56 protein-coding genes and 3 tRNA genes (1 of these 59 only partly in view) are annotated in these 54,664 nt (G+C 65.4%); 19 read left to right on the top strand and 40 right to left on the bottom strand.

The annotated features are described in order from the left end of the window. The 7 genes from ACT6QU_RS00710 to ACT6QU_RS00680 all read right to left on the bottom strand — a co-directional run. Window positions 1-241, bottom strand: the 5' portion of a protein-coding gene (locus tag ACT6QU_RS00710) for an AtpZ/AtpI family protein (protein WP_444564794.1). 155 nt of this gene lie to the left of the window's left edge; only the first 241 of its 396 coding nucleotides appear in the window; its start codon is at window positions 239-241; its stop codon lies beyond the left edge, outside the window. A gap of 212 nt (window positions 242-453) precedes the next feature. After that, a complete protein-coding gene (locus ACT6QU_RS00705) occupies window positions 454-1,611 on the bottom strand; it encodes a cell wall hydrolase (RefSeq protein WP_024586324.1) in 1,158 nt (385 codons plus the stop codon). Between the two features lie 261 nt (window positions 1,612-1,872). Next, the gene (gene der, locus ACT6QU_RS00700; RefSeq protein WP_444564793.1) at window positions 1,873-3,306 is read right to left on the bottom strand and encodes a ribosome biogenesis GTPase Der; all 1,434 of its coding nucleotides are present in this window, start codon (window positions 3,304-3,306) and stop codon (window positions 1,873-1,875) included. Then, a complete protein-coding gene (locus ACT6QU_RS00695) occupies window positions 3,303-3,968 on the bottom strand; it encodes a tetratricopeptide repeat protein (protein WP_444564792.1) in 666 nt (221 codons plus the stop codon). The genes der and ACT6QU_RS00695 overlap by 4 nt, the downstream gene beginning before the upstream one ends. A 119-nt stretch (window positions 3,969-4,087) precedes the next feature. Then, entirely contained in the window at window positions 4,088-4,657 is a 570-nt protein-coding gene (locus ACT6QU_RS00690; RefSeq protein WP_444564791.1) for an NnrU family protein, read from the bottom strand. A 53-nt stretch (window positions 4,658-4,710) separates the two neighbouring features. Further along, window positions 4,711-5,829, bottom strand: coding sequence for a YbfB/YjiJ family MFS transporter (locus ACT6QU_RS00685; RefSeq protein WP_444564790.1), 1,119 nt, complete (start codon window positions 5,827-5,829; stop codon window positions 4,711-4,713). Between the two features lie 131 nt (window positions 5,830-5,960). Further along, window positions 5,961-6,311, bottom strand: a complete 351-nt coding sequence (locus ACT6QU_RS00680) for an arsenate reductase (RefSeq protein WP_444564860.1) — start codon at window positions 6,309-6,311, stop codon at window positions 5,961-5,963. Between the two features lie 182 nt (window positions 6,312-6,493). Between ACT6QU_RS00680 and ACT6QU_RS00675 the strand changes: the two genes are divergently transcribed. From ACT6QU_RS00675 to ACT6QU_RS00665, 3 genes are read left to right on the top strand one after another with little or no spacing between them, the layout of a single operon-like run. Then, window positions 6,494-7,930, top strand: a complete 1,437-nt coding sequence (locus tag ACT6QU_RS00675) for an ATPase domain-containing protein (RefSeq protein WP_444564789.1) — start codon at window positions 6,494-6,496, stop codon at window positions 7,928-7,930. A gap of 5 nt (window positions 7,931-7,935) precedes the next feature. Further along, window positions 7,936-8,976 (top strand): sensor histidine kinase, encoded by a 1,041-nt coding sequence (locus ACT6QU_RS00670; RefSeq protein ID WP_444564859.1) that lies wholly within the window; start codon window positions 7,936-7,938, stop codon window positions 8,974-8,976. Between the two features lie 49 nt (window positions 8,977-9,025). Beyond that, entirely contained in the window at window positions 9,026-9,367 is a 342-nt protein-coding gene (locus ACT6QU_RS00665; protein WP_444564788.1) for a response regulator, read from the top strand. Here the strand turns inward: ACT6QU_RS00665 and guaA are convergent, their stop codons facing one another. The 3 genes from guaA to ACT6QU_RS00650 are packed head-to-tail and all read right to left on the bottom strand — an operon-like array spanning window position 9,368 to window position 12,080. Continuing rightward, window positions 9,368-10,930 carry a glutamine-hydrolyzing GMP synthase gene (gene guaA / locus ACT6QU_RS00660; protein ID WP_024586330.1) on the bottom strand — a complete coding sequence of 521 codons (1,563 nt, stop codon included), beginning with the start codon at window positions 10,928-10,930 and terminating at the stop codon, window positions 9,368-9,370. Between the two features lie 41 nt (window positions 10,931-10,971). Beyond that, window positions 10,972-11,625, bottom strand: coding sequence for a 5'-methylthioadenosine/S-adenosylhomocysteine nucleosidase (locus ACT6QU_RS00655; RefSeq protein ID WP_444564787.1), 654 nt, complete (start codon window positions 11,623-11,625; stop codon window positions 10,972-10,974). After that, complete coding sequence (locus ACT6QU_RS00650) at window positions 11,622-12,080, bottom strand: PaaI family thioesterase (protein ID WP_024586332.1); 459 nt, start codon at window positions 12,078-12,080, stop codon at window positions 11,622-11,624. The genes ACT6QU_RS00655 and ACT6QU_RS00650 overlap by 4 nt, the downstream gene beginning before the upstream one ends. A 116-nt stretch (window positions 12,081-12,196) precedes the next feature. On the opposite strand from ACT6QU_RS00650, the gene ACT6QU_RS00645 reads away from it, so the two are divergent. Next, window positions 12,197-12,589 (top strand): GFA family protein, encoded by a 393-nt coding sequence (locus ACT6QU_RS00645; protein ID WP_444564786.1) that lies wholly within the window; start codon window positions 12,197-12,199, stop codon window positions 12,587-12,589. Here ACT6QU_RS00645 and ACT6QU_RS00640 read toward each other — a convergent pair. Next, complete coding sequence (locus ACT6QU_RS00640) at window positions 12,586-12,936, bottom strand: cupin domain-containing protein (RefSeq protein ID WP_444564785.1); 351 nt, start codon at window positions 12,934-12,936, stop codon at window positions 12,586-12,588. The two genes, ACT6QU_RS00645 and ACT6QU_RS00640, sit on opposite strands and share 4 nt — an antisense overlap. Before the next feature lie 55 nt (window positions 12,937-12,991). Beyond that, entirely contained in the window at window positions 12,992-13,444 is a 453-nt protein-coding gene (locus tag ACT6QU_RS00635; RefSeq protein WP_444564784.1) for a TspO/MBR family protein, read from the bottom strand. A gap of 258 nt (window positions 13,445-13,702) precedes the next feature. Between ACT6QU_RS00635 and ACT6QU_RS00630 the strand changes: the two genes are divergently transcribed. Then, window positions 13,703-14,635, top strand: a complete 933-nt coding sequence (locus tag ACT6QU_RS00630; protein WP_444836858.1) for an IS110 family transposase — start codon at window positions 13,703-13,705, stop codon at window positions 14,633-14,635. Between the two features lie 78 nt (window positions 14,636-14,713). Here ACT6QU_RS00630 and ACT6QU_RS00625 read toward each other — a convergent pair whose 3' ends face one another. Together ACT6QU_RS00625 and ACT6QU_RS00620 are read right to left on the bottom strand one after the other, a co-directional pair. Further along, window positions 14,714-15,613, bottom strand: coding sequence for an MBL fold metallo-hydrolase (locus ACT6QU_RS00625; protein ID WP_444563811.1), 900 nt, complete (start codon window positions 15,611-15,613; stop codon window positions 14,714-14,716). A gap of 47 nt (window positions 15,614-15,660) precedes the next feature. After that, the gene (locus tag ACT6QU_RS00620; RefSeq protein WP_024589116.1) at window positions 15,661-16,398 is read right to left on the bottom strand and encodes a cytochrome c biogenesis CcdA family protein; all 738 of its coding nucleotides are present in this window, start codon (window positions 16,396-16,398) and stop codon (window positions 15,661-15,663) included. Window positions 16,399-16,553: 155 nt separating this feature from the next. On the opposite strand from ACT6QU_RS00620, the gene ACT6QU_RS00615 reads away from it, so the two are divergent. Next, entirely contained in the window at window positions 16,554-16,811 is a 258-nt protein-coding gene (locus tag ACT6QU_RS00615) for a DUF2171 domain-containing protein (protein ID WP_024589117.1), read from the top strand. Between the two features lie 23 nt (window positions 16,812-16,834). Here ACT6QU_RS00615 and ACT6QU_RS00610 read toward each other — a convergent pair whose 3' ends face one another. The 6 genes from ACT6QU_RS00610 to ACT6QU_RS00585 form a co-directional block, all read right to left on the bottom strand. Further along, window positions 16,835-18,163, bottom strand: a complete 1,329-nt coding sequence (locus ACT6QU_RS00610) for a TRAP transporter large permease (RefSeq protein WP_444563812.1) — start codon at window positions 18,161-18,163, stop codon at window positions 16,835-16,837. Next, window positions 18,160-18,720, bottom strand: a complete 561-nt coding sequence (locus ACT6QU_RS00605) for a TRAP transporter small permease subunit (RefSeq protein WP_444563813.1) — start codon at window positions 18,718-18,720, stop codon at window positions 18,160-18,162. The genes ACT6QU_RS00610 and ACT6QU_RS00605 overlap by 4 nt, the downstream gene beginning before the upstream one ends. A 65-nt stretch (window positions 18,721-18,785) precedes the next feature. Next, window positions 18,786-19,847, bottom strand: a complete 1,062-nt coding sequence (locus ACT6QU_RS00600; RefSeq protein WP_444563814.1) for a C4-dicarboxylate TRAP transporter substrate-binding protein — start codon at window positions 19,845-19,847, stop codon at window positions 18,786-18,788. Between the two features lie 43 nt (window positions 19,848-19,890). Beyond that, window positions 19,891-22,272, bottom strand: coding sequence for a xanthine dehydrogenase family protein molybdopterin-binding subunit (locus ACT6QU_RS00595; RefSeq protein ID WP_444563815.1), 2,382 nt, complete (start codon window positions 22,270-22,272; stop codon window positions 19,891-19,893). Next, on the bottom strand, window positions 22,269-22,790 hold the full coding sequence (locus ACT6QU_RS00590) for a (2Fe-2S)-binding protein (RefSeq protein WP_444563816.1): 522 nt from the start codon (window positions 22,788-22,790) through the stop codon (window positions 22,269-22,271). The genes ACT6QU_RS00595 and ACT6QU_RS00590 overlap by 4 nt, the downstream gene beginning before the upstream one ends. Window positions 22,791-22,801: 11 nt before the next feature. Continuing rightward, entirely contained in the window at window positions 22,802-23,644 is an 843-nt protein-coding gene (locus tag ACT6QU_RS00585; RefSeq protein WP_444563817.1) for an FAD binding domain-containing protein, read from the bottom strand. Window positions 23,645-23,833: 189 nt separating this feature from the next. On the opposite strand from ACT6QU_RS00585, the gene ACT6QU_RS00580 reads away from it, so the two are divergent. Next, the gene (locus tag ACT6QU_RS00580) at window positions 23,834-24,442 is read left to right on the top strand and encodes a TetR/AcrR family transcriptional regulator (protein ID WP_444563818.1); all 609 of its coding nucleotides are present in this window, start codon (window positions 23,834-23,836) and stop codon (window positions 24,440-24,442) included. A 29-nt stretch (window positions 24,443-24,471) separates the two neighbouring features. Here ACT6QU_RS00580 and ACT6QU_RS00575 read toward each other — a convergent pair whose 3' ends face one another. The 4 genes from ACT6QU_RS00575 to glmU all read right to left on the bottom strand — a co-directional run bounded on the left by ACT6QU_RS00575 (window position 24,472) and on the right by glmU (window position 26,722). Beyond that, window positions 24,472-24,873 (bottom strand): type II toxin-antitoxin system HicB family antitoxin, encoded by a 402-nt coding sequence (locus ACT6QU_RS00575; protein WP_444563819.1) that lies wholly within the window; start codon window positions 24,871-24,873, stop codon window positions 24,472-24,474. 5 nt (window positions 24,874-24,878) lie between these two features. Then, on the bottom strand, window positions 24,879-25,067 hold the full coding sequence (locus ACT6QU_RS00570; protein WP_444563820.1) for a type II toxin-antitoxin system HicA family toxin: 189 nt from the start codon (window positions 25,065-25,067) through the stop codon (window positions 24,879-24,881). Window positions 25,068-25,116: 49 nt separating this feature from the next. Continuing rightward, window positions 25,117-25,192, bottom strand: a tRNA-Lys gene (locus ACT6QU_RS00565). Window positions 25,193-25,354: 162 nt separating this feature from the next. After that, a complete protein-coding gene (gene glmU / locus ACT6QU_RS00560) occupies window positions 25,355-26,722 on the bottom strand; it encodes a bifunctional UDP-N-acetylglucosamine diphosphorylase/glucosamine-1-phosphate N-acetyltransferase GlmU (RefSeq protein ID WP_444563821.1) in 1,368 nt (455 codons plus the stop codon). Between the two features lie 140 nt (window positions 26,723-26,862). Here glmU and galE point away from each other — a divergent pair, with 140 nt between their 5' ends. Further along, window positions 26,863-27,852, top strand: coding sequence for a UDP-glucose 4-epimerase GalE (gene galE, locus ACT6QU_RS00555; RefSeq protein WP_444563822.1), 990 nt, complete (start codon window positions 26,863-26,865; stop codon window positions 27,850-27,852). Between the two features lie 223 nt (window positions 27,853-28,075). Continuing rightward, window positions 28,076-28,891, top strand: coding sequence for a 3'(2'),5'-bisphosphate nucleotidase CysQ (gene cysQ, locus ACT6QU_RS00550; protein WP_444563823.1), 816 nt, complete (start codon window positions 28,076-28,078; stop codon window positions 28,889-28,891). A gap of 3 nt (window positions 28,892-28,894) precedes the next feature. On the opposite strand, the gene ACT6QU_RS00545 is transcribed toward cysQ, so the two are convergent. Both ACT6QU_RS00545 and ACT6QU_RS00540 read right to left on the bottom strand, forming a co-directional pair. Beyond that, window positions 28,895-30,022: a DegT/DnrJ/EryC1/StrS family aminotransferase gene (locus tag ACT6QU_RS00545; RefSeq protein ID WP_444563824.1), complete on the bottom strand. Its 1,128-nt coding sequence runs from the start codon at window positions 30,020-30,022 to the stop codon at window positions 28,895-28,897. Window positions 30,023-30,089: 67 nt separating this feature from the next. After that, a tRNA-Gln gene (locus tag ACT6QU_RS00540) sits at window positions 30,090-30,164 on the bottom strand. Between the two features lie 247 nt (window positions 30,165-30,411). Between ACT6QU_RS00540 and ACT6QU_RS00535 the strand changes: the two genes are divergently transcribed. Further along, window positions 30,412-32,040 carry an alpha-D-glucose phosphate-specific phosphoglucomutase gene (locus ACT6QU_RS00535; RefSeq protein ID WP_444563825.1) on the top strand — a complete coding sequence of 543 codons (1,629 nt, stop codon included), beginning with the start codon at window positions 30,412-30,414 and terminating at the stop codon, window positions 32,038-32,040. Between the two features lies 1 nt (window position 32,041). On the opposite strand, the gene ACT6QU_RS00530 is transcribed toward ACT6QU_RS00535, so the two are convergent. Beyond that, on the bottom strand, window positions 32,042-33,757 hold the full coding sequence (locus ACT6QU_RS00530; protein ID WP_444563826.1) for a pilus assembly protein TadG-related protein: 1,716 nt from the start codon (window positions 33,755-33,757) through the stop codon (window positions 32,042-32,044). Further along, the gene (locus ACT6QU_RS00525) at window positions 33,757-34,173 is read right to left on the bottom strand and encodes a TadE family protein (protein ID WP_444563827.1); all 417 of its coding nucleotides are present in this window, start codon (window positions 34,171-34,173) and stop codon (window positions 33,757-33,759) included. Before ACT6QU_RS00525 ends, ACT6QU_RS00530 begins: the two co-directional genes overlap by 1 nt. A gap of 245 nt (window positions 34,174-34,418) precedes the next feature. Here ACT6QU_RS00525 and ACT6QU_RS00520 point away from each other — a divergent pair, with 245 nt between their 5' ends. Then, window positions 34,419-35,318 (top strand): alpha/beta hydrolase, encoded by a 900-nt coding sequence (locus ACT6QU_RS00520; RefSeq protein ID WP_444563828.1) that lies wholly within the window; start codon window positions 34,419-34,421, stop codon window positions 35,316-35,318. 453 nt (window positions 35,319-35,771) lie between these two features. Here ACT6QU_RS00520 and ACT6QU_RS00515 read toward each other — a convergent pair whose 3' ends face one another. From ACT6QU_RS00515 to betI, 8 genes are all read right to left on the bottom strand, one after another. Further along, the gene (locus ACT6QU_RS00515; protein WP_024589137.1) at window positions 35,772-35,981 is read right to left on the bottom strand and encodes a cold-shock protein; all 210 of its coding nucleotides are present in this window, start codon (window positions 35,979-35,981) and stop codon (window positions 35,772-35,774) included. A gap of 157 nt (window positions 35,982-36,138) precedes the next feature. Next, window positions 36,139-36,363 carry a hypothetical protein gene (locus ACT6QU_RS00510; RefSeq protein WP_444563829.1) on the bottom strand — a complete coding sequence of 75 codons (225 nt, stop codon included), beginning with the start codon at window positions 36,361-36,363 and terminating at the stop codon, window positions 36,139-36,141. Window positions 36,364-36,501: 138 nt separating this feature from the next. Further along, window positions 36,502-36,578, bottom strand: a tRNA-Pro gene (locus tag ACT6QU_RS00505). Window positions 36,579-36,656: 78 nt separating this feature from the next. Next, window positions 36,657-38,123 carry a betaine-aldehyde dehydrogenase gene (gene betB / locus ACT6QU_RS00500; RefSeq protein WP_444563830.1) on the bottom strand — a complete coding sequence of 489 codons (1,467 nt, stop codon included), beginning with the start codon at window positions 38,121-38,123 and terminating at the stop codon, window positions 36,657-36,659. 19 nt (window positions 38,124-38,142) lie between these two features. Next, a complete protein-coding gene (locus ACT6QU_RS00495) occupies window positions 38,143-38,289 on the bottom strand; it encodes a hypothetical protein (protein WP_024589140.1) in 147 nt (48 codons plus the stop codon). Between the two features lie 63 nt (window positions 38,290-38,352). Further along, window positions 38,353-40,005: a choline dehydrogenase gene (betA, locus tag ACT6QU_RS00490; protein WP_444563916.1), complete on the bottom strand. Its 1,653-nt coding sequence runs from the start codon at window positions 40,003-40,005 to the stop codon at window positions 38,353-38,355. 2 nt (window positions 40,006-40,007) lie between these two features. Then, window positions 40,008-41,528 carry a choline-sulfatase gene (gene betC / locus ACT6QU_RS00485; protein WP_444563831.1) on the bottom strand — a complete coding sequence of 507 codons (1,521 nt, stop codon included), beginning with the start codon at window positions 41,526-41,528 and terminating at the stop codon, window positions 40,008-40,010. Beyond that, a complete protein-coding gene (gene betI / locus ACT6QU_RS00480) occupies window positions 41,528-42,115 on the bottom strand; it encodes a choline-binding transcriptional repressor BetI (RefSeq protein WP_444563832.1) in 588 nt (195 codons plus the stop codon). The genes betC and betI overlap by 1 nt, the downstream gene beginning before the upstream one ends. Before the next feature lie 140 nt (window positions 42,116-42,255). Between betI and ACT6QU_RS00475 the strand changes: the two genes are divergently transcribed. Both ACT6QU_RS00475 and ACT6QU_RS00470 read left to right on the top strand, forming a co-directional pair. Beyond that, entirely contained in the window at window positions 42,256-43,422 is a 1,167-nt protein-coding gene (locus ACT6QU_RS00475) for an acetyl-CoA acetyltransferase (protein WP_444563833.1), read from the top strand. After that, complete coding sequence (locus ACT6QU_RS00470; RefSeq protein WP_444563834.1) at window positions 43,419-44,090, top strand: SDR family NAD(P)-dependent oxidoreductase; 672 nt, start codon at window positions 43,419-43,421, stop codon at window positions 44,088-44,090. The genes ACT6QU_RS00475 and ACT6QU_RS00470 overlap by 4 nt, the downstream gene beginning before the upstream one ends. A gap of 226 nt (window positions 44,091-44,316) precedes the next feature. On the opposite strand, the gene ACT6QU_RS00465 is transcribed toward ACT6QU_RS00470, so the two are convergent. Then, complete coding sequence (locus ACT6QU_RS00465; RefSeq protein ID WP_444563835.1) at window positions 44,317-45,054, bottom strand: DUF3750 domain-containing protein; 738 nt, start codon at window positions 45,052-45,054, stop codon at window positions 44,317-44,319. Between the two features lie 70 nt (window positions 45,055-45,124). On the opposite strand from ACT6QU_RS00465, the gene ACT6QU_RS00460 reads away from it, so the two are divergent. Beyond that, window positions 45,125-46,126: an asparaginase gene (locus ACT6QU_RS00460; RefSeq protein ID WP_444563836.1), complete on the top strand. Its 1,002-nt coding sequence runs from the start codon at window positions 45,125-45,127 to the stop codon at window positions 46,124-46,126. Window positions 46,127-46,314: 188 nt separating this feature from the next. Here ACT6QU_RS00460 and ACT6QU_RS00455 read toward each other — a convergent pair whose 3' ends face one another. Continuing rightward, complete coding sequence (locus ACT6QU_RS00455) at window positions 46,315-47,703, bottom strand: methylmalonyl-CoA mutase family protein (protein WP_444563837.1); 1,389 nt, start codon at window positions 47,701-47,703, stop codon at window positions 46,315-46,317. A 206-nt stretch (window positions 47,704-47,909) separates the two neighbouring features. Here ACT6QU_RS00455 and ACT6QU_RS00450 point away from each other — a divergent pair, with 206 nt between their 5' ends. Further along, window positions 47,910-49,463: a helicase HerA-like C-terminal domain-containing protein gene (locus ACT6QU_RS00450; RefSeq protein WP_444563838.1), complete on the top strand. Its 1,554-nt coding sequence runs from the start codon at window positions 47,910-47,912 to the stop codon at window positions 49,461-49,463. A gap of 178 nt (window positions 49,464-49,641) precedes the next feature. Here ACT6QU_RS00450 and ACT6QU_RS00445 read toward each other — a convergent pair whose 3' ends face one another. Together ACT6QU_RS00445 and ACT6QU_RS00440 are read right to left on the bottom strand one after the other, a co-directional pair. Further along, window positions 49,642-50,364 (bottom strand): L,D-transpeptidase, encoded by a 723-nt coding sequence (locus ACT6QU_RS00445; RefSeq protein ID WP_444563839.1) that lies wholly within the window; start codon window positions 50,362-50,364, stop codon window positions 49,642-49,644. Between the two features lie 224 nt (window positions 50,365-50,588). Beyond that, a complete protein-coding gene (locus ACT6QU_RS00440; protein WP_444563840.1) occupies window positions 50,589-51,251 on the bottom strand; it encodes a haloacid dehalogenase type II in 663 nt (220 codons plus the stop codon). 153 nt (window positions 51,252-51,404) lie between these two features. Between ACT6QU_RS00440 and ACT6QU_RS00435 the strand changes: the two genes are divergently transcribed. The 4 genes from ACT6QU_RS00435 to ACT6QU_RS00420 all read left to right on the top strand — a co-directional run bounded on the left by ACT6QU_RS00435 (window position 51,405) and on the right by ACT6QU_RS00420 (window position 54,578). Beyond that, complete coding sequence (locus ACT6QU_RS00435; protein WP_444563841.1) at window positions 51,405-52,274, top strand: branched-chain amino acid aminotransferase; 870 nt, start codon at window positions 51,405-51,407, stop codon at window positions 52,272-52,274. Window positions 52,275-52,378: 104 nt separating this feature from the next. Further along, window positions 52,379-52,975: a superoxide dismutase gene (locus ACT6QU_RS00430; protein ID WP_444563842.1), complete on the top strand. Its 597-nt coding sequence runs from the start codon at window positions 52,379-52,381 to the stop codon at window positions 52,973-52,975. Window positions 52,976-53,249: 274 nt separating this feature from the next. Continuing rightward, on the top strand, window positions 53,250-53,678 hold the full coding sequence (locus tag ACT6QU_RS00425; RefSeq protein ID WP_444563843.1) for a c-type cytochrome: 429 nt from the start codon (window positions 53,250-53,252) through the stop codon (window positions 53,676-53,678). A gap of 3 nt (window positions 53,679-53,681) precedes the next feature. Further along, entirely contained in the window at window positions 53,682-54,578 is an 897-nt protein-coding gene (locus ACT6QU_RS00420; RefSeq protein WP_444563844.1) for a c-type cytochrome, read from the top strand. Window positions 54,579-54,664 lie beyond the last annotated feature (86 nt).

Here is a 54,664-nt window from a genome sequence, read left to right as displayed (position 1 = left end):
TGAACCATCCGATGGCCGCCCCGACCACGATGCCGGCGATGAACTCGCTCGACAGTCGCAGGGCCTTGCCCATCCCGGCCATTCCGCCGGTCCTCGGACCGCTCGCCTCGACGCCCTTCGCCGGTCGCTTCACCGCCAGCTTGGCGTCGAGCTCGCGGCGGCGACGTTCGAGATCGTCTCCGCTGCCATCCGGCTCCGGGCCGGTCCGGCCGGTTCCGCCTGGCCCGTTCATGTCGGCCATCGCAACCTCCTGACCCGCCTGGCATCCATATTGGCTTACCGCTTCAAAGTCGCGCGCAACATATTCAGGGCACCCGCGCCAGTCAAGCCACGGACGGGGATTGAATCGGGCGCGATTTTGGTAGGAAAATCATGAGATTAGCAGGCTGCGACAATGCGCGCAGGCGACGGTGGAGAGAATCGCCCCGCCGGACCGCACGAGCCTGCCCGCAATCAGCTCCAGCCGCCGCCCTTGGTGCGGTAGAAGATGTGGAGGCCGATCTTCTTCACCTTGTCCATGGTACGCGCCCAGCGGGGGCTGACATAGGTAGCATGATAGTGCGTAGAGGAGCCGACCTCGGGCAGGAAGATCTTGCCGGCCGTGACCGCCATCGCGACGTCCGAGGCAAGCTTGTAGTGGCGCTGGCTCGTCACGCGCGGCTTGGTGCCGTCGCAGGCGAAGGAGAACTGGCAGCGGTTGCGCCACGAACGGTTCTGATAAACCACGCCGCAAATCGTGTTCGGATAGGCCGGCGCGCGAACGCGATTCAGAATCACTTGCGCAACGGCCGCCTGTCCTTTCACTTCCTCGCCGCGCGCCTCGAAATAGATGCCCTCGGCGAGGCATTTCTGTTCCTTGTCGGAAAAGACATGGGCGGGAAGCGGCATCTTCATCCAGGCGTGATCGCCCGGCGCCATCGGCGGAATAAAGCGGCCATCGGACGGGTCCTCGCCCTTGAGGAGGCTCGCGAAGGGCGACGCCGTCGCGTAGTTGGGCTCGGCCGGCGCATAGGCCGTCGCCAGAATGTCGGCTTTCTCATTGGTGACCAGCGAGGCTAGCATCACCGGCATGTCATTGTCGATGGGCCGGTGCGTCGGGTGGAAGGCGAACGCGATGTCGAGTTCCTTGCCCTCGATCTCGGGCTTCACGAACGCCATCGCGAATTCGGGCTCGACGTCGTGCAGCGACGAGGTTCGCTCGAGGATGGAGCCGGCATTGAAAAATTTCGGGGGCGATACGGGGGCGATTTTCAACAGACGACCCTGCTTGCCGGTGCGATTGACGCGGTCCTCGTCGGGCCGGCTGTTCTTTTCGCCATCCTGCGAGCGCAGCGCGACCGTGCCGAGGCCGGGAACCTTGAAACCAGCGCCGGCAATCGCGCCGGTCACGGTCGCATCGACGAAAGGAAGTTCCGCCTGTTGGACCGAGCCGGCCTGTGCCTGCTCGACCACCGCACCCCACCGACCGGAGCCGGTCTCAAGTCCGGAAACGAAGCTCGTCATGTCCTGGAAGGCGGATGCGGTGGGAAAGGCCAGCCAGATGCCGATGCCGAACAGCGCAGGCGTCAGAACCGACCTGCCCTCCAACATACGCTTCAAGCGACGCGACAAACGCCCTACCTGCAATGGACCCGCTCCATACGCATTCAAAAAAACCGAAACCGGCAAATACCAAGACCGGCCAAAAATGATCGATTAACCTTTATGGGCGGTTAATGCCGCAGGGTCAGCGCCCGGCGTCCAGATCATGTCCCCGGTGATCATCGACGGTCGCCCGTCCCCTCAAATCACCCGATGGATGGCGTGTCGCCAAGGAGTAAGGCGTGAATGTGACTTAGAGGCAGTAGAGGCCATGAAAGGTCGAGCGGCCCGTCATGTTCTCTTTTTGGCCCGGCCCGCGAAGGGATTTTCCGAAGCGCGCAGCACCATGCGAATCGGAACGCCGGGCATGTCGAATGCCTGGCGCAGCTCGTTCGTCAGGTAACGGATATAGCTTTGCGGCACCGCTTCGGGGCGCGTGCAGGACAAAACGAACCCGGGCGGGCGCGTCTTGATCTGGGTGATGTACTTGATCTTCAGCCGGCGGCCGGCGACGGCCGGTGGCGGATGATGCGCAATGACGCCTTCCAGCCAGCGATTGAGGCGGCCGGTCGAGATGCGCGTGTTCCAGACACGATGCGTCTTCTCGATCGCGTCCATGAGCTTGTCTAGACCGCGTTCGGTCTCGGCAGAAATCGTCACGGCCTGCAGTCCGCGAACCTGTGGCAGGAGCCGCGTCGTCTTCTCGCGCAGCTCGGCCAGCAATTCCTGCCGGTTCTCGATCAGGTCCCACTTGTTGAACGCCAGCACGGGCGCCCTGCCCTCGCGGATGATCAAATCGGCAATGGTCAGATCCTGCTTTTCGAACGGGATCGTCGCATCGAACACGATGACGACGACTTCGGCGAAGCGGATCGCGCGCAGGCCATCGGCGACGGACAGCTTTTCCAGCTTTTCCTGAACGCGCGACTTGCGCCGCAGACCGGCCGTGTCGAACAGCTTGATCTTGCGGCCGTTCCAATCCCAGTCGACGGAAATGGAATCGCGGGTAATGCCGGCTTCGGGGCCGGTCAGGAGACGGTCTTCGCCGACGAGCGAATTGATCAGGGTCGACTTGCCAGCATTCGGCCGTCCCACGACGGCGATGCGCAGCGGCTTCGTCGAATCATAGGCAGGGATCGCTTCCTCGTCCTCGTCGGACACATCCTCGCCGATCAGAGGCTCGGCCGCGAAAGCCTCGCCTTCATCCTCGTCCTCGCCGAACGCCCGCTCCTCGCCGATCGCCGCGACGATCGCATCGCGCAGATCGACCATGCCGACTCCGTGCTCGGCCGAGACGCCGATGGGCTCGCCCAGACCCAGTTCCCAGGCTTCGAGAAAGCCGGATTGCGCGCCCTTTGCTTCAGCCTTGTTGGCGACCAGCACGACCGGCTTGCCGAAACGGCGAACGATATCGGCGAAGGCGCGATCGTCGGGCATCAAGCCGGTTTTGGCATCGACCACGAAGCAGATGAGGTCCGCCTCTTCGATGGCCGTTTCCGTCTGCTGGCGCATGCGGCCGGCAAGGCTCGCCGCCTCGGCCGTCTCGAGGCCGGCCGTGTCGATCACCTCGAATTCGAGATCGTACAGCTTGGCGGTGTGCGAGCGGCGGTCGCGCGTCACGCCAGGCGTGTCGTCGACGAGCGCGAGCTTGCGCCCGGCCAGCCGGTTGAAAAGCGTCGACTTGCCGACATTCGGCCGGCCGATGATGGCGAGTTTGAAGCTCACGAAGGTTCCTGCGTGCCGCGGATGAGTTCGGCCATCATCTGGGCGCGCTGGCGCATATTGCCCGAAACGCGCTCGTCGCCGACGATGAGATCGAAAAGACGCAGCGCCTCTTCCGACTGGCCGTCCTTCCACGCCGCGAGCGCAAGCGCCTCGCGCGCGGAATGGCGCATTGCGTTGTCATTGGCGGTCATCGCCTCGACGCGGGCGGCGACGTCGTCATAGGAGCCGTGATCGATAAGAAGATAGCCGGCACGCAACCGCGCCGTATCGCGGATCGCCTGCGGGATCGCATTGTCGCTGGCCACGGCGTCGAACGAGGCGATGGCGGCGGCATGGTCACCGGCGTCGGCCTGGACGGTGGCCGTGCGGAAGCGGGCGAGCACCGGATAGGCGCCGAAGCCATCTTCCTGAAGGGCGGAAAGTTCGGCAAGGGCCTGCTCGTTCTGGCCGCTATTGGCGAGGTTCAGCGCCTGAGAGAAGCGGTCACCGGACGCATTGGCCTGACGTGTCGTCCACCAGTCCCACGCGACATAGAGCACCGTGGCGGTAATGACGACTGCGGCGACACCAAGCGCGGCGAGGCCGTAGCGATCCCAGATCTGGCGCGCGCGATCCTGTCGAAGCTCCTCGTTAACCTCGCGGATGAAACTGTCGTCGGACATCAAGCACAACCATTCCCAGAGACAGGGCGCGACGGCGGCGCCCACATTGGCGAGCGTTTTAGCCGAAAATCGGCATCATGGAAGGGAAAATCCCCGCACGGCGCAGCGGGGCGGCAAAATCACGCGATGACGGGAACGCCGATCAGCCATTCGTGCAGCACGAATGCGAAGAGTGCATAGGCGACGAGGCCGACGACGATCGCGGCGACGTCCCATTTGACCGGTCCGGGCAAGGGACCGGCGTCGCCGCGCTGCTTGACCGAAATACGGTCGAGGACCGCCCATGCGAGGAACGTGCCGAACAGCAGCAGCGCCGCCAGATCGCCGTTGGCGAGAAGATGGCCGAGCGCCCAGATCTTGACGGCGACCAGCATTGGATGCCTGAGCGCGGCCTTGATGCGGCCGGCCGGCAATTGCGAGGCGGCGAGCGCGATGAAGACGAAGACCATCAGGAGAAGGTTGAGATGGCGCGTCCAGACCGGCGGCTCGTAGAGGATCGGTGCCGTCTGCCGGGCGATGCCGTAACCCCAGATTATGAGGACGAGGCCGGCAAGGGCGACCAGCGAATAGAGCCCCTTCCAAGGGCCGAGGCCGCGGGCGGCGATCTGCGTATCACGAAGGCGAGGCACGAATATTCGCACCGAGTGGATGCCAAGAAAGAGGATCAATCCGAGAATGAGAATCAGCATCGCGCGCCCCTTTGCCTGACCATTCTAGAGTGTCGTTCGCGCCGGCGACAGGGTCAGGAGCGCGCCGCCGTCTTCGATGACAGGGCCAGCCACGCGGAAACGGCGAGCGCCAGCGCGGCGAGGACGGACGGCCAGAAGAAGCCGCCGGTCCAGTCGGCGACCATGCCGGCAACGACCGGGCCGACGATCTGGCCGAGGCCGAAGGCCGCGGTCATGACCGAGAGCACCTTGCGCGGCGACGGGCCGGCGAGGTTGCGGCCGATCTGGATGCCGAGCGCGGTGATCGCGACGAAGGTGTTGCCGAGGAGGATGCCGCCGAGAAGCGGGCCGGTCATGCCGCCGAGCGCGACGCTCGCCATGACGCCTGCCGCTTCCACGCCGCAGCCTACCGCGAAGACCGGCCGCAAGCCCCACCGGCGCGCGGCCAGCGCCCACAGATAGACAGACGGGATGACGGCCAGGCCGGTGACCAGCCAGACGACGGCCTCGAGCACCGCGCCGCTTTCGTTGTCACGGACGATGGCAATCAGGAAGGTGGCCGTCACGACGTAGCCGAAGCCGAAGATGCCATAGGCCCAGACGATACGCTTCAAGGCGGGCGAGAAGACGAGCGCTGGCTCCTTGGGTGCAGAGCCGCCCTGCCCGCCTGCGCGCGGCAGGAGCAGCCAGACGGCGGCCAGGGCCGCGAGCGACAGGCCGGCCGCGCCGATCCAGTTCGCCCGCCAGCCGAATTGGCCGAATGCGAGCAGCGCCACCATCGACGCAGACAGCGCGATGCCGACACCGACGCCACCGAAATGCATCCATTGAAGATCGCTGCGATCGAGCCGTGCGAGGCCGGCGAAGATGATGCTCGACAGGAACACCATGACGAAGGCGCTGGCGACGCCGGCCGCAAAGCGGATCACCAGGAAGGCGACGAAGTCGTCCGTGAGCGCCATGGCGAGGCACAGCGCGGTGCTGAGCGCCAGGCTCGCCAGCGACAGAGCCCGCTCCCATCCATGCGCCCAGCCGCCGCCGGCGATCAGCGCGCCGACGAGGTAGCCGGTGTAGTTGGATGCGGCGATGAAGCCGGCCTCTGACGTCGTCTGGCCGAGCGCGGCCATCATGCCCGGCAGGATTGGCGTATAGACGAACCGGCCGATGCCCATCGCAACGGCCATGGACAGCATACCGGCGACGGCCAAACGGACGGGGGATACGGGGATAGCGGGTGCGTGCATTCTGGAAGGAGATTAGCGGCGGGCGGCAAGGGCGCAATGACAAATCATCGCACAAACCGGCTTTGGGTCGCTGGAGCCGGTCAGCGACCGAAAAGCGCGGCGTAGCGATCGGGCTTGAAGCCGATCTCGACCGCATCGCCGGTGTCGAGGACCGGCCGCTTGATCATGGTCGGCTCGCCGGCCATCAGCGCAATCGCACTGGCTTCGTCGAGATTCTCGCGCGCTTCGGCCGGCAGGGCGCGGAAGGTGCGGCTGCCCTTGTTCAGCACTCTCTCCCAGCCGGCCGCCTCGCACCAGCGGGAGATGTCGTCCTTGGCGATGCCGTCGGCGCGATAGTCGTGGAAGGCGTAGGCGACGCCGTTGGCATCGAGCCAGGCGAAAGCCTTCTTCATCGTGTCGCAGTTGCGGATGCCGTAGATCGTGACGGGCAAGAGCGTCTTTTCCATGTAACGGGCTGGTCGAGGCGTTCTGGCCCGACGGGCGCGAATTGTCGAGGGCGTTCGCGAGAGGCGTTTCCCAAAGACGCATCAGATCCCGATGATTGTCTTTTTTGGTCGATCCACCTTGCCAAATGAGATAGCGACGAAGCAGGGACATCAGGGCAGGAGCCGAAATGGCCAAGCGCAAGACTTCGAAGCCGATTTCGACCGGCATCACCGGACTGGACGAAATCCTGCGCGGCGGTCTCCCGCCGTCCAATCTCTACATGCTTCAGGGCGCTCCGGGCGCCGGAAAGACCACCGCAGCGCTGCAGTTCCTGCGCGCCGGAGTCGAGGCCGGCGAGCGGTGCATCTATGTGAGCCTTTCGCAGACCGCTGCCGAACTGCAGTCGATCGCGGTTTCGCATGGGTGGACGATGGACGGCATCCGCGTCGAAGAACTGTCGGCTTCCGACGCCGTCAATGGCGGCGCCGACCAGACGATCTTCCAGACGGCGGAACTGCGTCTCGACGAGACGCGCCAGGCGATCGAGCGCGCGATAGAGGAACACAAACCGAGCCGGCTCGTCTACGATTCGCTTCTGGAAATCCGCCTCATCACCGGCGACACGCCCCGTTTCCGCCGCGAGTTGATCGGTTTCAAGGCGTTCCTAGCCAAGCGCAACGTCGTCGCCCTGCTGCTCGACACCCAGGACCGGGAAGGCAACAATGGCGAGGAGGTCGAAGGCATCGCCCATGGCGTGATCCGGTTCGACAAGTCGCTGCAGGATTATGGCGCCGTGCGGCGGCGCATCGAGGTGTCGAAAATGCGCGGCGTGCCGATCGCCGACGGCTATCACGACATGGCCATCCGCGAAGGTGAAGGCGTCGTGGTGTTCCCGCGCATCGTCGCCGGATCGGCGGCGGAGGAAACCAAACCCGAACTGATCAAGTCGGGCGTCGCCACGCTCGACGAGATGTTCGGCGGCGGGCAGGAATCGGGAACTATCACGCTCGTGATAGGCCAATCCGGCACCGGAAAATCGACGATGGCCTCGCTCTATTCCACTGCCGCTCTGGAGCGCGGCGAGAACGTGGCGCTGTTTCTGTTCGAAGAGCGGCTGGAGACTTTCTTCCGGCGCTCCGAAGGGCTGGGCATGAATTTGCGGCCGTTCTACGAATCCGGCCAGTTGATCATCCGGGATTTCAATCCCAACGAAATCTCGCCCGGCGAGTTCGCTCAGATCGTCCAGACCATCGTCACCGAGGATGCGACGCGCGTCGTCGTGATCGACAGCTTCACCGGCTATCTCAACTCGCTGCCGCATCGCGACAAGGCGGTTCGCGACATCCAATCGTTGCTGAAATATCTGGCACGCGCCGGCGTGCTGACGATGCTGATCGTCGCGCAGCACGGACTTCTGGGACAGAATGTCGGCATCGACGTCGATGTCAGCTTCCTTGGCGACACGGTGCTGCTCCTGAGGCTGACCGAGCATGACGGGCGCCTTCGGCGCAACATCACGGTCGTCAAGAAGCGACATGGGCCGCACGATCTCGACGTGCACGAGCTCTTCATCGAAAGCTCGGGCATCACGGTCGTTCCCTACAATCCACTCCCGGAAGCGTGAGTACGATCGACGAAAGCAGCCTTCCCGCGCTGGATCAGGTGCTGATCCTGGCGCCATACCGCAAGGACGCCGACTATCTGGGCCGGCTGCTTGCCGAGCACGAGATCAATGTCAGATCCGGTTCCCGGACTGACAATCTCCCGGGTTTGCTCCACCCCTCACCGGGCGTCCTGGTTGCGACGCATGAAGCACTGACGCCGGATGCGCTGGCGACCGTTGCAACCCATCTCGAAACCCAGCCGTCCTGGGCCGAGATGCCTATCGTGGTTTTGCTCGACCGGGCATCACGGCCGGATCAGGTGCGGAACGAACTCGGCCGCGTCTGGCCGCGGGCACGGCTGTTGTTCTACCAGCGTCCGGTCACGGCGGTAGAGCTCGTGAGCGGCGTTCAGTCGGCCTTGCTGGTTCGACTGCGCCAGCGCGACGTGCGCGATCACATCGCGCAGGAAGTCGAACTTCGCCGCGAACTCAACCACCGCGTCAAGAACATCCTTGCCAGCGTCACCTCGATCTTCGAAATGACGCGGCGAGGCGCAACCTCCATCGATGCGTTCGCCGAAGATTTCCGTGGTCGTCTCAGCGCGCTGGACAAGGTGCATTCCGCGGTTTTCCACGCCGAGGGGGACACGGTGTCCATCGCCGAGATCGCCGCACTGACCTTCGATCCCTACCGCCTGTCCGGCAAGGACCGGATCGTCGCGCACGGGCCGCCCGTCACGCTGAGCCGCGAGGCCGGCACCACGCTGGCGCTTTGCCTGCACGAACTGACGACCAACGCGATCAAGTACGGGGCACTGTCGCATCCGGAAGGTCGGGTGCAGTTCGGGTGGGACTTGTCGCAGGCCGAGACGCCCGAGCTTGCCATCAGTTGGAAGGAAAGCGGCGGTCCGGACGTCGAGGAACCGAGCCACGCCGGTTACGGCACGCGCTATGTGCGCTCGGCGCTGGCCGGCATGTTCGGCCAGAAGCCTGTCATCGCCTTCGAGGCGGATGGTCTGCGATGCGAAGTGAACGGCGTCTTTTCTCGCGTGGCAGGCAACCTGTGAACGCCGGCTGAGTTACTGCCAAATGAGCGAGACGAATTCCCCTTCCCCGATGCGCATTCTCTATATCGAGGACAATCCGCTCATCGCCTTCCATGTCGAGCAGATGATCGAGGATTTGGGCCATGTCTTCGCCGGCTCGCTGGACAGCTTCGACGAGTTGCAAAAGGAGTTCGCGTCACTTGAAATGGACGGCGCGCTGGTCGACATCGATCTCGCCGATGGCGCAACCGGGCCACAGGCGGCCGCATGGCTCCAGGAACGCGGCATTCCGGCGATCTTCGTGACTGGTCAAAGGCAGGTCGCCGCCGAGCATGGCGACGTCTCGCTTGGAACCATCACGAAGCCCGTCTCCTCGACCGAGCTTGCGGCGAAACTCGAGCTGTTTCGCTGATCATTCCCACTCGATCGTGCCGGGGGGCTTGGAGGTGACGTCGTAGACGACGCGGTTGACGCCCTTGACCTCGTTGATGATGCGTGTGGCGGCGCGGCCGAGGAATTCCATGTCGTAGTGGTAGAAATCCGCCGTCATGCCGTCGACCGAGGTGACGGCGCGCAGCGCGCAGACGAATTCGTAGGTGCGACCGTCACCCATGACGCCGACTGTCTGGACTGGAAGCAGCACAGCGAACGCCTGCCAGATGGCGTCGTAGAGGCCGGCCTTGCGGATTTCGTCGAGATAGATCGCGTCGGCCTCGCGCAGGATCTCGAGCTTGTCGCGCGTGATGCCGCCGGGGCAGCGGATGGCGAGGCCCGGTCCGGGGAACGGATGGCGGCCGATGAAGTGTTCGGGCAGGCCGAGTTCCTTGCCGAGGACGCGGACTTCGTCCTTGAACAGTTCGCGCAGTGGCTCGACGAGCTTCATGTTCATGCGCTCGGGCAGGCCGCCGACATTGTGGTGCGACTTGATCGTGACCGAGGGGCCGCCGGTGAAGGAGACGCTTTCGATCACGTCGGGATAGAGCGTTCCCTGCGCCAGGAAATCAGCGCCGCCGAGCTTCTTCGCCTCTTCCTCGAAGACCTCGATGAAGAGCCGGCCGATGGTCTTGCGCTTCTTTTCCGGATCGCTTTCGCCCTCGAGCGCGCCGATGAAGCGGTCCTGGGCGTTCACGAGGATCAGCGGCAGATTGTAGTGCTCGCGGAACATGGCGACGACGTCTGCCGCCTCGTTCTTGCGCATCAGGCCGTGGTCGACGAGGATGCAGGTCAGTTGCTCGCCGACCGCCTCGTGGATCAGAAGCGCGGCGACGGAGGAATCGACGCCGCCCGACAGCGCGCAGATGACCTTGCCGTCTCCGACCTGATCGCGGATCGCCTGCACGGCCTGCTCGCGATAGGCCGCCATCGTCCAGTCGCCGGCAAGGCCCGCGATCTTGTGAACGAAGTTCGACAGGAGCTTGGCGCCGTCCGGCGTGTGGACGACTTCCGGGTGGAACTGGACGGCGTAGAATTTGCGCTTCTCGTCCGCGATGGCCGCAAAGGGCGCGCCGGTCGAGGTGCCGACGACGCGAAAGCCCTCGGGAATGGCGGTGACGCGGTCGCCATGGCTCATCCAGACCTGATGGCGCGTTCCCTTGGCCCAGACGCCGGCGAAGAGCGCGCATTCGTCCTCGATGTCGAGGAAGGCGCGGCCGAATTCGCGGTGGTGACCACCCTCGACCTTGCCGCCGAGCTGGGCGCACATGGTCTGCTCGCCATAGCAGATGCCGAGCACCGGGATGCCGGCGTCGAACACGATCTGCGGCGCGCGGGGGCTGCCCATCTCCGTCGTCGAGGCAGGGCCGCCCGACAGGATGACGGCCTTGGGGCCAATCCGGTGGAAGGCGTCTTCAGCGAGCTGGAAGGGGACGATCTCGGAATAGACGCCGGCTTCGCGCACGCGACGCGCGATGAGCTGCGTGACCTGGGAGCCGAAATCGATGATGAGGACGGTGTCGGGATGGGCTTCGTTCGTCATGACGGGCCTTTAGAGAAAAGCGCCCTTTGGCGCAATGGTGTTCACCGGCTTTCCAGCGTTCCTGCAACGATGGCAGCTTCGAGCCGGTCGACGGCATCGGCGAGCCGTTCGTCGACGAGATGGAGATAGTCGGTCCAGTCGGAGAGCTTCGACAAATCGTCGCGGCCGTCGGAGATGCCGCGCAGTGCGACCAGCGGCAGGTCGAAGGCCTGGCAGGCGCGCAGGATCGCGAAGGTCTCCATGTCGACCACGTCGGCGTCGATTAGGTCGTAGGCAGCGCCGGAGACGACATTGGCGCCTGTCGACAGTCGTGCCTCGGCGATGCCGGGGATGCGCAGCGGCAGCGTGATCTCGGCCGGCTGATCAAGGAAGGGCGTGCGGCCCTTCTCGAAGCCGAGAGCGGACGCGTCCATGTCGCGATAGGAGACGGAACGCGCCTGGTAGATCCCGGCTTGATCCAGCGTGCGGCTGCCAGCGGAACCCAGCGAGACAACGAGCGCAGGCAGACGGTCGCGCACCTTCAGCGTCGCGAGCGCGGCGGCGGTGGCGACGGCAGCCTCGACCGGACCGACACCTGTCATCAGCGGTGTGAAGCGGCGCTTCAGATGCGGGCCGTATTCGGCCGATGCCGCCATGAGGAAAAGGACGCGCGTGTCGCCGATCAGCGTCTCGGGGATCGGCCGCGCCGCGCTCATCCGCGAATGCCGGCGCGACCCGACACGACCATGATCGTCGCGGTCATCGTGGCGATGAGCTTGGGGTTGCGGTCACCATCGATCGCATAAGCCTGTCCGTCGGCGACGATGATGGTGCGGCCCGGCTTGGTGACGGAACCGCGAAAGAGGAAGCGGTCGCCCTTGCCGGGCGACAGGAGGTTGACCTTGAACTCGATCGTCAACACGGCGGCGTCGGCCGGCATCAGCGAATAGGCGGCATAGCCGCAGGCCGAATCGAGCGCCGTGGAAATCATGCCGGCGTGAAGATAGCCGTGCTGCTGGGTCAGCGCGTTGTCGTAGCCCATTTCGATCTCGACGATGCCGGGCGTGACACTCGTCAGTTCGGCGCCGATGGTGCGCATCACCTCTTGCCGTGCGAAGCTCTCGCGCACGCGTTCCTCGAAATCACCGTCCGGCTTCAGGAGATCGGTCATGTTCCACCTTCATGCTGTGATGCGCTTATTGCAGAGCAGCATGGGACTGGCAATCGGGCTTCCTCGAACGCCAAGCGTCGGTATCATCCGTCAGTTCGAACAGGTGAGGCAGAGACATGGACCGAGTTACCGGAGGGTGCGTATGCGGCGGGCTGAGGATCGCCGCGACCGGGCGGCCATACCGAGTCGGGCTTTGCCATTGCCTGACCTGCCGCAAGCATCACGGAACGCTGTTCCACGCATCGGCGATCTTTCCAGCCGATGCAGTGACGATCGAGGGCGAGGCGCGCGACTACAATGGCCGCTGCTTCTGTCCCGAATGCGGATCACCCGTCTTCGGTCGCAGCGGGGACGAGGTGGAAGTCAACCTCGGGGCGCTCGATGCACCCGACCAGTTCGCGCCGACATACGAGCTATGGACCGTGCGGCGCGAATCGTGGCTGCCGCCCTTTCCGCTCAAGCATCGGTACGAGCACAATCGGGAAGGCGAAGGCCGGATGGAAGACTAATCCTGCAAATCTGCCTTGAACTCCTGCACGACGCAGCCATTCGCGTGGATGCAGGTGGCCTTGAGGCGAACATCACCGACGCTCTTGAAACCGTGCCAGACGCCCGCTTCAACCAAAACGAGGTCGCCGGGTTCCGCGATGTGCTCGTCGTCACCGATCATGAAGCGTGCAGCGCCTTCGTGGATGACCCACATCTCCGGATAAGGGTGGCGGTGGAGGCCGGGGCCCTCGCCTTTCGCGGTATCGATGAGGAATAGCGAGACAGGCGCGCCGTGCGCGCCGCCTTCGAAGAGCACCGTGCCGCCGGGCGATGGCTTCTGGTCGGAACGGCGCAGGATCATGGGCATTTCGAACCTCTTGCGTGATGGCGACGCCAAGGAACCGCGCGCGGGCCTTGCCGCGTCAATTCAGGAGCCAGATCGAGCCGTTGAGGAGCGTCGCGAAGGCGACCCATGCGGCGTAGGGCAGGAACAGGACCGCGGAGGTCCGGTCGCGGTGCCAGTTGATGCGGATGAAGGCGAGGATGGAAGCCAGCAGCACGACGATGATCAGGAAGGCGAGGCCGATCTGGTTGAGGGTGAAGAAGACGGGCGACCAGAGGAAGTTGAGGCCGAGTTGCAGCCACCATACGGACATCGCGCCGCCGGTGCTCTGGCTGTTCCAGACCCGCCAGCCGGCAACGGCGATCAGGACGTAGAGAATCGTCCAGACCGGGCCGAAAATCCAGTTCGGCGGGTTGAAGGGGGGCTTTGCCAGCGCCTGATACCATTCGCCGGGGACGTTGTTGATGCCGATCAGCGAGCCGCCGCCGACAACGAGAATGGCGAAGAGGGCAAGGGTGAGGAATCGGGTCATGATGGGCTCCGGCGGTGATTGCCGAGCATCTGGCGCTTTTTAGGGAAAGGTCAATTGGTGGGGTGGGGATCGGAAGAGGTGAGAGGTCACGGAATGGGTCCCTGTGTATCGTGTCCATGTCATAGTGGCTGCGGGCGGGAGACCGTTGGGTCCCTGGTCTTGAGACCGATATCCGGCTCTGGTCCCCGCCCGCTTTGATACACCTGAACAGTTGCACGAGGCCGTTGGCGCGGACCTCGCATCACAGGGGCAGGCACCATGAGCATAACACCGTCCTGGATTGGAATCGACATCTCCAAGGCATGGCTCGACATCGCCGACCCGGCGCTGGAACGGGCTGCGCGGGTGGCCAATGGCAAGCCGGCGATCGCCGCGTTCGCAGCGACGCTGGCAGGACGCGACGTCATCGTCGTGTTCGAGGCGACCGGCGTCTATGATACATGCCTGCGCCATGCATTGGCGGCGGCGGGCGTCGCCTGTGTGCGGGTCAACCCGCAGCGTGCTCGCGACTTTGCCCGGGCGACGGGCCGGCTCGCCAAGACCGACGCCATCGATGCCGCAATGCTGGCCGAAATGGGCCGGGCCCTGTGCCTTGCGCCGGATCCGGTGCCAGACGGCACGCGCGAAAAGCTCAATCTTCTCAACAAGCGACGCGATCAGCTGGTGGCGATGCGCCAGCAAGAGAGACTACGCCGGATGGAGGCGGCCGACCCGGTCGTCTGCGCCGGCCTCGACGCACATCTCGACTGGCTCGATCGGGCGGTCGGCGAGATCGAGGCCGCCATTCGCGATCTCGTCAGAGCCTCGAGCGAACTCACCGAGGCCGAGACGTTGCTGCGCTCGACGCCCGGCATCGGCGAGGTCGGGGCGGCCGTCCTGATCGGGCTTCTGCCGGAACTGGGATGCCGCCCGGCCAGACAGATCGCCATGCTGGCCGGCCTCGCCCCGGTCAACCAGGACAGCGGCACGAGGCGCGGACAGCGTTCGATCCGCGGCGGCAGGCGGCGCGTCCGGCAGGCACTTTACATGGCAGCCGTCGTCACTCTGCGCACCCGCTCCCCATTGAAAGCCTTCTACGACAGGCTGCGCAATGCCGGCAAACCCGCCAAGGTCGCCCTCATCGCGCTCGCCCGCAAAATCCTCGTCACGCTCAATGCAATGCTGCGGTCGAAAACACCATACGCGGCATGAAACAATACAGTTGCCGGATAGCCGATCTTCGCTGCGCTCAGCTTCGGCTTCCGGGATGACGCCGAGGCTGATTCCACCCTACGCCAACCTGTAGACCGCATCGATGGACGGTTCCGGCTCTGCCGCCACGAGGTCGCGAGCCACGAGGTCTTCGAGGTGCGCGAGGACGGAGAGGGCGGCGGCGCCGTGGAGGCGGGGGTCGGTGTCGCGGTAGATCGCGGTGACGATGTCGGGGATGGTGCGGTCGCCGGCCTTGAGCCGTTCCAGGATCGCGCGCTCGCGCATCTTGCGGTGGGTGCGCAGGCCGCGCACGAAGGCGCGCGGATTGGTGACCGGGCCGCCATGGCCGGTATGGTAGATCGCGTCGTCGCGGGTCGCGAGGCGATCGAGCGAGGCCATGAAGTCCGACATCGCGCCATCCGGCGGGGCGACGATGGAGGTGGCCCAGGCCATGACGTGGTCGGCCGAGAGCAGGATGCCGGTATCCTCGATGGCGAAGGCGACATGGTTGGCGCAGTGGCCGGGCGTGTGGATGGCGCGAACGGCCCAGCCATCACCCTGAACCAGTTCGTCGTCGGCAAGCGCGTGGTCGGGGGCGAACTCCGTGTCGGCGCTGGCGTCGAGCGGGTTGATCTCGCCGATGCGCAACGGGCGGACCGAACGGTGCGGGCCTTCGGCCAGGACGAGCGCGCCGGTGTCGGCCTTGAGGCGGGCGGCGAGGGGCGAGTGGTCGCGGTGCGTGTGGCTGACGAAGATATGGCTGACCGGCCGGCCGGCGATGGCCTTCAGGAGCGCGGCATAGTGGGCTTCGTCTTCGGGGCCGGGATCGACGATCGCGAGCGTGTCCGTGCCGAGGATGTAGCTGTTGGTGCCGTGGAAGGTGAACGGGCCGGGATTGTTGACGGTGAGGCGCAGGAGCCCGTCGGCGACGGGGACCGCCTCGCCGTAATGCGGCTCGAACTTGGTGTCGAATTCCATTCACGCGCTCCTTCGCATTTGCGAAGGCGGTCTAGCATGCTTGTTCGTCAGCCGAGAAGGCCAAGCGCCGGGAAAGTTTCCAGAAGCCAGAAGGAGGCGGTCTGGATGCCGCCGGTCAGGAACAGGATGCCGGCGACGACGAGGAGGCCGCCCATCACCTTTTCGACGCGGCCGAGATGCACGCGGAACCGGCCGAGGAAGCGCATGAAGGCGCCCGAAAACAGAGCCGCGATCAGGAACGGGATGCCGAGCCCGAGCGAATAGGCGGCCAGCAGCATGGCGCCTTCGCCGACCGTCTCGCGCCCGCCGGCGAGTGTCAGGATCGGGCCGAGGACCGGGCCGATGCACGGCGTCCAGCCGAAGGCGAAGGCGAGGCCCATGATGTAGGCGGCAAAGGCGTTGGCGGGCGTGACGTTGGCCTGGAAGCGCGCCTCGCGCGACAGGAAGGGCAGGCGGATGATGCCGAGGAAATTCAGGCCCATGAAGATGATGAGCACGCCGGCGAGGATCGCCAGTTCCTGCTGCCAGGCGCGCAGGAGCCCGCCGACGGACGATGCGCCGGCGCCGAGCGCGACGAAGACGGTGGTGAAGCCGAGGACGAAGGCGAGCGCCGAGCCGATGAGCGCGGTGCGTGCGCGGACGGGTTTCGTGCCCTCGCGGAACTCGTCGACCGAGACGCCGGCCATGTAGCACAGATAGGGCGGGACGAGCGGCAGGACGCAGGGCGACAGGAACGAGATCGCGCCCGCTGCAACCGCACTCACATATCCGACGTCGAGCGCCATTCGTCTGTCCCGTTCCGTTTCGTGCGCGTGATAGCGCGAAGCGGGGTCGATCTGCCAATCATAAACGCGTGGCCAAACGTCGCGAGGATCGGGGCGCGGCGAGCATCCAATCGACCCGGACCGCGTTAAAGCAGATTGGACGAAGGGAGATCGACATGATCGAGAAAAGCCGGATCAAGGAACATGCCGAAGTGATCGGCGCCGATGGCGTGCATGTGGGGACCGTCGACCACGTCGAGGGCGACCGCATCAAGCTGACAAAAAAGGACAGCGGTGAGGGCTCGCATCGCGGCCATCACCATTTCATCCCGCTGTCGCTCGTCGCCGACATCGAAGGCGACAAGGTGCGCCTCTCGGCCAATGGCGACGTTGCGGTGACCTTCGAGGAAGAGGCCGACCACCGGCCGATGTAAGGCATCGGTCCCTGGCGCTCGCGTCAGATGAGCGCGAGCGTCAGGGCCGGGAAGAGTGCGATGAGGACGAGGCAGGCCAGCATCACGCCGATGAAGGGCAGGGTGCCGAGGAAGATCTGCTCGACGCCGACGCGTTTGTCGGCGAGCGTCGAGTGGACGGTGAAGACCGAGATGCCGAAAGGCGGCGTCAGGAGGCCGATCTCGACGGTGAGGACCGTGACGATGCCGAAATGGATGAGGTTGAAGCCGAGCGCTTCGGCGATGGGGGCGGCGATCGGCACCATGATGAGGAGGATCGACGAGGAATCGAGGATCATGCCCATCAACAGGATGATGACGCAGTAGAGAAGCAGGAAGCCATAGGGGCCAAGGCCACTTTCCTGCACAAGGTCGCCGATGGCGACGGGGATGCCGGCGACCGAAAGCATGCGGCTGTAGAAGCCTGCGGCGATGAGCAGGATGAGGATGCCGACCGAAACGGAGCCGGTCTGCTTCAGCACTTCCCAGATGCGGTGTCGGTCGAGCGAGCGGCGCGCGAGCGCGATCAGGAGAGCGCCGAAGGCACCGATGCCGCCGGCCTCGGTGGGCGTGAAGAAGCCGCTGTAAAGCCCGCCGAGCACGAGTGCGACGAGTGCGAGGATCGGCACCAGCTTGACCAGGATGTCGCGGCCCGAAAGCGTCGGACCGGATCGTTCGGCATGGCGCGACTTCGCCTTTTCGACGTCGGTGAAGACGAAGGAGGGCTTGAAGAAGGCGAGGCCCATGATGACGGCGACCATGCCGAGCGCAAGCAGGATGCCCGGCACCACGCCCGCGACGAACATGCGGCCGATCGACTGCTCGGCGAGCACACCGTAGATGATGAGGAGCAGGCTCGGCGGGATCATCATGCCGAGGACGGAACTGCCTGCAACCGTGCCTGCGGCGAAGGACGTTTTGTAGCCGTGGCGGACCATTTCGGGCACCGCGACCTTGGTGAAGACGGCGGCCGACGCGATCGACACGCCGGTGACGGCGGCGAAGACCGTGTTGGCGGCAACGGTGGCGACGCCGAGCCCGCCGAGCAGACGGCGAAGCAGCGCCTCGGCGACCTCGAACGTGTCGCGCCCGACATTGGAGATCGAGACGAGCAGCCCCATCAGGACGAAGAGCGGAATCGTCGCGAAGAGATAGTCGGCGATGCCGTTATAGGCGGTGACCGACAGGAGCCGCATGGCGAGCTCGAAATTGTCGCGGATGATCCAGATGCCGACGAAGCCGGCTGCGAAGAGCGCGATGGCGATCTGCAGGCCGAGGAGAACGAGCAGGATCAGGACCGCGATCAGGATCAGGCCGATGGCAAGCGCACTCATGAACCGGCTTTCGCTGCGTCTTCATCCTGCGTGGCGGCCCGCACCATGAGGATGAGGTAGGAGATGATGGCGGCGACCGAGCCGATGACGATGATCGCGCGGAAGGGGAGGGTCGGAATGGTGAAGATGCCTTGGACGCCGAAATATTCGCCGCTGCGCCAGGCCTTCGTCATTTCCGGAAACGACGCATAGGTGATGGCGGCGAAGACGGCGGCGCCAATGAGCAGGAACAGGATATCGATGGCGCGCATCAGGCGAGGCGCGGCCTTGGCGATGTAGTTGACCAGGAAATCGGCGCGCGTCATCCGGCCGGCGAGGACCGCGGCGGAGATTTGCAGGAAGACGATGGCGACGACCGACCGCGCGGCCATCTCGGCGACGCCGGTGATCGGGCTCGAAAGGAAGTTGCGACCGACGACGTCGGCGACGATCAGGAACATCAGGAGGAAGATCCAGATGGTGCCGATGGCCGCGAGCGCATTGGCGGCGACGCCGAAAAGGCCCGCCTCGACGGGCCGGCCGGTGCCTTCTTCGATGTCTGGAATCGGATCGCTCATGAAGAACCTTCACGCAACGCAGGAACGGGAAGCCGGCAGTTTTCCACCGGCTTCCGAAGGGATGATCACAGGCCTTCGTCCCAGTTGCGCAGCGGCGTCACGCCGCGTTCGCGCAGCTCGGCGAAATAGGCCTTGAGCACGGTCTGCGCCGCCTCGCCATTGGCCTCGAGCCAGGGGCCGACGACATTGGGCAGGCTCTCGACCCACTTCTTCTTTTCCTCTTCCGGCAGTTCGGAAATCTTCAGCCCCTCGGCCTCCATCTTCTCGATCGCCGTGTTGGCCTGCTCGGTGACATAGGCGCCATGGGCGAGCGACGTGGCCTTGCCGGCCTCTATGATCGCATTCTGCACCTCTTCCGGCTGGCTGTCGAAGAAGTCCTTATTGGCCGCGATGCCGCCGAAATACATTGCGCCGATGCCGACGCGGGTGAGGTTCGGCGCGACTTCGTAGACGCGGGTCGGCAGGATGCCCGAGGCGAAGGAGAGCGCGCCTTCGGAGACGCCGGTCTGGATGTCGGTGTAATAGGTGGTCAAGGCGCCGTCGACGGGGGTGGCGCCGGTTTGCTGCAGCCAGTTGGCCGAAGTGCCGGGGGCGTTGATGCGCCGGTTCGCCATGTCGGTCAGTGCGCCGATCTCGAAATTGGCATAGACGTCGTAGCTGTCGGTGATCAGCGAGGAGAGGTGGACCATGTTCTCACCCTCCCAGCTATCGCGCAGTTCGGGCAGTTCGGCGGTCAGCTTGTCGAAAATCTCGATCAGCATCTCGTGGTCGGAGGTGGCGAAGGGCGTGAAATAGGTCACGTTCTGGAGCGGCATGGCCGAGCCTTCCCAGACCGTGCCGACCATGCCGATGTCGACGATGCCGTCGCTGACGGCCGCGCGGGTGTCGGTGAACTTGTAGAGCGTGCCGCCATAGGACTCGACCCACTCCACCTTGTAGTTGCCGCCGGCTTCTTCGAGCAGGCGGTCGACTTCCGGCTGGAACGAGTTCTTCATCGCATAGGCCCAGATGTTCTGGACCGGATGGCTGGAGCCGATGTTGATGGTGACGGTTTCCTGCGCGAACGCAGTGCCGGCGAGCATGGTGCCCGCGAGGGCCGCAGCGATCATGTGGGCGTTGTGCTTCATGCCAGTTTCCTCCCTGAAACGTGGTTTGAGTGCGCGTGTTCTGTCAGTGCTGGATGGTCCCGAGAGCGGTCAGGATGCGCTCGGGGGTAAAGGGCATCTGGGTGACGCGCGCGCCCAGCGGTCGCAGCGCATCGTTGATGGCGTTCATGATGGCGGCAGGCGCGCCTGCCGTGCCGGCCTCGCCCGCGCCCTTGGCGCCGAGCAGCGATTCCTTCGTCGGCGTCTCGACATGGCCGATGATCATGTCGGGCATTTCGGCGGCCATCGGCACGAGATAATCGGCCATGTTGGCGTTGAGCAATTGCCCTTCGCCGTCATAGACGCATTCCTCGTAAAGCGCGCCGCCGATGCCCTGCACGATGCCGCCGCGGATCTGCTCGTCGACCAGCATCGGATTGATGACGCGGCCACAATCCTCGACGCACCAGTGCTTCAGGAGCTTGACGAAGCCGGTGTCGACATCGACTTCGAGATAGCTCGCCTGGACGCCGTTGGTGAAGGCGAAGGGATATTCGCTGGTGATGTAGTGGCGGGTGACGACGAGTTCGCGCGGCAGGCCCTTGGCCAGCGTGTCGCCGCGGAAATAGACGATGCGGCCAAGTTCCTCCAGCGGCATGCGCGCTTCGCCGGTCGCCTTGTCGACGATCTGGCCTTCGGCGACGTCGAGTTGTTCCGGCGTCGATTGGAGCATCGAGGCGGCGATGACGAGGATGTTCTCGCGCAGCGCGAGCCCTGCCTGAAGCGCGGCCTCGCCGCCGATGCCGGCCCCGCGCGAGGCCCAGGTGCCGCCGCCATAGGGCGTCGTCTGGGTGTCGCCGGTGATGATCTTGACCTTGGAGACGGGCACGCCGACGCCTTCGGCGACGATCTGCGCCAGCATGCCTTCGGTGCCCTGGCCCTGCTCGGTGACGCCCGACATGGCGACGACCGAGCCGTCCGGGTCCATGCGGACGGTGCAGCCGTCCTGCGCGGAAATGCGCGCGCCGCCGATGCCGTACATGAAGGGGCTCGGATTGGTGAGCTCGATGAAGGAGGCGATGCCGATCCCGCGATGAATTCCCTGTTTGCGGGCTTCGGCCTGGTCGGCGCGAAGGGCATCGTAGTCGATCATCGAAATAAGCTTGTCGAGACTGGCGTGATGCGACAGGCCCTCGAAGCGCATGTTGGCGGCGGAGGTGTAGGGATAGGCGTCGTCGGCAACGAGATTGCGCCGGCGGATTTCGACCGGATCGAGCCCCAGCGCTTCGGCCGCCATGTCGACGAGCCCTTCGGTGACGGCGGTCGCGATCGGGTGGCCGACGGCGCGGTACTGGCAGGTCGGCGTCTTGTTCTGAAGGACGACCGTGGTGCGGGCGCGGTAGGTCTGGAAGTCGTAGGGGCCGCCGCACAGATTGACGACCTGGTTGCCCTCGATGGCGCTGGTGCGCGGATAGACCGAGTAGGGGCCGATGCCGGTCAGATCGTCGATGTCGAGCGCGAGAATCTTGCCGTTCTCGTCGACCGCGATGCGGCCGTCGATCTCGTGGTCGCGGGCGTGGATGTCGGTGGCGAAGGATTCGAGACGGTCGGCGACGAACTTGACCGGACGGCCCATGATCTTGGCGATCGCCGCGGTCGCGACCTCGTCGGGATAGACATGGACCTTGATGCCGTAGGAGCCGCCGACATCGCCGCAAATGACGCGGACCTTCGCTTCGGGCAGATCGAGATGCTGGGCGAAAACCGTCTGCATCATGTGCGGGGCCTGCGTCGAATGATGGACGGTGAGCTGGCCTTCCGAACGGCTGTAGTCGGCGAGGATCGAGCGCGGCTCGAGGCAGACGCCGGTGTGGCGCCCGGTCTTGAAGCGGGCTTCGACGACCTTGTGCGCGGACGCGAAGACGGCGTCGATCTCGCCCTTTTCGTGCAGGCGCTGGAAGGTGAGGTTGTCGCCGAGCGCGGGATGGATGACGGGCGTGTCGGCGTCGAGCGCGGTGCGCATGTCGACGACGACGGGAAGCGGATCGAACGACGCCTCGATGGCGGCGAGCCCATCCTCGGCGGCGGCGCGGCTGTCGGCGACGACGGCCGCGACCGGCTCGCCCACCCATGTCGCGTGCTCGACGGCGACGGCGTGCTGCGGCGCGGATTTGAGGCCCTTGAGGTGCGCCAGAACCGCGACCCAGGGCGTGCAGGCTTCGGCGATGTCGGCGCCGGTGAAGACGCGGATCACGCCGGGGATTTCGAGCGCGGCGCCGACGTCGATCGCCTCGATCTTCGCGCGGGCATGCGGGCTGCGCAGGAAGGCGACATGGACCATGCGTGGCAGCACGACGTCATCGACATATCGCCCAGCGCCGGCGACGAGCTTGCCGGCATTGGGACGCGGGACGGAGCGGCCGATATAGGAATTGGGGCGGTCGGGATTGCCGAAGGAGATGGTCATTCGGCGGCCTCCTTCAGAGCCGGGACGGGCATGCCGCACCGCTTCGCGGCGGTCGCCTCGATGGCGTCGACGATCGCCTCGTAGCCGGTGCAGCGGCAGTAATTGCCGGAAATGTGCTCGCGGATGTCCGCGCGGTCGGGCGTGCTGCCGCCATCCAGAAGCTCGGCGGCGGTGAGCAGCATGCCGGGGGTGCAAAAGCCGCATTGCAGCGCGTTGCGGGCGATGAATTCGTCCTGCAGATCGGCGATCTCGCCGGTTTCGGTGACGCCCTCGACGGTCCAGACGTCGGCGCCGTCGAGCTGGACGGCAAGCGTCAGGCAGCCGCGAACGATCGCGCCGTCGACGCGTACCGTGCAGGCGCCGCAGACGCCCTGCTCGCAACCGGCATGCGAACCGGTGAGGCCCAGATCGAGCCGCAGGAAATCAATCAGGTGCCGGCGCGCATCGACCGTGCGGCGCACGCGCTCGCCATTGACCATGAGGCTGATCTCGACGCTTCGCGAAAATGGTGCGGTCATCGCGCTCTCCCTCATGCCGCGTCGGACTGCCGGTCGCCCGACAGAGCGCGCTTCAGGAGCACGCGCGAGATGTGTTTCTTGTAGCCGGCCGAGCCGTTGATGTCGTCGGCGGGGTCGAGATCGTCTTCGAGCGCCAGCGCCGCTTCGTCGACCGAGCCGCCGCCTGCGAGGATCGCCATGGCGTTCGCGGCGACGACCGGCGCGTCGCCGACGCCGAAGAAGACGAGGCGCGGGGCATCGGTGGGGCCGGCAATCGCGAGGCCGGCCAGCGCGTAGTCGCCGGAGCGGCGGACGAGTTCGCGGATCGACTGGCGCTCGCCGGATTTGATCTTCGGAAATTCGATGGCGACGAGGAGTTCGTCGTCGCGGCGGGCCGTCTCGAAAAGGCCGAGGAAGAAATCGGACGCCATGACGCGGCGCTCGCCATCGGCTTTCGAGGCGAGGACGATGGTGGCGTCGAGCGCGACGACGCAGGCCGGAAGTTCGGCCGCCGGGTCGGCATTGGCGACAGAGCCGCCGATCGTGCCGCGCGTGCGGATGGCGGCGTGAGCGATGAGCGGCGCAGCTTCCGCGAGGATCGGGACGTGGCGGGCGATGATGTCTGATGCCATCAGCTCGCAATGGCGCGTCAGCGCGCCGACGCGCACAATGTCGCCGTCTTCTGCGATGCCGCGAAGGTTTTCGATACCGTTGATGTCGATGAGGTTGGGGCTTTCGATCAGCCTGAGGTTCAGCGACGCGACGAGGCTCTGGCCGCCGGCCAGCACTTTTTCCTCGCCGTCTCCCTCGGCCAGAAGGTCGAGCGCATGGGCAAGACTGGTCGCGCGGACATAGCCGATCGGCGCTGGCTTCATCGTCGATTTCCTCCCGGACGACCCGGCTTGTCGGCCGGACCGTTGCGAGCGCCCGGCGGCTGCCGGTTCCTCATTGCGCTCTTATTGATCAAATGATCTATTATGATTTCACGCTTGGCAAGCGGAAAATTTTCGCTTCGCGGGGCGGGGCGAACGGCGCTATGAGGGCGAGAGCGAAAAGGGGGCGCAATGGCGGGACAGGCAGCGAACGAACGCAAGAGATACGCGCCCGACGAGCGCCGCCAGATGATCGTCGACGAGGCCGCGGCGTTCTTTTCCGAGGTTGGGCTGGAGGGCACGACGCGCGAGCTTTCGCAGCGATTGGGCGTCACGCAGTCGCTTCTCTACGCCTATTTCGCCTCCAAGGCGGACCTTCTGGAGGCGGTGTTCGAGCGCGTCTATCTCGACCGCCTGTCACCCGACTGGCCGGTGCTGATCGCCGACCGGTCGCTGCCCGTGCGGACGCGGGCGCAGCGCTTCTACCGTGAATATACCGGCGCGATCTTCACCTATGAATGGATGCGCATCTTCATGTTCTCCGGCCTCGCCGGCACCGAACTCAACCGGCGCTATCTCGCCCATCTGGCCAAGCTGATGCTCGAACCGCTCTGCACGGAAATGCGCCATGCGGCCGGCGGCCGGGAAGGCCCGCAGATGGAAGACATCTGGAACCTGCACGGCGGCATCGTCTATATCGGCATCCGCAAATTCGTCTACTGCGTGCCGACGCCTGATGATTTCGGCCCGCCGGTGGAAGCGGCGGTGGATCGGTTCTGCGATAGTTTCGGGCTGGGGTGAGATTAGGGATGGCGCGGGCCTGATCCTGGCTACGCCGATTCGAGTTCCATCGCCCTTCTGGCAGCCTGCGCCAGAAAGCCGGAACGCGTATATCCGTGCGACTCGGCAAAGACGTCGATCTGCTCGAGAACGTCTTCAGGCAAGGTGACGTTCACGCGCACGGCTTTTCTGGCCGCGCTGCGGGCTGAGACCAGTATCGCCACGCCATCACGGTTTTCACGATCGGCCATGATTTCCTCGAGCGAGGAAGGCTCGCGAATGGCCTCGCCATCGGCCACAAGCCCCTCAATGTGAAACGCCAATGCCTCCTCCGCCATGGCGCGGGCATCGTCGAGGTCCGTCCCGGCGGTAACGACGCCCGGAAAGTCGGGAAATGACACGCCGAAGTCGCTGTCCGCATCCTTGTGGATGAGTCCGATATACTGCTTCATATCCTCTACCTCAGTTTCACGCCGGACTGTTTCTCGATGCTCTTCAAGGTGCCGATCGGGACGTCGCGCTTTGGATGAGGCACGGTGACGCGACCTGGCTTGCCGGGGTGCTTGAACTGAACGTGGCTGCCTTTTCGCGCCACCTCTTTCCAGCCGTCAGATAGCAAGGCTGCAATGATGTCGGCGCTCTTCATATGTCGAGTATATACACACTCGTGTGTATAATTCAATGATGCAGAGTGATGGTGAGCGCGCAGGGATTCGAACCCTGGACCTACAGATTAAAAGTCCGTTGCTCTACCAACTGAGCTACGCGCTCTCCACGGGCGGGTGGGCCCGAAAATTTCCGGCCGCAGGGCCCGGAATTTGCGGCGGAACATAGGGAGCGGGGGCAGGGCGGTCAACTGCAAAAACGCCCTGCCGGTGGGGCAATCGCGCGCATGTCGAACGCGCTGGGGCAGGCTAGAGGTGCGGTTGGCGTTCAGCCCTTCGCTGCTGCGCGCGCTTGCTTTTCGGCCTTCAGTTTCTCGCGCAATTGTGCACCTAGACCGGGCTTGTTTTCCTGGCGGGCGCGGCCGAAGGCGAGGGCGTCGGCGGGGACGTCAGCGGTGACGACGCTGCCGGAGGCGACATAGGCGTTATCGCCGATGGAAACCGGCGCGACGAGGGCGGAATTCGAGCCGATGAAGGCGCCCGCGCCGATCTGCGTCAGGTGCTTGAGGAAGCCGTCATAATTGCAGGTGATCGTGCCGGCGCCGATATTCGCGCCCGCGCCGATCTTCGCGTCGCCGATATAGGAGAGGTGGTTGATCTTGGCGCCTGTGGCGATTTCGGCGTTCTTGACCTCGCAGAAATTGCCGACCTTGACCTTCTCGGCAAGCTGGGCGCCGGGGCGCAGGCGGGCGAAGGGGCCGATCTCGCCATTGTCGGCGATCGTCGCGCCTTCCAGGTGGGAGAAGGCATGGATGGTGACGTGTGCGCCGACGGTCACGCCCGGCCCGAAGACGACGTTCGGCTCGACGATCGTGTCCGTGCCGATCTGCGTATCGTGCGCGAAATGCACCGTTTCGGGCGCAACGAGCGTGACGCCGGCCAGCATCATTTCGCGGCGCTTGCGCGCTTGCCAGACGCCTTCGGCCTCGGCGAGCTGGACGCGATTGTTGACGCCGAGGACGCTTTCTTCGGCTGCCGTGGTGGCGATCACGGCAAGGCCGCGCGCGGCGGCGATCTCGACGATGTCGGTGAGGTAGTATTCGCCCTTGGCGTTCTGGTTGCCCACGGCCTCGATCAGCGACAGGGCGTGCGCGCCCGAAATGGCCATCAGCCCGCCATTGCAGAAGGTGACGGCGCGCTCGGCCGGCGTGCAGTCCTTGTCCTCGCGGATCGCGACGAGGCGGTCGCCTTCGGTGAGGAGGCGGCCGTAGCCTGTGGGATCGGCGGCCTCGAAGCCCATGACGACCACCGCAGCGCCTTGCGCAAGGCCCTTGCGAAGGGCTGCGATGTCTTCGGGTTCGACGAGCGGCGTGTCGGCGAAGAGGACGAGGATGTCGTCATGGCCTTCAGTGATCGCCTCGCGGGCGGCGAGCACGGCGTGGGCGGTGCCGAGCCGCTCGTGCTGGAGATAGAGCCGGGCTGACGGCGCGACCTTCGCCGCAGCTTTCAAGACCTCGTCCGACTGGCGCCCGGCGACGATGGCGAGATCGGCCCGTCCGGCTGCCTGCGCGGCGCGCGCGGCATGGCACACGAGCGGCATGCCCGCGACTTCGTGCAGCACTTTCGGCTTTGCGCTCTTCATTCGGGTGCCTTCGCCGGCGGCGAGCACGATCGCAAGGCAGCTACGTTCGGTCATCGGAAATCTCTCAGGGCTGGTCGAGTCGACAGGACCTAGCATTTCGGCCTTGTTTTCGCCAAGCCGAACGAATTCCTTCACGCCGCGGCAAACATGATCGTCTATGATCGCGCCCGAAATCGAAGGCTTGAGAGTTCACCATGACAGTACTCGTGACCGGCGGCGCCGGCTATATCGGATCGCACATGGTCTGGCGTCTCCTGGACCAGGGCGAGGACGTGGTCGTGCTCGACCGGCTCTCGACCGGCTTCCACTGGGCGGTGCCGGCGGAGGCCGAACTCGTCGTCGGCGACATCGCCGATCAGGATTTGGTCGAGGCGACGATCGCGCGGCGCAAGGTCGATGCGATCATCCATTTCGCCGGGTCGGTCGTGGTGCCGGATTCGGTCGCCGATCCGCTCGGCTACTACCAGAACAACACCGTCAAATCGCGCGCGCTGATCGAAAGCGCGGTGCGTTCGGGCGTGCCGCACTTCATCTTCTCCTCGACCGCCGCCGTCTACGGGACGCCGAGCGTATCGCCGGTGGCCGAGAATGCGGAACTGAAGCCCGAATCGCCCTACGGCACCTCCAAGCTGATGACCGAGATCATGCTGCGCGACACCGCCGCCGCGCATGATCTCGCCTATACGGTGCTGCGCTATTTCAACGTGGCGGGCGCCGATCCGGGGTTGCGGACCGGGCAGTCGACCAAGGGCGCGACGCATCTGATCAAGGTCGCGGCGGAAGCGGCGACCGGCAAGCGCGCTGGGATGGACGTCTACGGCACCGACTACCCGACGCCGGACGGCACCTGCGTGCGCGACTACATCCATGTCAGCGACCTGGTCGACGCCCATGCCCTTGCGTTGGCGCGGCTGCGCGCGGGCCGCGAGAGCCTGACGGCCAATTGCGGCTATGGCGCCGGCTATTCGGTGTTCGAGGTGATCGACGCGGTCAAGCGCGTCGTCGGACGCGATTTCGAGGTTCGCACCAGTGCGCGCCGCGCCGGCGACGCCGTTTCCATCGTCGCCGACCCGACGCGCGCCAAGGCCGAATTCGGCTGGCAGCCCCGCCACGCCGACCTCGATACGATCGTCGCGCATGCGGTGCAGTGGGAAGAGCACCTCCGCTTCCTCAACACCCGATAAAACACGTGAGGGCGGGCTGCAAACGCCGGCGTCCTGCGCTCCGGTGCTCACGTACTTGATGTACGCTCCGCTCCGGTGCTCGCACGCCGACGTTTGCAGCCCGCCCTGACGTGTTTTGCCGACGTTGCAAACTGACAATTGGGGATCGGTTGCGATTGTGGCGATGCGGTCGGAATTTTCTGCTAGGACCGACTTAGGGACGCGCAAGACTGGCGGGCGCTGGATGACGATCGACTATGGCGAGGCACTGACGCGGCTCGAGCCCCTGGCGCTGGCCGCAGGGCGGATCGTGATGGACGCCTATCGCGGCGGCTGCGCGGTCGAAACCAAGACCGACGACAGCCCGGTGACATGGGCCGACCGCGAGGCCGAGCGGATCATTCTGGAAGGCCTGCGGCGTGATTTTCCGCAGATACCGATCGTCGCGGAGGAAGAGGTGAGCGCCGGGCTGATGCCGGCCGACCTCGGCACCATGTTCTTCCTCGTCGACCCTCTCGACGGCACCCGCGAATTCGTCAACCGGTCCGAGGATTTTACCGTCAACATCGCACTCGTGGTCGATGGCATGCCGGCGCTGGGCGTGGTCTATGCGCCCGCGCGACACCAGCTTTATCTCGGACAGCCGGGCCGCTGCGAGATGGCGCGCACGACCGACGATCACGAGATCGAAGGTCGGCGGGAGATTCACACGCAAACGCCCGGGCCGACGCCGGTGGTGGTGGCCAGCCGCTCGCATCGCACGATCGAGACCAACGATTATCTGGCGAAACTGCCGCAGGCCGAGATCGTCTCGGTCGGCTCGTCGCTGAAATTCTGCATGATCGCCAGCGGAGCTGCGGATTTCTATCCGCGCTTCGGCCCGACCATGCAGTGGGACACGGCGGCGGGCGACGCGGTGCTGCGCGCGGCCGGCGGACGCACGCGCACGCTGGATGGCGACGCGTTGAGTTATGGCTGTTCGGGAAGGCCGGAGGCGGCTGCGTTTGCTAATCCGTGGTTTATTTCGGATTGCGGGATCGACGCGCCGGCAGAGCCCTAAAAATCACTCCGCGTTGCGCTTCACGAAATTGCGGATCGACTGGATGATCTTGTCCTGATCGGCTTCCGACAGATAGGGGTGCATCGGCAGGCACAGGATGCGCGAGGAGAGGCCTTCGGAGACCGGCAGGCCGGTGGGAGTCCGGGGGAAGCGCTTGTAGGCGGTCTGCAGGTGGAGCGGCTTGACGTAATAGATGACCGACGGGATGCCGTCGGACGTCAGATGCGCCTTGAGGCCGTCGCGGGCCGAGTGCTCGATGGCGAACTGCGCCCATGCCGAGCGGCTGCCCTCGGGCAGATGCGGGACCTTGACGACGTCGCCGAGCGCGTCGTTGTAGCGCCGCGCGATGCGGTCGCGCGCTTCCATTTCGTCTTCGAGGATGGCGAGCTTTTCGAGCAGGATCGCGGCCTGGATCGTGTCGAGGCGCGAGTTCACGCCGATATGGATGTTGTCGTACTGCGTCTCGCCCTTGCCGTGGAAGGCGAAGGAGCGGAGCTTGTCGGCCAAGGCTGCGTCGTTGGTGAACATCGCACCGCCATCGCCATAGCAGCCGAGGGGCTTTGCCGGATAGAAGCTGGTCGAGCCGACATGGCCGAACGCGCCGCATTTCGTGCCGTTGCGGATGCCGCCGATCGACTGGGCGGCGTCCTCGATGACGAGGAGCTTTTCGCGCCTGGCGATCGCGTCGATCGCGTCATAGTCGGCGGCAAGGCCGAAGAGGTCGACCGGGATGATCGCCTTCGGCGTCAGTCGTCCTTCGGATTTCACCATGGCGATGGCAGCTTCCAGGCTCGCGATGTCGATATTGTAGGTATCGGGATCGACGTCGACGAAGATCGGCTCGGCCTTGGCGAGGGCGACGACTTCCGCCGTGGCGGCGAAGGTGAAGCTTGGCACAAAGACCGCGTCGCCGGGGCCGATGCCGGACGCATAGAGCGGCAGGAGCAGCGCATCGGTGCCGTTGGCGCAGGCGACGACGTGATCGACGCCGACATACTCCGCCAGCCGCTTTTCGAACTCGCCGACCTGCGGCCCGAGAATGTAACGGCCTTCGGCCACGACGTTGTCGATGGCGGTCTTCAGACGGTCGGCAATGCGGTCGCGCTGGGCGCCGAGATCGATGAACTGCATGGGACGTGATCAATCCGAACTTGCCGGATGGCGGCTCGTGCCGGCTTGCGGCAGTGCATCCGGGAGGTGGCTGGGGCGCCTGGATTCGAACCAGGGAATGGCGGTACCAAAAACCGCTGCCTTACCGCTTGGCTACGCCCCAATGCGAGCGGATGAGTGCATATCGTGCCGACCCCGGCAGGTAAAGCGCAAAATCGGGCGGGAGAGATGACGGAACCGAAACCGGCTCGTGACGGTTTGGCGGGCGCCGCGCGTGTTCCTCCATGCTGGCAATTTCAGCCGAAACCGGGCAAAAGGCTGGACCCGACTTTTCGATTGAGCATCGGAAGATTCCGAAAAAACGGCTTCCGTTTTTTGGTCCGATGCTCGCCAACGGAGACCGACCCTTCATGATCGCCATCATCGAGACCGCCCCCTTCGACGACCAGAAGCCGGGGACGTCGGGATTGCGCAAGAAGGTGCCCGTCTTCCAGCAGCCGAACTATGTCGAGAACTTCGTCCAGTCGATCTTCGACTCGCTCGCGGGCTATCGCGGCCAGACGCTGGTCGTGGGCGGCGACGGGCGGTTCTACAATCGCGAAGTCATCCAGATCGTCATCAAGATGGCGCTGGCGAACGGTTTCGGCCGCGTCATCGTCGGGCAGGGCGGTATCCTGTCCACGCCGGCGGTCTCGCATCTGATCCGCAAGAACGAAGCCTTCGGCGGCATCGTGCTTTCGGCGAGCCACAATCCGGGCGGGCCGACCGAGGATTTCGGGATCAAGTACAATGCCGGCAATGGCGGGCCGGCGACCGAGAAACTGACCAACGCGATCCACGAGCGCTCCAAGGTGATCGACCGCTACGCGATCGCGCAGGTCGGCGACGTGGCCATCGATGCGGTCGGATCGCGCGAGATCGGCGGGATGACGGTCGAGGTGGTCGATCCGGTGGCGGACTATGCGGCGCTGATGGATACGCTGTTCGACTTCGACGCGATCCGCGCCTATTTCGCCTCGGGCTTCACGATGGCGTTCGACGCCATGCACGCGGTGACCGGGCCCTATGCCGTCGAGATTCTCGAGCGACGCCTCGGCGCTGCGAAGGGCACGGCGCGCAATGCGGTGCCGTCGGAGGATTTCGGGGGGCATCACCCCGATCCCAATCTCGTCCATGCGAAGGAACTCTACGAACTGATGATGTCGCCCGACGCGCCCGATTTCGGCGCGGCGTCGGATGGCGACGGCGACCGCAACCTCATTATCGGCAAGGGCATCTTCGTCACGCCCTCCGATTCGATCGCCGTGCTGGCGGCGAACATGCACCTGGCGCCGGGCTATGCGGGCGGGCCGGTGGGGATCGCGCGGTCGATGCCGACGAGCGCCGCAGCCGACGAAGTGGCAAAGGCGCTCGGGATCGAGCTCTACGAAACGCCGACGGGCTGGAAGTTCTTCGGCTCGCTGCTCGACGCCGGCAAGGTGACGATCTGCGGCGAGGAAAGCGCCGGCACCGGCTCGGACCATGTGCGCGAAAAGGACGGGCTTTGGGCCGTGCTGCTCTGGCTCAACATTCTCGCGGCGCGCAAGGAAAGCGTCGCCGACATCATGCGCGATCACTGGGCGCGGTTTGGCCGCAACTACTATTCCCGGCATGATTACGAGGCGGTGGACGCCGGCGCGGCCAACGCGCTGATGGACGATCTGCGTGGCCGTCTCGACCATCTTTCGGGCCAGATCTTCGCCGGCCTCGCCGTCGCGCAGGCCGACGATTTCGCCTATCGCGACCCTGTCGACCAGTCGGTCACGGAAAAGCAGGGCATCCGCATCCTCTTCGAAGGCGGTTCGCGCGTCGTCTTCCGCCTGTCGGGCACCGGCACGGAAGGTGCGACGTTGCGCGTCTACATCGAACGCTTCGAGCCCGCCGACGGCCGCCTCGACCTCGACACACAGGCCGCTCTGGCGGATCTGATCGAGGCGGCTGAGGCGATTGCGGGCATTCGCAGCCGGACAGGGCGCGATGCGCCGACGGTGATTACGTAGACTACTGAACCAGCACCGGCCGGCCGCAGTCGACGTGGTGGACGCGGATGTCGGCTTCGCCGAGCGAGATGCCGAGGGCGGCGAGGAGGCTGTCTAGGACGGGATCGACGGCACCGAGCGTGTTGCCGACGAGACCGCCGAGCGTGCCGGTGAGGCCGGAGGGGATGCCGAGGCCGAGGCCGAGCGGTTTGACCTCGAGCCTGAGGTTGGACAGGAGCGAGCCCGACAGGGTCTGCAGCGTGTTGCGCGTGCGGACCGTCTTGATCGTCTCGGCAGCCACGTCGTTCGCCGTGAACTGGAGCGTGTCGGCCGCCATGTTGGTTGCCCCGGCATGGGCGCGGGCGTTGACCATCAGCAGGATCGGAACGTGGAGCAGGCGTGCGTCGTCGAGGCGGGGCAGACGGCTGAAATCATGCATTCGGGCGGTGTCGGCGTCAGCCAGATGGATTTCGACGATGCCCGGCTTCGCGGCGACGCTGGCGCGGGCGCTTTCGGGCCGGCCCGTCGGGCAGGAGGCGGATTGCAGCTTCGCTTCGCCATAGGCGACATCGACGAAGAGCGGCACGTGGACGCCGACGCCGAGGAGCGGGCCGATGCGCGCGTCGAGGCGGATGCGGGTCTGGACCGTGCGCACGATGGTTCCGGCGGGGCCGCGGGAAAACCATGACTTGCCCTGCGGCGGCTCGCCGATCGCGACGGTGGCGGTGAGGTCGAGGAGGCCGGGGATCGAACTGCCCAGATCGAGCGCGACCTGGTTGGGACCGTTGGCAAGGGCGGCGGCGGCGTTGAGAAGCTGGACCGCTCCGACATTGGCGTCGAGACCCGCCGAACTGCCCTGCATGCGCGCAAGCTCCAGCGTTACCGGGTCGAGAAGCTGGCGAAGCGGCAGGTTGCGGGCGGCCGGGACCGCGTTGGCGAGGCGCTGCAGGACCGTGCGGGCGGGCAGGCCGACGCCGGGGGTCTGCGACAGCGCGCGCAGGACGTCGCGCATGGCGACATCGGCGGCGAGCAGCTCGTCATAGGTGGCGGCGGTCAGGTTCGCCTGGGCGCCGAGCGCCTCGGAGAAGGCAAGGAGGCCGATTTCGGTGTCGAGAAGCGCACGGTAATCCATGGCGTTGAGGCTGATGCTGGTGCCGAGGAGCTTCGTCAGCAGCATGTTGGCGACGCCGCCTTCGAGGCTGGCAAGGCGCGAGCCGATGGAAAAGGAGGCCTTCGGCACCATCGAGGCGATGGCGGCGGTGCGGATGACGGGCGCATCGATCAGGGACGCGGAAAAGAAGCGGCTGGCATGGGTTTCAAATTCGACGCGCACGGCGTTGGCAGGCTGCGCGCCGGCGACGAAGCGCTGGGCGGGCGCGATTTCGGGGTCGGGCGAGTAGGCGCCCGCGATGACGAGGACGCGGTCGTCCCCCACGATCTCGGGCCATGCGGGCGTCTGCGCGTCGCCGACGGCGCCTTTCAGCGTGGCGACGGTGACATTCGTCCAGCCATTGTCGGTGAAAACGGCCTCGGCTGCCTCGGCGGCGCGTTCGGGCGCACGTGCCGCCGTCATGGCGGCGAGGTCGGTCAGGCTCTGCGCGCTGCGACGCTCGACGAAGAACGAGCCGGCATCGACGCCGAGCGCGGCGACCAGGATGAGCACCGGGCTGACGAGCGCGGTCATGGTCGCGAAGTTGCCGCCACGGTCGCGGGTGAGACGGTCAAGGGCGCGCCGCATCACACGCCCCCGATCCGCACGGTCGAGCGCCGCGCGATCGTGGTCGAGGGAAGCACGACGCCGTCGAAGAGGTTCCAGATCGGCAGGTGCCGCGCGTCGTAGCTGAGGTCGACCACGAAGCGGGAGGCGTCGGATGGGCTGTCCGCGACATCGATCTGAAGCTTGGCGGGATCGACAAGGCCGTAGCCCTTCGCGTGGCTGGCGATGAAGGAGAGCGCCATGTCGCGCCTTTCCGCCTCGTGCAGGCCGGCGACGGACAGACGCGCGGCCTCCGATGCCAGTTGCTGCACGGAATGCGCCGCGCCGAGGTAGATGCCGTAAGCGATCATCCCGAACAGGAACATCAGATAGATCGGCGACAGGATCGCAAATTCGACCGCCGCCGTGCCCTTCTTGCATGCCAATCGAACTGCCATGGTTGTGCTCCGCTGGTTGATTGCGCGCCATGATTGCAATCAAATGCGAATGAAACGGCAAAATGCACGTCTGAATTGTATCTGAGGACCGAACGCCCGCCTTTCGGCTGTGGCATCCGAGCCACGTCGCACGCGCGACGGCGCGCAGGCTCACAAAATGTATCGCCTGGTAACCATAAATCGGTCTAATTGTAACGCATGGTGATCGGCACCATCGAATCGCGTCACAGGGGAGAGTGGCCGGAATGATCATGCGTTCGGGCAAACGCAGGAAGCAGGCACGAGCCTTCGCCACCTTGATCATGCTGCTCGTGGCCGCGTGGGCGACCGCGGCGCACACCGTTCCCGAATACGTTCTCTTCCGTGACCGCCTCGCGCTCGACATTCTCAAATTCGACAGCAAGCTGAAGCTGGAGCCGATCGAACTGACAGCGTCCGACGGCTTGAAGCTGCGCTCCTATTATTTCGCGCCCCAGCCCGGCAAGCCGCTGATCGTCTACTTCCCCGACCGGCTCGGCGACATCATCCACAAGCCACGGCATCTGACGGCGATCGCGGAGGAGGGCTATGGCCTGCTTCTGACCGGCTATCGCGGCTATGGCGGCAATCCTGGCATGCCGAGCGAGGCGATGCTCTACGCCGATGCGTCGACGATGATGGAGCGCATCGCGGCCGACGACCTCGCCCCGAACGGCGTCATCGTCTACGGCTACTCGATGGGAACCGGCGTCGCGAGCTATGTCGCCTCGCGGGCCGAGACGATGGGCCTCGTGCTCGAAGCACCGTTCACGACTTTCGGCGACGCAGTGCGTCAGCAATTCTCGCAGGTGCCCGAATGGCTGGTGCGCACCAAGTTCGACACGCGCTCGCGGATCGACAAGGTCGATGCGCCGATCCTGATCCTCGCCGGCGGCAAGGACCAGATCACCCCGGCGCGCTTTGCCGAACGGCTGGCGGCGATGAATGCCGACCATGCCTCGCTGGTCGTGGTGCCTGAAGGCAACCATTTGAACCTGATCCGCAAGGGCGGCGCGGCGGCCGTTCATGGCTTTCTTTCCGCGCTCAAGGCGCCTGTGACCGACACGCAGACGGACATGGCCTATGGCGATGCACCGCACGTCCTGCCGGCCAGCAGCGTCTACTGACCGATTGCCCCCAATTCACGCGGTGGTGCACCGCCATGAAACGCGGCGAACGTGCCGCGTGGTCCTGCCTGCGGTGCGGGTTACCAGTGCATGCTGATCAGGAAGATGTAGAGAAACGAGCCGACAGTGGCGGCAGCGATGCCGCCCAGCACCCACTCGAAAGCGGAAAGGCGCACATGCTTCATCAGGCATTCCTCCGGGAACCGAAGCGGCTCCGATCCCCAGTGTGACAGATCGCGGCGATCATGCCATCGGAAACCGCGGGGCAGGGCGGAAATCGGACAGAGCCCGCAAAAACAAAAAAGGCCGGGCTGAACCCGACCTTTCCGTAGCCTGAGGGACCTTGCTGCCAGTACATCCGTGGTCAGCAGACCCGATCAGGCATTTCGGCGGCATCAAGAGCATGTCCGTCGCGCATAACGCGCGGTCTACGCTCGACGCCGGCCGAATTTCTTAGACGGCGCGAAGGTTCTCGGCCGAATTCTTGCCCGAACGCTTGTCCTGGACAACTTCGAAGCTGATCTTCTGGCCTTCGTTGAGGCCATTCATGCCCGAACGCTCAACGGCCGAGATGTGAACGAAAACGTCCGTGCCGCCCTGGTCGGGCTCGATGAAGCCGAAACCCTTGGTCGAATTGAACCACTTAACGGTACCTGTAGGCATAACGATCTCCTTAGAATCGCTCGTGTAGAAAGAAACCCTTTTGAATCGGGCGTTTAGATCGATTATGGGAGGGACGTTCGTCGCAGGCGCCGTGGCGCAAAACAAAAATCATCTAGCAAGATCGATGCGCCAGATGTGGCGTCGCCGCCCCCAAAAGTCAAACCTTTATTTTCTTGGTTGTCTTTTTGGCTTTCGGCGCGGGGGCTTCCTTTGCCTCAGCGGCCTCCCGCTCCATCCGCAGCAATTGCAGACGCGCAGTCTTCTTTTCGCGTGCGGTCACCTCATCGTCGATGATCGCTCGGGCGGCTGCCGTCGTAATGTCGGCCTTGGCTGCAGGCGACGGCTTGGCCGTCTTGAAGACGGGATTGTTCAGATCAGACACTTCCGGAATTACCTCTCGATTGACTTGGCGACCGAGCGCAAAACCGGGTCGAACGACGACGCGCCGTCGTCATCGAGGCCTATATAGGCGTTTTCGGGAGAAAATGCCATGCGCAGGGCGGCAAGGCATGAGTGTCAATGGTCGGAGTGGCAGGATTTGAACCTGCGACCCCCTCGTCCCGAACGAGGTGCGCTACCAGGCTGCGCTACACTCCGCGACCAGACGGCGGGCTTATAACCGGGGTTGCAGAAGCCCGCAAGGGCCGGTTCGCCCATTCGCGCCAAATCGTTGCGTCAGTAAGGTGACGCAACGTCTCCCGTCTCGACATAGACCGACTTGACCTGACTGTAGTGGCCGAGCGCGGCAAGCGCGTTCTCGCGGCCGATGCCCGATTGCTTGACGCCGCCAAAGGGCATTTCGACGGGGGTGAGGTTGTAGGCGTTGATCCAGCAGGTGCCGGCCTGCAACTGTCCGACGACCCGGTGGCCGCGGGAAAGGTCGGCGGTGAAGACGCCGGCGGCGAGACCGAACGGCGTGTCGTTGGCGCGGGCGACCACCTCCTCCTCGCTGGAAAAGCGCAGCACGCTCATGACCGGGCCGAAGATTTCCTCACGGGCGATGCGCATGGTGTCGGTTACGTCGGCGAAGACGGTCGGCTCGATGAAATTGCCGCCTTCGAAGCCCTGCATGGAGGGCGCGTTGCCGCCGGTGAGGAGGCGTGCGCGGTCGTCGTCGCGGCCGATGCGGATATGCTCCATCACCTTGTCGAACTGCGCGCGGCTCGCCATCGGCCCCATCTGCGTTTCGTGATCGAGCGGATCGCCGAGGCGGATGGTCTTGGCGCGCTTTGCGAGGCGGTCGAGGAAGCGGTCATAGACGCCGTCCTGGACGAAGACGCGGGTGCCGTTGGAGCAGACCTGGCCGGTGGAATAGAAATTACCGAGCATGGCGCCGCCGATGGCGTTCTCCAGATGCGCGTCGTCGAAGACGATGAGCGGCGACTTTCCGCCGAGCTCCATCGTGGCGTGTTTCATGTGCTCGCCGGCAAGCGCCATGACCTTTTTGCCTGTCGGCACGGAGCCGGTGAGCGAAACCTTGTCGACATGCTCGTGCGAGACGAGGGCGGCGCCGACGTCGCCATAGCCCTGGACGACGTTGAAGAGCCCGGCGGGCAGGCCCGCCTCGATATAGAGTTCTGCCAGGGCAAGCGCGGAAAGCGGCGTCGTCTCGGACGGCTTGAAGACCATCGCATTGCCCATGGCGAGGGCCGGGGCGGACTTCCAGGCCGCGATCTGGATCGGATAGTTCCAGGCGCCGATGCCGACGCACACGCCGAGCGGCTCGCGGCGGGTATAGGCGAAGGGGCCGCCAAGCTCGATGAATTCGCCGTTGAAACCGGCGACGACGGAGCCGAGATATTCGAGCGCGTCGGCGGCGGACGCGGCGTCGGCGACGAGCGTTTCCTGGATCGCTTTGCCGGTGTCGAGCGTTTCGAGGCGCGACAGCTCGTCATTGCGGGCGCGCAGGAGATCGGCCGCCTTGCGCAGGATGCGGCCGCGCTCGATCGGCTTCAGCCGCGCCCATTCGCTTTGTGCAGAGCGGGCCGCTTCCACGGCCAGCTCGACGATGTTGGGCGTGGCGGCGTGCAGCTTCGCGATCACCTCGCCGGTGGCCGGATAGACCACCTCGATCTCGCGTCCGCCCTCGTCCTCGACGAAGCGTCCGTTGATGAAGTGCGATGCTTTCGGTTGGGCTCTCACGCCTTGCTCCTCGTGTTGGTTAGTTCTGTTCGACCGAGACGCCGGATTCGTCGAGACGGATTTCGACGCCCGAAGGCTCGCTTTCCTTCTGGTAGACGTAGATGCCGAGGCCGATGACGACCACAATAAGCGCGCCGACGATCATGTAGAGCTGGTTCTTCTGCATAGTGCGTTGCCTTGAGACGGATGGTTGCGATGTCGTCGGCATACTGCGGTTCGGCGTGTTCGCCTAGCGGTCGGACGTCTCCCAGTTCGGATTGATCCACGGCTCCTGGTTCGACGGGCTGAGCGGCTGGCGGCCGAGAATGTGGTCGGCTGCCTTCTCGCCGACCATGATCGAGGGGGCGTTGAGATTGCCGTTGGTGATGCGCGGGAAGATCGATGAATCGGCGACGCGCAGGCCGTCGACGCCAATGACGCGGCACTCGGGATCGACGACCGCATGTGGATCGTTGGCCCGGCCCATGCGGCAGGTCCCGCAGGGATGGTAGGCGCTTTCGGCATGGTCGCGGATGAAGGCGTCGAGTGCCTCGTCGCTGGTCACATCCGCGCCGGGCGAGATTTCGCGGCCGCGAAATTCGTCGAAGGCGGCCTGGCCGAAGATCTCGCGTGTCAGGCGGATGCAGTGGCGGAAGTCCGTCCAGTCGTCGGGATGCGACATGTAGTTGAAGCGGATCACCGGCTTGTCGGCGGGATCGGGAGAGCGCAGGGTCACCGAGCCGCGCGACTTGGAGCGCATCGGCCCGACATGCGCCTGGAAGCCGTGCGACTTCGCCGCCGCCTTGCCGTCGTAGCGGATCGCGACGGGGAGGAAGTGGTACTGGATGTCGGGATAGTCGACGCCGGCTTTGGAGCGCAGGAAGGCGGCGGCCTCGAAATGGTTCGACGCGCCAAGGCCGGACTTGAAGAACAGCCACTCGGCGCCGATCAACGCCTTGGAAAAGAGGTTGAGCTTGGAATAGAGCGTGATCGGCTTGGTGGCTTCCTGCTGGATGTAGAGCTCCATGTGATCCTGCAGGTTCGCCCCGACGCCCGGCCGGTCGGCGATCACCTTGATGCCGTGCTGCGTAAGATGCGCGGCGGGGCCGATGCCCGACAGCATCAGGAGCTTGGGCGAGTTGATCGACGAGGCGGCGAGGATGACCTCGCGCTTCGCCCGGACGAACTGGATCTGCCTGCGCGCCTCGAACTCGACGCCGGTGGCGCGCTGATTCTCGATGACAATGCGGCGCACGAAGCCATTGACGAGACTGACGTTCGGGCGCTTGAGGGCCGGGCGCAGATAGGCGTTTGCGGTAGACCAGCGGCGGCCGTGATGGATGGTCTGCTCCATCGCGCCGAAGCCTTCCTGCTTGGAGCCGTTATAGTCATCCGTCGTCTCGAAGCCCGCCTGCCGGCCCGCCTCGACGAAGGCGGCGTAGAGGGGATTGCGGCGGGGGCCGCGCTTGACGTGCATGGGTCCCTCGGTGCCGCGCCAGCCCTCCTCGCCGCCATGGGCGGTTTCCATGCGCTTGAAATAGGGAAGGACGTCGGCATAGGCCCAGCCGGCGGCGCCTTCGCCCGCCCAATGGTCGAAATCGCGCGCGTGGCCGCGCACATAGACCATGCCGTTGATCGAGGACGATCCGCCGAGCACCTTGCCGCGCGGCGTGGCGAGCTTGCGCCCGCCCAGATGCGTCTCCGCCTCGCTTTCGAAGCCCCAATCGTAGAGGCTCATATTCATCGGGAAGGAGAGGGCGGCCGGCATCTGGATGAAGGGGCCGATGTCGGTGCCGCCATATTCGATGACGATGACCGAATTCCTGCCGTCTTCCGACAGGCGGTAGGCCATGGCGGCGCCGGCGGACCCCGAACCGACGATGACGTAATCGGCTTCAAGCATGGTCATTCGCCTCGCGGAAAGCGCTGGCGGTCTTCCAGCACGTTCAAGTCCATGTGATTGCGCATGTAGCGCTCCGATGCCTTTTGCAGCGGCTGGAATTCCCACGGATAGTAGGCGCCGTTGCGCAGCGCCGGGTAGACGACCCAGCGGCGCGCCTGGCTCTCGCGCACCTCCGCGTCGAAGCGCGCCATGTCCCAGCGGGCACGGACTTTCGCCATGAAGTCGGCGACGCGATCGGCGTGGGCGGGATCTGCGGCGAGGTTGGTGAGTTCGGCCGGATCGGATTCAAGATCAAAGAGTTGCGGCGGGTCGATCTCGCAATGGACGAACTTGAAGCGGCCCTCGCGGATCGCGACCATGGGGGCGTAGGAGCCTTCGGCGGCGTATTCCATCAGCACCGGTTCGTGGCGCTCGATGCCGTCGATCATGGGCTTGAGCGAGGTGCCATCGGTCCATGGCTGAATGGCCGACATGTCGATCCCGGCGAGGTCGCAGAGCGTCGGACAGATGTCGAGATTGGAGGTCGCCGTCGCATGATTCCCGGGCGCGATGCCCTTGCCGGCGATCATCAGCGGCACGCGGGCGGAGCCTTCGAGGAAGGACATCTTGAACCAGAGGCCGCGCTCGCCGAGCATCTCGCCATGGTCGGAGCAGAACAGAACGATCGTGTCGTCCGCCATGCGGGTGCGCTCGAGCGTGTCGAGGATCGCGCCGACATGGTCGTCGACATAGGAGATGTTGGCGAAATAGGCGCGGCGGGATTTCTCGATGTCGTCGTGGGTGATGTCGAAGGCGGGGTAGTCGCTGGCGTGGTAGAGGCGCTGGGAATGTGGGTCCTGCGCCTCGTAGGGAATGAAGCCGATTTCGGGCTTCAGGTGTGCGCAGTCCTCATAGAGGTCCCAATGCTTCTTGCGCGCGACGAAGGGGTCGTGCGGGTGGGTGAACGAGACGGTGAGGCACCAGGGGCGGCGGTCCGCGTCTTCGCTGAGGCGCGAAAGCTGATGGAGTTTCTGGACGGCATGGAAGGCGACTTCGTCGTCATATTCCATCTGATTGGTGATCTCGGCGACGCCGGCGCCGGTGACCGAGCCGAGATTGTGATACCACCAGTCGATCCGCTCGCCAGGCTTGCGATAGTCGGGTGTCCAGCCGAAATCGGCGGGATAGATGTCGGTCGTCAGCCGCTCCTCGAAGCCGTGCATCTGGTCAGGCCCGACGAAGTGCATCTTGCCCGACAGCGCGGTGTGGTAGCCGGCGCTGCGCAGATGATGCGCGAAGCTGGGAATCGCGGAGGGGAACTCGGCCGCGTTGTCGTAGACGCGGGTGCGCGAGGGCAGTTGCCCGCTCATGAACGCGGCGCGGCCGGGCGCGCAGAGCGGCGAGGCGGTGTAGTTGGCGGCAAAGCGCGCCGAGCGCGCGGCGAGCGCCTTCAGATGCGGCGCGTGGAGAAAGTCGGCCGGGCCGTCCGGAAACAGCGTTCCGGTCAACTGGTCGACCATGAGGATGAGGATGTTCGGCTTCATTAGGTGTCCCCCCGGACGGCATGAATTCTGAGGTCGAGATAGTCGTTCACCAAGGCGATGGCCGAGGCCGCGTCCGGCGCGCCGTCCTTCAGCGCGCGGCGGATGTAGAGCCCGTCGATCAGCGCGGCGATGCCTTCGGCGGTCTGCTCGGGCTCGGCCACGAGCGGGCGCAGGCCGCTCATCAGATTGGAATGCAGGCGCCGCGCGTAGATGCGCAGCAGCCGTCGCAGGCGTTCGGACCGCTGCGCTTCGACATAGAAGGTGAGCCATGCGGCAACCGTCTCGGACGCGAACTGCTTGACGGAGAAATTGACGGCGATGATGGCGCGGACGCGTTGTTCGGGCGTCGTCGTTTCGCCAAGCGCGGCGCGGACATCGCGGCCGAGCTCGGCCAGGATGTGGCGCATGGTGGCGTGGAGGAGGTCGTCCTTGGCGCCGAAATAGTGATGCGCCAGCGCCGAAGAAACGCCGGCGCGCTTGGCGATCTGCGCCATCGTCACATCGAGCGAGCCGCGCTCGCCGATCGCACCGATCGCGGCGTCGATGAGCGCCTTGCGGCGAAGCGGTTCCATTCCAAGCTTTGGCATGGACCCGATCTATCGTTTATTGACTGGTCAATCAAGAACCGCAGCAAACCCGCTGTTCGTTCAGGCCTGAACAAATTTCAGGTTTCGGCGGCGGGTTGACGCATGGTAGGGTGCGCCACATCCCAAGGAGGCCAGAAAACATGACCGCATGCATTGTCGGCTGGGCGCATTCCCAGTTCGGAAAACTGCCCGAAGAGACCGTCGAGAGCCTGATCGTCAAGGTTGCGGGCGACGCGCTCGCCCATGCCGGCATCGGGCCGGAAGACGTGGACGAGATCGTGCTCGGGCATTTCAATGCGGGCTTCTCGGCCCAGGATTTCACCGCCAGCCTCGTGCTGCAGGCCGACGACCGCCTGCGCTTCAAGCCGGCAACGCGCGTCGAGAACGCCTGCGCGACCGGCTCGGCTGCGGTGCGCCAGGGCATCCGCGCGATCGACGCCAATGCGGCGAAGATCGTGCTCGTCGTCGGCGTCGAGCAGATGACGACGACCAAGGGTCCCGATGTCGGCCGCAACCTTCTGAAGGCATCGTACCTTCCCGAGGAAGGCGACACGCCGGCGGGGTTCGCGGGCGTCTTCGGCGGTATCGCGCAGTCCTATTTCCAGCGCCACGGCGATCAGTCCGATGCGCTCGCCACCATTGCGGCGAAGAACCACAAGAACGGCGTCGACAATCCGTATGCGCAGATGCGTACCGATTTCGGCTTCGACTTCTGCCGCAACGAGAGCGAGAAGAACCCGTTCGTCGCAGGTCCCTTGAAGCGCACCGACTGCTCGCTCGTCTCCGACGGCGCGGCCGCGATCGTGCTCGCCGACACGCAGACGGCGCTGCGCATGAAACGCGCCGTCGCCTTCCGCGCCAACGAGCACGTGCAGGATTTCCTGCCGCTGTCGAAGCGCGACATCCTTTTGTTCGAGGGTGCCGAAGAAGCCTGGGCGCGGGCGCTGAAGAGTGCGGGCGTGAAGCTCGACGACCTCTCCTTCGTCGAGACGCATGACTGCTTCACCATCGCCGAGCTGATCGAATACGAGGCGATGGGGCTCGCCAAGCGCGGCGAGGGCGGCAAGATCGCGCTCGAAGGCCAGACCAAGAAGAACGGCAGGCTGCCGGTGAACCCGTCGGGCGGGCTGAAGTCCAAGGGTCATCCGATCGGCGCGACGGGCGTTTCGATGCACGCGCTGTCGGCCATGCAGTTGACCGGCGAGGCGGGCGGCATCCAGGTGCCGAACGCCAAGCTTGCCGGCATCTTCAACATGGGCGGCGCAGCGGTCGCCAACTATGTCTCGATCCTCGAGCGCATCAAGTGAAACGGCCGGCCGTCGTCACGGGCGGGGCGACCGGCATCGGCTTTGCCGTTGCCGAACGCCTGCTGGACGACGGCTGGCCGGTCGCCATCATCGACGCCGACGCCGAGGCGATCTCGGAGGCTGAGGAGCGGCTGGGCGACGAGGACGCGATCTTCATTCGCGCCGATCTGACGGACGAGGAAGAGATGGAAGTGGCGTTTGACCAATGCGTCGACGCCTTCGGTCCGCTCGCCGCGCTGGTCAATGCGTCGAGCCACGCGCCGCTTGGCGGGCTCGACGAGACGACCGGGGAATTTCTGCGCGAAGTGCTGGAGGTGAACCTCGTCGCGGCGCTGACCGCCTGCCGGGCGGGGGTGGAGCGGCGCGGAGACGAACTGGCGATCGTCAATATATGCGGTGCGGCTGGGCACGGACGGCTCGCCTACGGCATCGCGCAGGCGGGGATACGCGCGCTGACCGAGGGGCTGGCGGTGGAGCTTGGGCCGAAGGGTGTCCGGGTGAACGGCGTGTGTGTAGGCGCCGGGGACCATGTCGAGACGCTGCCGCTGCGGCGCGTGGCGGATGCGGATGAGGTTGCGGGGGCTGTGGCGTATTTGCTGTCGACCGATGCGAACTATGTCAGCGGGCATGTGCTGGTGGTCGATGGGGGGATGTCGAAGGCGGGGTGAGCGGTTGGTGCTGGCCTGCTTTTGAGAGCGAGCCGGGTGGAAGCGGGCGGATGGTTGAAGACCCCCACCCTTTATCCCTCCCCACAAGGGGAGGGATTCGCCAGCGTCGATCCCAACCCTCAAGCTTGGTGGCGAGCGGATGTGAGTGCGCGGCGTTCATGCCCCCCCCTTCCTCCTTGTGGGGAGCGGTGAGGGGTGGGGGTAGGCAGCGCGGTGTCGTTCGCGGTCAGTAAACTGAGATCGTCCCGTAGCCCGGCACTTTCAAGCCAAGCCGCTTCAGATCCACGCCCGCCACCAATCCCAGAAAATGAAACTCGATGCCGCTGGCCGCGCCGATGGTGACGCCGGCGTAGCCGGCGAGGGAGGCGCGGAAGTCGCGGCCGTCGGGGGTCATGCCGAAGGTGCCGAGGCCGGGGGCGTAGTCGCGGCCGACGGCGTTTGGCGGCAGCCGGCCGCCGAAGCCGGGGACGGCGTCGAGGACGTTGGCGACGAAGCTGTTGGAGTTCGGGCCGGGCCAGATGCGGTAGCCGCCGGGCTGCGCATAGGGGTAGGCCGCGATCGCGGCGTCGAACTGCGGCAGCAGTGCCTCGGCTGCCTCGCCCTTCACGGAATGCACGACATAGGGCGGGTTGGAGTACCAGTAGCCGTCGGCGTCGCGGTGATTGCGGCGAATGGGCGAGCCCCAGCCGACCTTGTCGTAACGCTCGTAGGTCGTCTCGCCGGGGCGCTTCAGAACGATCCAGCTATGCACCGACAATGCGCCCTTGAGACCGCCAGTGCGGGCGGCGAGGACGTAGATGCCGGCGTCGTCGGCGGCAGGCGGCGGCAGCAGGCCGGACGACGTCCAGGTCGCGCCGCGCCAGCTATCGGGCCGGTCCGTGATCGACCACCAGGCGAGCGTCGCGAGCGCCGGCAGGAGGAAGAAGACGAAGACGAGCATGGCGAGGCGCAGGGCGATGGTCATGAAGCGGTGCGCTTCCTTTCGGGCGGGCAAATCGGGTATGTGGCGGGCAGTTTGGTCTTGAGGGAAGATAATGGCGAATCCGGTTCTGGTCGAAGTCACCCGCGGAAATGTGATCGAAAGCCGCCATCGCGGCGCGCTGACGGTGTTCGACGGCGACGGCGGTGAGGTGCTGTCGATCGGCGACGTGGCGCGGCCGGTCTTTCCGCGCTCGGCGGTGAAGTCGATCCAGGCGCTGCCGCTTGTCGAAAGCGGGGCGGCGGATGCCTATGGGTTCTCGGACGCCGACCTGGCGCTCGCCTGCGCCTCCCATGCCGGCGAAACGCGGCACGCCGACCGCGCGGCCTCGATGCTGGCGCGGGCGGGGCTCGATTTCGGCGCGCTCGAATGCGGCGCGCATTGGCCGACGCGGCAGGACGCGCTGATCGAACTGGCACGCTCCGGCGCGTCGCCGACGGCGCTGCACAACAATTGCTCGGGCAAGCATTCGGGGTTCGTCTGCACCTGCCGGCATCTGGGCATCGACCATCGCGGCTATGTGAAGGCCGGGCACCGATCGCAGGAAATGGTGCGCGAGGCGATGGAGGCGGTTACGGGGGCGGCGCATTCGACGGATGCGTACGGCATCGACGGCTGCTCGATCCCGACCTACGCGGTTCCGCTTGCCGACCTGGCGCGCGGCTTTGCGAAGATGGCGACGGGGCGGGGACTGGGAGAGCGACGCGCGGCAGCGGCGAAGCGGCTGATCGCGGCGTGCATGGCCGAACCGTTCTACGTGTCCGGCACGGAGCGGATGGATACGCGGCTGATGATGGCGGGCGCGGGGCGGATCTTCGTCAAGGTCGGTGCAGAGGGTGTCTATTGCGGGGCGCTGCCGGAACTGGGGCTAGGGTTTGCGCTGAAATGCGATGATGGCGCGGTGCGGGCGGCGGAGACGATGGTTGCCGCGCTGATCGCGCGGTTGGTGAGGGATGAGTTGGGGGACCGGGTCGCGGAGATGGCGCGGCCGGTGATGACGAACTGGAACGGGATCGAGGTGGGGATGGTTCGGCCGGTGGGGGAGTTGCTGGGTTGAATTGAACGCTCGAGCTCTACGGCGCCCCCCTCTGTCCTGCCGGACATCTCCCCCGCAAGGGGGGAGATCACGCGGTGTCGGCGACGAGCTTAATCTCCCCACCTGCGGGGGAGATGTCCGGCAGGACAGAGGGGGGCGCCATCGAGCGCGGACGCTGATGAGGTTCGGAAGGCGACAGCGCCTGCAAGTTACCCCACCACGTCCTCTTCCAACCGCCTCGGCGACAGCTTTTCGCAGAACACCGTGCCGTCTTCCGGCAGCGGTTTGACGGGGACGTCGAGCGTGGGTTGCGAGACGGGGACGGGCGGTTCGAAGACGGTGGCGCCGACGATGACGTTCTGGCCGCCGCGCACCGTTTCGATGCGCGCCTGGCGGGCTTCGAGGACGCGTTCCTGAAGGCGGCCGTCGACCAGCGAACGCAGGATGCCGCCTTCGTTCTCGATGCGGCGGAACTCCTCCCATGCGGTTTCGCACAGCGAGGCGATGAGCTGGTTCTGCAAATCGGGCGCGGGCGTCGGGTTGGAGATCGGGCGAAGCTGGACCTCGCGTTTCATCACCGTTTGCGTGGCGAGCGCCATGCGGCGGGCGGCGCCTTCGGGCAGGCCGACCGGCATCGTGTGTGGCAAAAGCGAAACGGAATTCGCGCCGCCGCCGATCGCCGCGGCAGCGGCGAGCGTGTTGCGGGTGAGGTTGGTGTCGGGATCGAGCCGGCTCATCATGCGGAACGAGGTTTCGGCATGGATGTTGGCGGGGACCGGCGGCAGCGACGACTGCTCCTCGATCGCGGCCCACAGCGCACGCAGCGCGCGGATCTTGACGATAGTCGACAGCGGGTCCTGACCGGCGGCGAGGGCGAAGCCGATATGCGGCGCGGCATAGACGAGCGGCTGGCGCGCCTCCTCGAACATGCGCAGATGGCCGACCGCCGAAGCGATGATGATGCCGAGTTCCTGCGCATCCGTCGCGCCGGCATTGTGGACGACGCGGCCATCGGCCTCGAGGAAGACCGCCGGCGCGCCGACCGAGAAGAAGTGTGCCAGTGACTGCGGCATCGACGCCTGCAGCGCCTCGATCGACATGCGCAGGCGCCCGGTGCCGGCGAAGACGGCGCCCGGATCAACGCCGAAGGAAAGGCTGAGCCGGGCCGGATCGACATTCGGCCAGTTGTGGAAAAGCGTCTCCATCCAGTCGACCGAGGCGCGGCTGGCCGGATGGACGTCGATTCGCAAATGGACCTTGTCGATCGGAACGCCCGCGAGCGCGGTGCGGAGCGCCTCGGGGGTGGCGGGAAGGCCATAGCCGAACGCGTTCGGCGCGCCCTCGAAGACCAGCGCGAGGCCGTCGGCGCCATTGGCGAGGTCGGTCAGCGCCTGCGCATTGGCGCGTGCGGGATCGGGGTCGTCGACGCGCTGCAGGATTTTCCACTGGGCCGCGCCGCCGGCCCGCATCTGCAGGCCCGACGCGTCGACTTCATAATGGACGCGCGGCGATGCAGAGGGCGCGGCCGCAAGACGTTCGAGCCAGCTTTCCCGCTTCATCGCCGTGAACGATCTGGTGCCGACGCTTGCTGCTTCCATTTCCACCCTTCCTTTGGTCGCACGCATGCAACCTGTCCGGGACGAACTTAAGGACGCAGGACCGCACACGCAACGCGGCAGCATGCGTCATGGCGTCTTTTGCCCGGGCGATGTTGCACAAGCGTCCTAACGCAGAAGCGGCCACTTGACGCCGGACGCATGAAAGCTGAACGTCGCGGCACGGTTTCAGGCTTCGAGGGGGCGTCATGTGGCAGGTTGAGAGCATTTTCCTGGGCGCGAGCCGCAAGCCGGACGACAGCTACCAGGGACCGGAGGAACTGCTTCTCAAATACGGCAACCGGCACGGATTGGTGACGGGCGCCACCGGCACCGGCAAGACGGTGACGCTGCAAATCCTCGCGGAAGGTTTTTCGGATGCCGGGGTGCCGGTGTTCTGCGCCGACATCAAGGGCGACGTCGCGGGTCTGGCGAAGGCGGGCGAGCCCAAGGACTTCCTCGCCAAGCGCGCCGAGTCGATCCAGCTTGCCGATTATCAGTTCAAGGAATTTCCGGTCGTCTTCTGGGACCTTTTCGGCGAACAGGGCCATCCGATCCGTGCAACGGTTTCGGAAATGGGGCCGCTGCTTTTGTCGCGGCTTTTGAACCTGACCGAAGCGCAGGAAGGCGTCGTCAACATCGCCTTCAAGCTGGCCGACGAAGAGGGGATGCTCCTTCTCGACATGAAGGACATGCAGTCGATGCTGGCCTCGATGGCCGAGCGGGCGAGCGAATTGTCGGGCCGCTACGGCAACATCACCAAGGCGTCCGTCGGCGCGATCCAGCGCGCGCTCCTGGTGCTCGAAGGGCAGGGCGGCGACCATTTCTTCGGCGAGCCGGCGCTGCGCATTTCCGACCTTATGCGCACCTCGCGCGACGGGCGCGGGGCCATCAACGTGCTCGCCGCCGACCGGCTGATGATGAACCCGCGTCTCTACGCGACGTTCCTGCTTTGGCTGATGTCGGAACTGTTCGAGGAATTGCCGGAGATCGGCGACCCGGACAAGCCTAAGCTCGTCTTCTTCTTCGACGAGGCGCATCTGTTGTTTTCCGATGCGCCGAAGGTGCTGGTCGAGCGCGTGGAGCAGGTGGTGCGGCTGATCCGCTCCAAGGGTGTCGGTGTTTATTTCGTGACTCAAAACCCGCTCGACGTGCCGGAGACGGTGCTGGCGCAATTGGGAAACCGGGTGCAGCACGCGCTGCGTGCCTATACGCCGCGCGAGCAGAAGGCAGTGAAGACCGCTGCCGAGACCTTCCGGCCGAACCCCGATTTCGATTGCGCCGACGCGATCACGCAGCTTGGGACCGGCGAGGCTCTGGTCTCGACGCTGGCCGAAAAGGGCGTGCCGTCGATGGTGCAACGAACGCTAATCCGCCCGCCATCTTCGCGGCTGGGGCCGCTGACACCCGACGAGCGCCGGCAGGTGATCGCGCAGAGCCCGGTGGCGGGGCAGTACGACACGACGGTCGACCGTGAATCGGCCTACGAGATGTTGGCCAAACAGGCCGAGGCGAAGGCGCGCGCGGAGGAGGACCAGCGGGCACGCGAGGCGGCGCAGAAGGAAGAAGCGGCGCGTGGCCGCTGGACACTGCCGGACATGGATGGCGACGGCCGCCGCGAACGGGCACCGGCAAAGCCGCGCGCCTCGAACCGGCAGACGGTGGCGGAAGCAGCGATGAAGTCGGTGGTTCGCTCGGTCGGCTCGTCGGTCGGGCGGGCGTTGGTGCGGGGGATATTGGGGAGTTTGAAGAAGGGGTTTTAGGGGAGTCTTTTCTGAAGTGACCCCCACCCTGTATCCCTCCCCCACAAGGGGGAGGGAGGGCGTCGGCGCCTGGCCTTTCCTTCAAGCCTGGCGGTGCATTGGTGGTCGAAGCAGAACGCTGGCGACTCCCTCCTCCTTGTGGGGAGGGATAGAGGGTGGGGGTGGCCTTCGAGAAAACCTACGCGACGCCGAGGCTCGGAACGACCAGGATCGGTGAACCGTTGGGGACGCGGTCGTAGAGGTCGATGACGTCCTGGTTGATCAGGCGCACGCAGCCGGACGACACGGACTGGCCGATCGAGAACCATTCGGGCGAGCCGTGCAGGCGGTAGAGCGTGTCTTCGCCACCCTGGAAGATGTAGAGCGCGCGGGCGCCGAGGGGGTTTTGCAAGCCCGGTTCCATGCCGCCATTCTCGATCGAATAGGGTTCGAGTTCGGGCTGGCGGGCGACCATTTCATCCGGCGGAGTCCAGCGCGGCCATTTGCGCTTCCACTGGACGACGGCGCGGCCCGACCAGGCGAAGCCTTCGCGGCCGAGGCCGACGCCGTAGCGCATGGCCTGTCCGCCGGGCTGGACGAGATAGAGATAATGCTGCGACTGGTCGACGACGATCGTGCCCGGAGCCTCGCCGGTCGGATCGGGAACCATCTGGCGCAGATAGGCCGGATCGATGCGCTCGACCGGGATGGCCGGCAACTCGTAGCCCTCGTCGACGCGGGCGCTGTAGAGGTCCTGATAGTAGGCGAGGTCGTAGTTGGGCTGCACCGGGGCCGGCGCGACGGCGCCGATGGTCTCGCGGCGGGGAATGCTGCTCGTGCATGCGGAGAGCGCGAGCGAGGCAGCGCCCGCGGCGGCGGCGCCCAGGAAGCGGCGGCGGGAAAGGCGTTCAATCGTGTCCAAAATGAGGCTCCAGTGCGGATCAGGCGAAGGAACGCAAGATCGTCGGGCAAGGTTCCGGCAGGTCGACGCCGATGAGGCGGCGGGGTTAACGCATCCCTTGGAAACTGGGAAGTTCGCGTCCTGTCCGCAGCCGACTTGGCAGGTCAGTGTGGTCGAGATGTCACAGTTGCGAAAGACGGCCGCAAGTAAAGACGCCGTGATGTCGGCCGTTCGGCAGTCGAAACTCAGCCCGCCGTGACGACGCCTTCGAGCGAGGGGAGCACGAGCCCGGCTGGCTGCTCGGGATATTCGTCCGGCATGCCGGCACGGTTGATCCAGATGGTGCGGAAGCCGAAGCGCGATGCGCCGGCGACGTCCCAGCGGTTCGACGACTGGAACGAGACGGCGTCGGGATAGAGCCGCCACTGGGTGGTGATCATGTCGTAGACGTCCGGATGCGGCTTGTAGCGGCGAATGCGGTCGACGGAGACGATGTCGTCGAGGATCGTGTCGAGCGCGGCGTTCTTTACCGCCGATTCGAGCATGGCGGGCGAGCCGTTGGAAAGGATCGCCAGCCGCGCGCCGCCGGCCTTGAGGGCCTTGAGGACTTTCGGCACTTCCGGGTAGCAGTCCAGCTTCCAGTAGGCGTCGAGGAGCGGCTGGCGCAGGGCCTTGTCGGCGGAGGGTACGCGCGCGAAGGCGACGTCGAGGGCGCGCTCTGTGAGTTCCCAGAAATCACGGTACTCGCCCATCAGCGACAGCGTCCACGAATATTCGAGCTGCTTGGCGCGCCAGATGTCGGACAGCAACTGCCCGTCCGGGCCGATCTCGCCGGCGTGGCGGCGCACGGCGGCGTGCACGTCGAAGAGCGTGCCATAGGCGTCGAAAACGTAGGCGGAATGTTTCATCGGGTCGGCCTCATCTGCGCGGGTCTTGACCCGAATTGCCTTTTCCGGTCAAGCATTGCGCCTCTTTGGACCGATCGATTGGCGTTCTGTGCCGATTGACCCACGGCACGCGCGCGACTTGCATGCGTGCCGAACACGAACAGGAATGATCCCATGACACTGGCAGTACCGGCGCAAAGCACAACCTGGACCTTCGTCGACGGTGGCTGGCACGAGGGCAATGTGGCGCTGGTGGGTCCGCGCAGCCATGTGATGTGGCTGGGATCGAGCGTTTTCGACGGCGCGCGCTGGTTCGAAGGCGTCGCGCCCGATCTCGACCTCCATGCCGAACGCGTCAACGCCTCGGCGCGCGCGCTTGGACTGAACCCGACCGTGGAGCCAGGCGAGATCGTGCGGCTGACCTTCGAGGGGCTGAAGAAGTTCGACGGCAGGACGGCGGTCTATATCCGACCGATGTACTGGGCCGAGCACGGCGGATATATGGGCGTGCCGTCCGATCCCGCATCGACACGCTTTTGCCTCTGCCTCTACGAATCGCCGATGCAGGCGCCGGACGGGTTTTCGATCACCGTCTCCCCCTTCCGCCGGCCGACGATCGAGACCATGCCGACCAATGCGAAGGCCGGCTGCCTCTACCCCAACAATGGCCGCGCCATTCTCGAAGCCAAGAGCCGCGGCTTCGACAACGCGCTGGTACTCGACATGCTGGGCAACGTTGCCGAGACGGGTTCGTCGAACGTCTTCATCGTCAAGGACGGCGAAGTGATCACTCCGGTGAAGAACGGGACGTTCCTGCCGGGCATCACGCGCGCCCGCACGATGGGGTTGCTGCAGGATGCCGGACATTCGGTTTCGGAGCGCACGCTGACGGTGAAGGACTTCATGGAGGCCGACGAAATCTTCTCGACCGGCAACCACTCCAAGGTCATCCCGATCACGAAGATCGAGGATCGCAACCTTCAGCCCGGCCCGATCGCGAAAAAGGCGCGGCAATTGTACTGGGATTGGGCGCACGCCAAGTAAGCGCAACGCGCGTGGGCGCTAAATCTGGCTGCGCCGGTTGCGGGGGCGGGTTCGACTCCTATGTAAGACCTATAATTTTTCCAATGCCTAGAGGGAGACACATCATGGCTTTCGAACTGCCCGCACTGCCTTACGACTACGAGGCGCTCCAGCCCTTCATGTCCAAGGAGACGCTGGAATATCACCACGACAAGCACCACAAGGCCTATGTCGACAAGGGCAATGAACTGGCCAAGGAAGCCGGCATGGACGGCCTCTCGCTCGAAGAGATCGTCAAGCAAAGCCATGGCAAGAACCAGCCGCTCTTCAACAATGCCGGCCAGCACTACAACCACATCCATTTCTGGAAATGGATGAAGAAGGGCGGCGGCGGCAAGAGCCTGCCGGGCGCGCTGCAGAAGGCGATCGACAGCGATCTAGGCGGCTACGACAAGTTCCGCACCGACTTCATCGCCGCCGGCGTCGGCCAGTTCGGCTCGGGTTGGGCTTGGCTCGCGGTCAAGGACGGCAAGGTCCAGATCATGAAGACGCCGAACGGCGAGAACCCGCTGGTCCATGGCGCGAAGCCGATCCTCGGCGTCGACGTGTGGGAGCACTCCTATTACATCGACTACCGCAACGCGCGGCCGAAGTACCTCGAAGCCTTCGTCGACAGCCTGATCAACTGGGACTACGTCCTGGAAATGTACGAAAAGGCCTGAAAATTCGCGTGAAAGCGGCCTGCAAACGGCAGCTTTCTGCGCACGCCGGTGCTCATGTACTGAAGTACACTCCGCTCCGGTTCTCGAAATCAGCCGTTTTCGCCTCGCTTTGACGCGAATTGGAGGCGGCAGCACCTGTCAAACCCCGGCCTCGCGCCGGGGTTTTTCTTTGCCCTGCTCATAACGCAAGCGTGAATGGCGCTGGTGAACCATTGAGTATCCGCCGCGTCGTTTATTCCCGATGATGCCATCGACGAGCCATTGGGAGAACACCGTGCCGATCAAGCAGCCAGTCATCGCCGCCGCCCTCGTGGCGCTCATTGCAGCCCCCGCTCTTGCCGATCCGATCGAGGACCGACAGGCTTTGATGAAGGAGCGCGGCCAGATCATGCGCACGCTCGGGCCGATCGCCCAGGGCCGCCAGCCCTTCGATGCGGCGACCGTGATGGCGGCGCTGGAGGAACTGAACGCGAATGCGCAGGCGCATGACGTTGCAACCCTTTATGCGGCCGGGAGCGAGGGCGGCGACGCGGCGGCGGCGATCTGGACCGACATGGACGGTTTCCGCGCCGCCGACGAGCGATACAAGCAAGGTGTCGCCGCGGCGCTTGCAGCGGCGCCGCAGGATCTGGACGCCTTCCGCGCCTCGTTCGGCCCTGCCGCGCAGAATTGCGGCGCCTGCCATGAGAGCTACAGGGACTGATCTATGGCGACCGGCAGGCGACTGGCGCTCGGCATTGCCGTTCTCGCCGCAATAGGCGTGGCGGGTGGCTGGGCGCTCTCGGCTCCCGAGAAACCGGAACCGGCTGAACTTCCGCCCGGCGATGCCGTCGCGGGTGAACGCGTCTTCTGGGCGGCGGGCTGCGCCTCGTGCCATGCCGTGCCGCAGGCGAGCGGCGACGCGATGCTGGAACTGGCGGGCGGCGTCGAGCTCGAAAGCGAGTTCGGCACGTTCGTCGCGCCGAACATCTCGACCGATCCGAACCATGGCATCGGCGGCTGGTCGGTCAGCGATTTCGCCAATGCCGTGCGGCGCGGGGTTTCGCCCGATGGTCGCCACTACTACCCGGCCTTTCCCTATACGTCCTACAGCCGCATGAGCGACGGGGACGTCGCCGATCTGTTCGCCTTTATGCAGACCCTGCCGGCAGTGGCGGGCGACGCGCCGGCGCACCGGGTCTCGTTTCCGTTCAGCGTCAGGCGCGGCGTCGGGCTTTGGAAGCGGCTTTACCTGAATGACGAGCCGCAGGTCGCGATTGCCGGTGCGAGCGAGGAGGTCGTGCGCGGCCAGTATCTGGTCGAGGCGCTGGGCCATTGCGGTGAATGCCACACGCCGCGCGCGATGACCGGCGGGCTGGAGACGGACCGGTGGCTCGGCGGCCGGCCCAACATCACGCCGGGCGGCGACATCGCCGACTGGAGCGAGGAAGACATCGCCGCCTATCTGGAAACAGGGTTCACGCCGGATTTCGATTCGGCGGGCGGGAGGATGGCGGCGGTGGTACGCAATTTGGCGCGGCTGCGGGCAGAGGATCGCGAGGCGATCGCGGCGTATCTGAAGGCGGTGCCGGCGGTGGAGAGCGAAGCGGGGGTGGGCGAGTAGGTCGTCCGGGTCGGCGCAGACCCCCACTCCGTCGCGCTGTGCTGTCTTAAACCTTCCCCACCGCCTTCAGCGCGAAGGCGTAGACA

It is taken from the genome of Aliihoeflea sp., assembly GCF_052435475.1.
In the GTDB taxonomy this organism is placed as follows: domain Bacteria; phylum Pseudomonadota; class Alphaproteobacteria; order Rhizobiales; family Rhizobiaceae; genus Aliihoeflea.
The sequence above is the reverse complement of the archived record's forward strand: the minus strand, read 5'-3'. Positions and strand labels throughout refer to the sequence as shown.

Excerpts from the sequence above, each read along its gene's own strand:
- ACT6QU_RS00695 (WP_444564792.1), bottom strand. The coding sequence starts at position 3,968 with ATGTCCGACGACAGTTTCATCCGCGAGGTTAACGAGGAGCTTCGACAG.
- ACT6QU_RS00690 (WP_444564791.1), bottom strand. The coding sequence starts at position 4,657 with ATGCTGATTCTCATTCTCGGATTGATCCTCTTTCTTGGCATCCACTCG.
- ACT6QU_RS00685 (WP_444564790.1), bottom strand. The coding sequence starts at position 5,829 with ATGCTGTCCATGGCCGTTGCGATGGGCATCGGCCGGTTCGTCTATACG.
- ACT6QU_RS00675 (WP_444564789.1), top strand. The coding sequence starts at position 6,494 with ATGGCCAAGCGCAAGACTTCGAAGCCGATTTCGACCGGCATCACCGGA.
- ACT6QU_RS00665 (WP_444564788.1), top strand. The coding sequence starts at position 9,026 with ATGCGCATTCTCTATATCGAGGACAATCCGCTCATCGCCTTCCATGTC.
- guaA (WP_024586330.1), bottom strand. The coding sequence starts at position 10,930 with ATGACGAACGAAGCCCATCCCGACACCGTCCTCATCATCGATTTCGGC.
- ACT6QU_RS00655 (WP_444564787.1), bottom strand. The coding sequence starts at position 11,625 with ATGAGCGCGGCGCGGCCGATCCCCGAGACGCTGATCGGCGACACGCGC.
- ACT6QU_RS00650 (WP_024586332.1), bottom strand. The coding sequence starts at position 12,080 with ATGACCGATCTCCTGAAGCCGGACGGTGATTTCGAGGAACGCGTGCGC.
- ACT6QU_RS00645 (WP_444564786.1), top strand. The coding sequence starts at position 12,197 with ATGGACCGAGTTACCGGAGGGTGCGTATGCGGCGGGCTGAGGATCGCC.
- ACT6QU_RS00640 (WP_444564785.1), bottom strand. The coding sequence starts at position 12,936 with ATGCCCATGATCCTGCGCCGTTCCGACCAGAAGCCATCGCCCGGCGGC.
- ACT6QU_RS00635 (WP_444564784.1), bottom strand. The coding sequence starts at position 13,444 with ATGACCCGATTCCTCACCCTTGCCCTCTTCGCCATTCTCGTTGTCGGC.
- ACT6QU_RS00630 (WP_444836858.1), top strand. The coding sequence starts at position 13,703 with ATGAGCATAACACCGTCCTGGATTGGAATCGACATCTCCAAGGCATGG.
- ACT6QU_RS00625 (WP_444563811.1), bottom strand. The coding sequence starts at position 15,613 with ATGGAATTCGACACCAAGTTCGAGCCGCATTACGGCGAGGCGGTCCCC.
- ACT6QU_RS00620 (WP_024589116.1), bottom strand. The coding sequence starts at position 16,398 with ATGGCGCTCGACGTCGGATATGTGAGTGCGGTTGCAGCGGGCGCGATC.
- ACT6QU_RS00615 (WP_024589117.1), top strand. The coding sequence starts at position 16,554 with ATGATCGAGAAAAGCCGGATCAAGGAACATGCCGAAGTGATCGGCGCC.
- ACT6QU_RS00610 (WP_444563812.1), bottom strand. The coding sequence starts at position 18,163 with ATGAGTGCGCTTGCCATCGGCCTGATCCTGATCGCGGTCCTGATCCTG.
- ACT6QU_RS00605 (WP_444563813.1), bottom strand. The coding sequence starts at position 18,720 with ATGAGCGATCCGATTCCAGACATCGAAGAAGGCACCGGCCGGCCCGTC.
- ACT6QU_RS00600 (WP_444563814.1), bottom strand. The coding sequence starts at position 19,847 with ATGAAGCACAACGCCCACATGATCGCTGCGGCCCTCGCGGGCACCATG.
- ACT6QU_RS00595 (WP_444563815.1), bottom strand. The coding sequence starts at position 22,272 with ATGACCATCTCCTTCGGCAATCCCGACCGCCCCAATTCCTATATCGGC.
- ACT6QU_RS00590 (WP_444563816.1), bottom strand. The coding sequence starts at position 22,790 with ATGACCGCACCATTTTCGCGAAGCGTCGAGATCAGCCTCATGGTCAAT.
- ACT6QU_RS00585 (WP_444563817.1), bottom strand. The coding sequence starts at position 23,644 with ATGAAGCCAGCGCCGATCGGCTATGTCCGCGCGACCAGTCTTGCCCAT.
- ACT6QU_RS00580 (WP_444563818.1), top strand. The coding sequence starts at position 23,834 with ATGGCGGGACAGGCAGCGAACGAACGCAAGAGATACGCGCCCGACGAG.
- ACT6QU_RS00575 (WP_444563819.1), bottom strand. The coding sequence starts at position 24,873 with ATGAAGCAGTATATCGGACTCATCCACAAGGATGCGGACAGCGACTTC.
- ACT6QU_RS00570 (WP_444563820.1), bottom strand. The coding sequence starts at position 25,067 with ATGAAGAGCGCCGACATCATTGCAGCCTTGCTATCTGACGGCTGGAAA.
- glmU (WP_444563821.1), bottom strand. The coding sequence starts at position 26,722 with ATGACCGAACGTAGCTGCCTTGCGATCGTGCTCGCCGCCGGCGAAGGC.
- galE (WP_444563822.1), top strand. The coding sequence starts at position 26,863 with ATGACAGTACTCGTGACCGGCGGCGCCGGCTATATCGGATCGCACATG.
- cysQ (WP_444563823.1), top strand. The coding sequence starts at position 28,076 with ATGACGATCGACTATGGCGAGGCACTGACGCGGCTCGAGCCCCTGGCG.
- ACT6QU_RS00545 (WP_444563824.1), bottom strand. The coding sequence starts at position 30,022 with ATGCAGTTCATCGATCTCGGCGCCCAGCGCGACCGCATTGCCGACCGT.
- ACT6QU_RS00535 (WP_444563825.1), top strand. The coding sequence starts at position 30,412 with ATGATCGCCATCATCGAGACCGCCCCCTTCGACGACCAGAAGCCGGGG.
- ACT6QU_RS00530 (WP_444563826.1), bottom strand. The coding sequence starts at position 33,757 with ATGCGGCGCGCCCTTGACCGTCTCACCCGCGACCGTGGCGGCAACTTC.
- ACT6QU_RS00525 (WP_444563827.1), bottom strand. The coding sequence starts at position 34,173 with ATGGCAGTTCGATTGGCATGCAAGAAGGGCACGGCGGCGGTCGAATTT.
- ACT6QU_RS00520 (WP_444563828.1), top strand. The coding sequence starts at position 34,419 with ATGATCATGCGTTCGGGCAAACGCAGGAAGCAGGCACGAGCCTTCGCC.
- ACT6QU_RS00515 (WP_024589137.1), bottom strand. The coding sequence starts at position 35,981 with ATGCCTACAGGTACCGTTAAGTGGTTCAATTCGACCAAGGGTTTCGGC.
- ACT6QU_RS00495 (WP_024589140.1), bottom strand. The coding sequence starts at position 38,289 with ATGCAGAAGAACCAGCTCTACATGATCGTCGGCGCGCTTATTGTGGTC.
- betA (WP_444563916.1), bottom strand. The coding sequence starts at position 40,005 with ATGCTTGAAGCCGATTACGTCATCGTCGGTTCGGGGTCCGCCGGCGCC.
- betC (WP_444563831.1), bottom strand. The coding sequence starts at position 41,528 with ATGAAGCCGAACATCCTCATCCTCATGGTCGACCAGTTGACCGGAACG.
- betI (WP_444563832.1), bottom strand. The coding sequence starts at position 42,115 with ATGCCAAAGCTTGGAATGGAACCGCTTCGCCGCAAGGCGCTCATCGAC.
- ACT6QU_RS00475 (WP_444563833.1), top strand. The coding sequence starts at position 42,256 with ATGACCGCATGCATTGTCGGCTGGGCGCATTCCCAGTTCGGAAAACTG.
- ACT6QU_RS00465 (WP_444563835.1), bottom strand. The coding sequence starts at position 45,054 with ATGACCATCGCCCTGCGCCTCGCCATGCTCGTCTTCGTCTTCTTCCTC.
- ACT6QU_RS00460 (WP_444563836.1), top strand. The coding sequence starts at position 45,125 with ATGGCGAATCCGGTTCTGGTCGAAGTCACCCGCGGAAATGTGATCGAA.
- ACT6QU_RS00455 (WP_444563837.1), bottom strand. The coding sequence starts at position 47,703 with ATGGAAGCAGCAAGCGTCGGCACCAGATCGTTCACGGCGATGAAGCGG.
- ACT6QU_RS00450 (WP_444563838.1), top strand. The coding sequence starts at position 47,910 with ATGTGGCAGGTTGAGAGCATTTTCCTGGGCGCGAGCCGCAAGCCGGAC.
- ACT6QU_RS00440 (WP_444563840.1), bottom strand. The coding sequence starts at position 51,251 with ATGAAACATTCCGCCTACGTTTTCGACGCCTATGGCACGCTCTTCGAC.
- ACT6QU_RS00435 (WP_444563841.1), top strand. The coding sequence starts at position 51,405 with ATGACACTGGCAGTACCGGCGCAAAGCACAACCTGGACCTTCGTCGAC.
- ACT6QU_RS00430 (WP_444563842.1), top strand. The coding sequence starts at position 52,379 with ATGGCTTTCGAACTGCCCGCACTGCCTTACGACTACGAGGCGCTCCAG.
- ACT6QU_RS00420 (WP_444563844.1), top strand. The coding sequence starts at position 53,682 with ATGGCGACCGGCAGGCGACTGGCGCTCGGCATTGCCGTTCTCGCCGCA.